Genomic DNA, 56,500 nt, shown 5'->3' on the forward strand with positions numbered 1-56,500 from the left:
ACTCAACGCAGCGACTCGCGCCCAGACCCGCACTGCTTCGCGGAAGGGGATGCAATGCGAAGGTTCATCCCCCAGCGCATTCGGATGGACGGCATGGACGCTGGTCATTGGTTCCCCTCACCCGCGCTTCTGGCGGAAATACTGGTAGAGATTGTCGAAGACCGGGCCGCCCTGCGCGATCCGCTGCTCGTCGCCCTTATTCGTCATGGCGATGCCCGCGATTAGGCTGGCAATGCCCGTCGTCTCGTCGCGCCCGAACTTGCCGTCCTTGAGGTCGATATCATGGACGATCTCGGCGATGGCCTGCAGCGCCGGGTCGTCAAGCCCGGCCCGGGTGAGCAGCACCTCGAAGCTGCAGCGGTCGCCCTCATGGGTGACCTCACCGTCAAACATATCAAAGCGCAGCTCTCTCGGCTTCGCCGCATAGCTCTTGCCCGGGACGAAGCGGATGACGGCGTCTGGATCAATGAAGCGGCGGATCAGCCAGCTGCAGGCAATCCGGTCGATATGCACGTCACGGCGTGTCACCCAGATCCGGCCCTTGAGGTCCGTGATCGGCTCAGCCGCCTTCGACTCCTCGGTCATGGGCTGGTCCTCCACGACATGCGTTTCGAGCTCGGCGAGCAACCCCTCAACCGCGAGGCGACCGGTAGCGCCGAAAAAATCGATCGTGTCCACTTCGGCGACCCGCTTGCGCATTCGGTTGAGCTGCGGCCGCGTCTCCACACGTTTCTCCGGCGCAGCGTTCGCGCCGATCTCGGCGGCGAGACCACGCGCTTCTTTGGCGATCTCCGCATAGTCGGCATCACGCGCCGCATCGAACAGCGCCTGGACCTGGGCATCCGACAGCCCGTCGACGAGACGCGCCTCGCACACCATCGCCTCGCCACCACCCGCGACGATCTCCTTCAGGAGCCACTCGAAATCCTCCTGCGTCTCGGCATTGGCCGGCAGTGCATAGACGGTGCTTTTCACCGCGACCGCGCCGATGCCTTGCAGCCGCCGCCAGATCTTCACCCGGAAATAGGCCGGCTTGCTCGGCAGCCGATGGATAAGGAGCAGCCAGCGCTGTTCCGTCGTTTCCCCCTCACTCATAAGTGAACCGTATCACGTGCACAAATAAATGCAACACTTGTATCATTTCACATTCGGGCGTAGCGTTGACCGCCTTATGGCAGTGGGCCGCCTGGGCTTGTTGCCAAATCAAGGGAGACAAGGCCGTGAAATGGGTTACCCGCGAACGTCCGGTCATCGACCGCATTGCCTGCCCCTGGCTGATCGCCCGCTTCATCGACAAGGAGTCCGAATTCCTGTTCGTGCCACCCGATCAGGTGATCCGGGTTGCACAGGAGACGGGCGCTACGCCGTATGACGTGCCCGGCGTCGAATTCACGCATGTCGGCGACGGCTGCAGTGTCGACACCTTCGTCTCGAAATACGGCCTCGAGCGCACCCGGCGATCGTGACCATTGCCGCGATCGTGCGCGGTGCCGACACCGACCGGCATGACCTGACGCCGCAATCGGCCGGGTTGCTGGCGATCTCCATGGGTCTGCGGGACCTGACGCCCGACGACCATGAGGTGCTGAACCACGGCTTCGTCATCTATGACGCGCTCTACGCGTGGGCTTCGGGCCGCAAAGCGGAAACGCACAGCTGGCCTCCCGCCACGAAGCCAGCAGCCGCATGACGAATTGGGCAATGGGGGCAGATCACAAGGAGAAACCCCATGCATGCAAAACTCGTGACCGGAGCAATGCTGATCGCGATGTCGGCGCTGCTCCAACCGGCATCGGCGGCACCCGATTGGCAAACAATCGCAAAGGCGCTCGGCAAATCCGGAGCAGAGACGCCTGATGGCGTCTATCGAGTGGGCTTGCCACGAACGGACCTGAAGGTGTCGCTCGACGGCGTGGCCCTGAAACCCGGCTTTGCGCTCGGAGGCTGGGTCGCGTTCGAACCCATGGGAAATCAGACTATGGTCATGGGCGACATCGTTCTGACGCAGGACGAGGTGAACCCGGTCATGAAGAAGTTGGAAGAAGGCGGGATCGAGATCACCGCGGTGCACAACCACCTGCTGCGCGCGGAGCCGATGACGCTCTACATGCACGTGTTCGGCCAGGGCGACCCGGTTACGCTCGCCACAGCGCTTCATGCCGGATTGGCGCTGAGCAAAACACCGATGGGAGGCGGCGCCCAGCCGCAAGCCGCTCCGCAGATCGACTTCGACGCAGCCGGTGTCGACCAAACCATCGGTTATAAGGGCAAAGCCAATGGCGCGATCTACCAGTTCACGATCCCGCGCGCTAAGCCGGTCGAGGAAAATGGAATGGAAGTGCCGGCGGCCATGGGCTCGGCAATAGCGATCAACTTCCAATCGACAGGTGGCGGCAAGGCGGCGATCACGGGAGATTTTGTGCTGACCGCAAAGGAGGTCAATCTGGTTATCAAAGCCATGCAGGACAACGGCATCGAGATCACCGCACTGCATAGCCACATGCTCGATGAGCAGCCGCGGCTCTTCTTCATGCATTTCTGGGCGAACGACGATGTGCAGAAGCTGGCGAAAGGCCTGCGCGCAGCCCTCGACAAGGTCGCCGTCAAGAAGAGCTAGATTGGTGGCCCGTCCAACGGCGGAGTTCGGCCGGCTCGGAGCGATCGCCGGCCTTCTTCCCGCCGCCTCGGGAATTGTTCTCTGGCAGGGCGTCTTTCTGCCACCAGCATTCCGCCGGAGATCGCCTTTCCACCGCACACGAGACTCAAAAGGCGGGCCGGGTTTTTGCGAACCGATGCGTTCGGAACGATCGGAGGCCCGCTTCGTTCTGATCCGATGGACTGGATTAGACTAGGCCTCCTGGCGTTGGCGGGGTTCCTCACCTGGACGCTGAACACCCTCTCGGCCGGAGGCGGAGGTCTATTGCTGATCCCCGCCGTGACTTTCATCACAGGGAGCGCGGCGGTTGCGCCGGTCATCACCTTGACCGAGCTCATCGGCAATCCCATCCGCGCCCTGGCCTTCCGGCGCGACATCGATTGGAGCCTCGTCCGTTGGTACCTGCCCGGCGCCATCGCCGGTGCCGCTGCGGGCTCCTGGCTCTTCGCCAACAGTCGGGCGGAATGGCTCCAGATACTCATAGGGATCTATCTGATCAGTGCAGTCTGGGAATTTCGCGGCGGGGCGCGCGAGCGGAGCTACCGAGCCCGCCGCTGGTGGTTCCTCCCGGCCGGCCTGATCGTCGCGCTGTTGTCGGCGCTGATGGGCACGGTGGGACCCGTCTTGAATTCGCTCTATCTGAACTACGGTTCGGAGAAGGAGACGTTGGTCGCCACGAAATCGGTGAACTCGTTTGTGACCGATGTCGTCAAGATCGCGGTATTCACCGGACTTGGCGCGCTCGGGGGTCAGGCGGCCATGTACGGCGCAGCCGCGGGTTTGGGCGCTGCGCTTGCCAATCTGCTGGCCAAGCGCTGGCTCGAGCGCCTGAGTGGACGACAGTTCCGCGGCCTTGTGGTCGCGCTCATGGCTGTCAGTGGAGCGCTGATGGTCTGGAACCAGCACAGCTTTGTTGTGCAGGCCTGGCGCGCGGCCACAGGAATGTCTTAACAATGTCGACGTTGGCTGAAGCCCTTCGCGCGCTGTGCCTTAGCTTGGTTGGCCGGTCCCGCGACGCGCAGCAGCTGGCGAAAGGACTGCGCGCGGCCCCTTGACAAGGTCGCCGTCAAGAAAGGCTAGATGTTTGATCCCGGGCTTTGATGGTTCATCATTGTCGTCCGAATCAAAGGATGCACTATGGGCCAGGTTCTGCATGGGAGCGCCACAACGACAGAGGCGATCCGTCGAGCGATACAACATAGTCAAGCGAGCCTGAGGTCGCTTTCGAAGCGCTATGGCGTCAACCCCAAGACGGTAGCGAAGTGGAAGAAGCGGAGTTCGACCGCCGATCTGCCCACCGGCCCCAGGGAGCCGAGATCGACGGTTCTGTCTGTCGAGGAAGAGGCCGTTATTGTGGCCTTCCGCCGCTACACGCTGCTGCCGCTCGACGATTGCCTCTACGCGTTGCAGCCGTCGATCCCGCATCTGACGCGCTCTTCATTGCACCGCTGTCTGCAGCGCCACGGCATCGGCCGATTGCCGGATGTCGAGGGCGACAGGCCGGCGAAGAAGAAGTTCAAGGCCTATCCGATCGGCTTCTTCCACATTGATATCGCGGAGGTTCGAACCGAACAGGGCAAGCTACACATGTTCGTCGCCATCGACCGACCTCGAAGTTCGCCTTCGTCGAACTGCACGAGAAGGCTCCGACAGCCATTTCCAAAGAGTTTCTGCTACGCCTGATCGCGGCCGTCCCCTACAGGATCCATACCGTTCTCACCGACAACGGCATCCAGTTCACCACGCCAGGCGCTGGCGGTTCGGCCGTTCCGCTGATCAAGGAGGCAATCGCAAATGGCGAGATATTCCGGGCTCATGCCTTCGAATACGCCTGTGCCAAGAACGATATCGAACATCGAACCACAAAGCCAAAGCACCCCTGGACCAACGGTCAGGTCGAGAGAATGAACCGGACCATCAAGGACGCAACCGTCAAGCGCTTCCATTACGACGATCACGACCAACTGCGTCGGCATCTTGCCGACTTCGTCGCGGCCTACAATTTCGGCCGCAGGCTGAAGACCCTCAAGGGCTTCACGCCCTACGAGTTCATCTGCAAGGCATGGGCTTCCCAGCCCGAGCGCTTCACTCTCAATCCGCTCCAGCAAATGCCGGGACTAAACATCTAGGCTTCCCGACCGCCTGTATCAGACGTGGCTCTTGGGCTGGCTCCTTCGAACCAGTCAGGGCCTAACCCGCTCAGGTTGGAGAAGCTTCGCGAGGTCAGATGACGCTCAGCGTCACGGCGGCAAGAACAAGATAACGGCCGACCTTGGCGGCAGTGACCAGCAAAAAAAGCTCGCGCAGGACACCGGCAATGACGGTCAGCCTCGCGAAACGCGTTGGGGGCAGAAACGCCATCTTTTCAGATAACCGGGCGGCGGCCGCTATCGGCCAGATGACAGGCTGCAACGCCGCCATGCGGCACCGATCGCAGCATCGGTTCCTCGACCCGGCAGACATCGATCGCCACCGGACAGCGCGTGTTGAACCGGCACCCCGGAGGCGGCGCGCTGGGACTTGGCGGATCGCCGGCGAGAATGATCCGGCGGCGCCCGGCTTCGATGCGAGGATCGGGAGAAGGAACAGCCGACAGCAGCGCTTGGCTGTAGGGATGGGCCGGCTCGCGAAATAATGGCCGGGTCACGCCAGCTTCCGAGATGCGGCCGAGATACATCACCGTCACGTCCGAGCAGACCTCGCGCACGATCGCCAGATCATGCGCGACAATGACAATGGTCAGACCAAGCTGCTTCTGCAGCGACGTAAACAGGTTGACGATTTGCGCCCGGATCGAAACGTCGAGCGCGCTGAGGGGTTCGTCGCATACCAGTATGGATGGTTTGAGGGCGAGTGCGCGCGCAATCGAAACGCGCTGGCGCTGGCCGCCGGAGAGCGACCTTGGTAAACGGTCGAGCACCGTCGCAGGCAGCGCAACCAGGTCCAGAAGCTCGGCGATGCGGCGCCGGCGCTCGACTGATGAACCGAAGCGATGGATCTGCAGCGGCTCCTCCAGTGTCTGGTAGACGGACTGGCGGCGGCTCATCGACCCCAATGGATCCTGGAAGACGAACTGGACTTCGCGGCTGAACGACTTCCTGTCCGATTTCAGCCATTCGGCGCGATCCCTTCCCCTAATCAGGACGGTGCCTTCGCTCTCCTTCTGCAAACCGACGATGGTGCGGGCCAGCGTGGTCTTGCCGCAGCCGGACTCGCCGACGATGCCGTGGAACGCGCCGCGCGCGACCGTCAGGTCTATGCCGTCGACCGCCCGCACCGCGCCGGTGCCCGAACCGTTGGCGAAATGGACCTTCAATCCCCTGACCTCGATCGCCGCGACATCAGACATGGACGGCGATCCCCTCTCGTTTCAGCACGACCGGGCAAGCCACGCGGTGCGGGCTTGTCGACGCGGATATCGTCTGCAGCGGCGGCCGGTGCTGCCGGCAACCGGCTTCTACCAGTTCGCAGCGCTCGGCAAACCGGCAACCCGGTTCCAGCCGGATCTGGTTTGGCGGCAGGCCCGGTATCTCGCGGGTCGCCGCGCGCTCGTCGGCACGAAAATCCGGCACCGATGCGAGCAGCCCGCGCGTATAGGGATGGACCGGCCGGGTCAGCACATCCATCGCCGCCCCCTCCTCCGCCACCTGGCCGGCGTAAAGGACGATGACGCGGTCGGCGACGGAAGCGACCACGCCGATATCGTGCGTGATCAGCACGACCGCGATGCCGTCCTCGCGCTGGATCTGACGGATGAGCTCCAGGATTTGCGCCTGGACGGTGGCGTCCAGCGCCGTTGTCGGCTCGTCGGCAATCAGCACGCGCGGCCGCGCCGCAAGCGCCAGCGCGATCATCGCACGCTGAAGCATGCCGCCCGACATTTCGTGTGGATAGCGGTTATAGCGATCCTCGGGGTCCGGGATGCCGGAGCGCGCCAGAAGCGAGACCGCTTCCTTGCGCGCTGCCTGATGCGACAGACCAGCGAAACGGCGCGCCTGGCGTGCCAGCTGCGGGCCGATCTTCAGCATCGGGTTCAACGCGCTCATCGGGTCCTGGAAAATCACGCCGAAATAGCGCCCGCGCAGGTCCGACAATTGCCGGGAACCGATGCTGAGCAGTTCGCTTCCGTCGGCTCGCGCCGACCCTTTCATGTCCACGGTCACGCCCTCGGGCAGCAGACCGAGCGGCCCGAGCGTCATGACGGTCTTTCCCGAACCGCTTTCGCCGACGACCGCGACCGTTTCTCCCGGACGGACGTTGAACGACACCCCGTCCACCGCCCGCACCGAAACGGTGGTGGCGTAGAGGTCGATGACCAAATCTTCGATCGAATAGATCGGCTGAGCGTCGCTCATGCTGAAGTCGTTCCTGTTTCGACGGCGTTACGCTCGACTTCTTCGCGAGCACGCGCGTTACGGCGCTTGCGCAATGTCGCGCCGCGAACCGGCCGCGGCACCTTTTGCAATGCAAAGGCTTCGCCCAGAAGGTTGAAGCTGACCACGACCAGCGTCAGCGCGATGCCGGGCAGCACGACGAGGCGCGGCACCTCCTCGATGTAGCTCATGCCGTCGACCAGCATCTGGCCCCATTCCGGCGTCGGCGGCGCGACGCCAAGTCCGAGAAAGCTGAGCGTCGCTATGGCCAGCACAAGCGCGCCAGCGTCGGCGCTTGCGTAGACGACGACGAGAGCGAGCACATGCGGCAGGATATGGCGGACAAATATCCATAGATGGCCGGCGCCCATGACCCTCGCCGCCTCGATATAGGGCTGTTGCAGCTCGGCGGTGACGACGGCGCGGCTCATGCGGGCATAGTTCGCCCACCACGCCAGGGTGAGCGCTGTGATCATCGACCAATAGCCCGTGCCCAGAATGCCGATCAACGCCAGCGCGATCACCAGGCTCGGAAGCGCCAGCGCAATGTCGATGATGCTGATCAGGACGAGCTCGACGCGACCGCCGACATAGCCGGCGAAGGAGCCGATCGTCACTCCGATCGCCAAGGCGGCGACGAGCACGATGACCATGGCTACCAGGGAAATGCGCGCGCCACCGACGATGCGGCTCAAGACGTCACGGCCGAGATAGTCGGTGCCCAGCCAGTGGCTCCAGCTCGTGCCCTCCAGTGTCGCCGAATAGTCCTGCGCACTTGGATCGTAAGGCATGATCACAGGAGCGAAGATGCCGATCAGCACAAAGCCGATGACGGGGAGCAGCACCAGCCACGGCCAGTCCTTGATGTCCCTGATCGCGGAAATGTTCATCGCCTCATGCTCCCCGCGCCCGGCGCATTCGTGGATCCGCGACGATGCAAATCATGTCGACGATGAAATTGACCATGACGAAGAAGACGACAAACAGCAGCAGCACCGACTGCATGCCGATGAAGTCGCGGAAGCGTATCGCCTCGATGAAAAAGGCACCGACGCCGCGCAATGCAAACACCGTCTCGACGACGATCGATCCGATGATCATCAGCGTGAATTGCGCCCCGAATGTCGTCAGGAACGGAATGGCGATGTTGGGTAGCGCCTCGCGCAACAGCACCTGCGTTCTGGTATAGCCTTTTGCGAAGCCAGTGGTCGCAAACGGCCGCGACATCGCTTCCTGGAGGTTGACCCGAACGACACGGCTGAGAACGGAGGCTGGGAACAGCGCGATCGTCACCCATGGCAAAAGCCATGAGGTGAAGCCGCTCGTGCCGAAGGTGGGCACCCAGCCGAGCATGACCGAAAACACGATCACCAGCAGCGCCGCCACGAAGAAGTTGGGGGTCGATGCGCCGATCAGCGAAAATGCGTGCAGGAATCTGTCCATGAAGCCGCCATTGCTGACGGCCCCGGCAATGCCAAGCGTGATCGAGAAAATGAAGGCGAGAACGCCGCCGCCGGCAAGCAGAGCCGCCGTCATCGGAATGCGGGCGGCAAACTCCCGAGAAATCGGCTTTCCCGTTCGCAGCGATATGCCGAAATCGCCGGCCAGCGCGCTGGCCAGCCAGCGTCCATAGCGGATCGGCAGCGGGTCGTGAAGGCCAAGCTCGTTGCCGATCTTGGTGATCATTTCGGCGCTCGCGCCAGGGCCTGCCGCACGCTCGGCAATCAGTGCCGCAACATTGCCCGGAGCCGCCGCAACCAGGGCGAATGTCAGCGCGGATGCCGCCAGGATCAAAAGGCAGGCAAGCAGCATCCGTCGCAGGATCGTGCGTTTCATCGTCAGGCCTCGCTTAGGCTCGAAGTCTTCAGGCCTTCAGCGTAATCGCCTTGAACGGCAGATCATAGTCGGTCGCCGGGAGCGAGAAATTCTCCGCGCGCGGATTGTGGGCCCACAGTCGCTGGCTGACAACGAGAGGACAGATGGCGGTGTTGTCGTGGAGCCAGTCGTAGAGGGCCTGCATCTTCAGGTCGCGTTCGGCGCCGCTCGCCTCGAGCGCAGCCTTGACGACGCCGTCGAGCGCGTCGGAGACGTAGATCTTGCCGTCAGGGCCGCTGTCGGCGGTCGAGACGAAGGCGTTGCCGAGCGTGCCGTGCGGATCGTAGGGCGCTCCATAGGTGGTGAAGAAGGCCAGGTCGTAGTCGAAGGCCGGACGCCGTTCATGCATGGTGGCATTGTCCACCGAGGACACCTGGACCTGGAAACCGACCTCGGACAACTGACCCTGGATCATTTCGGCGATGCGCCGCGACCCTGGCAGGGATTCTTCGGAAACCAGAAAGTCGATGGCCAGCGGAGAGCCAGCCTTGGTCCAGGCGCCACCGCTGTCGACCCAGCCGCCATCGGCGAGGATCTTCTTGGCCGCCGCCACGTCGCGCACCGGCACGTCATACCGCTTGCCCGACGAAGGCACGTTCGCCGGGAACAGATCGGCGGCCGGGTCGGCAAAGCCCTCGAACAGCACCTTGGCGATCGCCGCCCGGTCGACCGATGCATAGACGGCGTCGCGGACGGCCTTGTCGGCAATGATCTTCGACTTCGGCGAATAGCCGAGCAGCATCGTCGCCGTGCCCGGCTCGGCCACGACCTTCATGCCGTCGCTTTCGAGCGCGCGAGCGCGGCGCGGCGACAGCGTCGCGACCCAGTCGCCACCGATGACATCGAGGTCGCCTGAACGCAGGCCGTTGGCGCGGGCGAGTTCATCGGGAACCATCTTCAATTCCATGCGGCTGAAGAGCGGCTTCTCACCCCAGTATTTGTCGTTGCGAACGAGGCTGGTGCCGCTCGAATCGTATTTTTCGACGATCCACGGACCGGTCCCGATCGGCGCAGTCTGCTTGCCATCCTTGTCGACTGCCTTGGGCGACAGGAAACGGACAGGCCGCACGATTGTGAGTTCGAGGAGTGCCGCCGGCACCGGCCGCTTCAGCTTGACCGTCAGCTTGTTCGGTCCGTCCGTGACGATGCTGTCGAACGCGTCGGAGATGCCGATCCAGGAGAAGTCGCTCACCCCCATCCAGCGCTTGAGGTTCCATTCGGCCGCGGTGGAATCGAAGGGCGTGCCGTCGCTGAAGGTCACGCCTTCACGCAGATCGAAGGCTATCGAAAGCTGATCGTCGGCAATGGTCCATTTGGTGGCAAGTCCCGGCTCCAGCGCGCCATTCTGGCCATAATGGATCAGCGCATCGAAGACGATGGTGTAGGTGCTCAGCGTCGAAACGTTCTGCAGCAAATCGAGATCGCCGGTCTCTGCGGCGATGGCAATCTTCAGCGTGTCGTTGGTTTCGGAAAAGGCGGCGCGTGGCAGCGCGGCGGCGAAGGCAAGGCCAGCGGTGGAAACAAGGAAATTGCGGCGGTCGAGAGTCATCATGTCAGTTCCCCATTTTTTGATTGGTGTGATTGTACACATGCATTCCCATTTGTATAGACATATGCGGCGCAAATCCAAGTTGGCGCGCAGCGCTGCGTTTGGCAAAGGAAATGCGCCCTCTCGCGTAATGTCGCCATGCCGGCGCGGGTCTCGACAAGGGCTAAATCCAGCTCAGCGTCATCGCCGCCAGCGCGAGGTAGCGGCCGACCTTCGCGATCGTGACGATCGCAAGGAAGCTCCAGAATGGCTCTCGCAGCGCTCCCGCCACAACCGTCAGCGGATCGCCAACGAATGGCAACCAGCTCAACAGCAGCGACCATCGTCCATAGCGCTGATACCATCGCGTCGCGCGCGTCAGCGCGGAGGGCTTCACCGGGAACCATTTGCGGTCGCGAAAGCGATCGACGCCCCGGCCGAGCCACCAGTTGACGATCGAGCCGAGCACATTGCCGGCGCTTGCGGAGGCGATGAGCGGAGTCGGGGCATAGCTTTCTGTCAGAAGCAGTCCCGCAAGGGCTGCTTCCGATTGCATCGGCAGGATGGTCGCCGCCGCGAACGCGGTCAGAAATAGACCGCCATAGATGGCGAGCTCGCCAAGCATGTTGAGTTCTCAGCTTGTCTTGGGCCATTTCGGGTGCCGATCATCGACGACGTAGCCATGCGAATGCTCATACCCCGCTTCCGACCATACTGCGTCGCCGATGTGCCGGTCGTCCTCAGGCAGATCGACATGCGTATGCACAAGCACGTCGGGATCATGTTTCGGCCAAAGCCAGATCGCGGCAAGCAGAGCAGCGGCGCCTATGACGCCGAGCAGAATGAATGTGAAAGGCAATCCCATCGCCGCACCGACGCGGCCGGCAATGGGATACGTGATCAACCAGCAGGCATGCGAAAGCGCGAATTGGGCAGCAAACAGAGCGGGCCGGTCGACGGCATCGGCGGAACGCCTGATCAATCGGCCCGAAGGCGTCTGCGCCAGCGAATAGCCGAGCCCGAGCACGAACCAGAGCGCCAGCAGCAGATAGTAGCTGCCGGCGAGAGGTCCCACCAGCACGCCCACGACCAGGATCGCGGCGCCCGAGAGCATCGCAACCCGGTCCGGGACGTTCTCGAGCAGCCGCGGCAGGGCAAGGGCTGCAATCATCGATCCGCCGCCGAAGGCTGCGAGCGCCAGCGCCGTGTCACTTTGAGAGAGGCCGAACTGTGCCTGAACCAGGACGACCGTGTTGACGATCACCATCGCGCTTGCCGCCGCGACGGCAACGTTAAGGGCCAGCAGCCCGCGCAATCGCGGCGTCGCCAGATAGATGCGCAATCCGCGCGTGGTACGATCGTAAACGCCGCGCGGCTGCGACGGTTTAGGGCTCGGCAGGACCACCGACACCACCAGCGCCGCCGAGGCGAGAAAGCCGATAACCGTACCGGCGAACAGGCTATGGAAGCTGATGACGGAAAGCAGCGCCGCGGCCAGCATGGGACTGACGACGCTTTCCAAGTCGTAGGCCAGTCGCGACAGCGACAGGGCTCGCGTGTAGTCCTTCTCCTCGGGCAGCACGTCAGGAATAGAGGCCTGGAAGGCCGGAGTGAAGCCTGCCGACGCCGACTGCAGGACGAAGATGAGAAGATATACCTGCCAGACTTCGGTGACAAAGGGCAGGAACACCGCGACTGCAGCCCGGATGAGGTCGAGCGAAACCAGCATGGTGCGGCGTGGCAGGCGCTCTGCGAACGCAGCGGCGACAGGCGCCACGCCGACATAGGCGATCATCTTGATGGCGAGCGCCGTGCCGAGCACCGCGCCGGCATCGGCGCCGGCAAGATCATAGGCCAGCAGCCCTAGCGCCACGGTGGCAAGGCCAGTGCCGATCAGGGCGATGACCTGGGCCAGGAAGAGATGACGGTAAGTGCGATTGGCCAGGACCTGAAGCATATTTTGCCTTCTTGCAGCGGATTGGGGGTTCGTCGAGCCAGGAATGTAGCGCGACAGCCCGCCTGTCTCAGTGGTGGTGGCCTTCCGGCTCGACCATCTTGAATGGCAGCACCTGCTCGCGACCATTCGCGGCCAGGATCAACCTCGCCTGGAACTCATGCGGCTCAGCAGGGGCGACGGTGCTTTCAAGCCGATGATGGTTGTCTGCAACGGGATCGAGGCGAAGCGTCTCTGGCCCTTCGGGTCGATCGATAATCACCGTCGCCGCCAAGTCATCGGCGTGACGATCGATAGTCAGCCGCATCCGCTCGCCGGCCGGTGTATCGACGATTTCCAATGTCCCTTCAGCCAGATCGCAGACTACCTTGAAGGGCTCTGGCGCATGATGGTGAGCATGAGAGATTTCCGCGGCCGGCCCGGCCGAGCTCATCAGGCGGACATTGGCTTCCGCCAACGCCGGCAAGTGGGCGAACAGCTCCTCCTTGAGGGCTTCGGTTACGCCCAGCACGTCCTTGGCCGTCGCCATCTCCGGAACACTGATGGCGACATCGGCATGCAGGCGATGTCCGATCCAGCGTGCCTGCACGCTATGGACATGCTCGATGCCGGATACGTGCTCGGCGGCATGATGGATTTCATCGACGATGGCGGGCTCGACTCCGTCGAGCATGCGGGTCAACACGGCTTTCGACGACTGCCAGACGATGGCGAAGATCGCCGCGGTGATCAGCAGTCCGATGATCGGATCGGCAAGCGGAAAGCCCAGCCACACGCCGATAGCGCCAAGGACGACTGCCAGGCTGGTGAAGCCGTCGGTGCGGGCATGGTAGCCGTCCGCGATCAGCGCCGCGCTGTTGATCTCTCGGCCGACGCGGATGCGAAATACGGCCACCGCTTCATTGCCGATGAAGCCTATGAGGCCGGCGATGGCGACCCAGCCAAGAAATGCGATGGGACGCGGATTGATCAGCCTGTCGATCGCTTCATAGCCTGCGACGATGGCGCTGAAAAGAATGATGAGAACGATGACGATCCCGGCCAGATCCTCGACGCGGCCCAGGCCGTAGGTGAACGCCTTGCTCGGTTTGCGGCGGACCAGCATGAAGGCGATCCACAGCGGGACGGCGGTGACCGCGTCCCCGATATTGTGGATGGTGTCGGCCAGCAGCGCCACGCTGCCGGAGAGGAACACGACCACAAGCTGGAGCGCTGCCGTGACGGCCAGAACGACGAATGACCATTTGATTGCCCAGATGCCGCGCGTCGTCGTGGCGATCGTCGGATCGATGACGCCGTGGGTGTGGCCATGGCCGCCATCACCATCACCATGATCATGTCCATGGCCGCCGAAGCCCTGCGTCATCGGACCGAAGCCGAACCAGTCGCGTATCTTATCCATTATGGTGTTCTCTCACAGGTACTTGGTGATATCCTTGAACTCGTCGATCGAGCGGCGCTGCTCGCGCGCCAGCGGCCCGACGACGTCTTCAAGGCAATGGTTGAGATGATCCTGGATCAGGGTCTTCTTGGCTTGCGCGATGGCCCGCTCGACAGCATGGAGCTGCTGGGCAAGATCGAGGCAGGGCCGGCCCGCTTCGATCATTTCGATCACGCCCTTCAGATGTCCGCCAGCCCGCTTCAGGCGCTTGATGATATCGGGATGGGTTTCGTGGGTATGAGGCTGCTCGCTCATCTCTTGATACTATCCTCTTGGAGGGGATACAACAAGCCTCAAAGAGGCCTCGATTCCGGTGCAGTCAACAACCATTCGTTAGGATTTTGGAGAATAATCGCCGTTCATGCCGAATCGGATCCACAGCACGGTTTTTTGTCTGGTCATCGCTTTAGCGATGATGTTCGGCGTGCTGCGTCCTTTCGGCTATTCGACCTCACACGATCCGATCGCGATTGCCACCGCGGTTGAACGTCACGGCGGAGCCGCCGCACAGATCGAAGATCATGGCCACGCACACGATGATGGCGTTTCGGACGAGCAGAGCTTTGGACATTTTCACGGGCACAATGCGGCAGACCACTCGCACGAGACGGCGAGTACGCCCTCCGACTTCGCACCGACCGTTCCGCAGCTCGAACGGGGCTGGCTGAATTATCCGCTGACTTTCGTCGATCCGGACACGACATTCCGGCTCGAGCGACCGCCGAGACCATTCCTCGCCGCATGATCGCGGCCGCTCGCGCGGCCACCCTCAACGACGAAGATTGGAAATTCTATGCAACGACCCTTCGACCGGGGCCGGCCACGCGCGCGCCACGCGCGTCGGCGACCCGCCCTGCCCCTGCTTATCGCTCTCCTGACGCTGCCGCTCCTGGGCGGGGCTGCCTTCGCCCACGCCGTGGCCGAGGGCGACGAGGGCTATATCCAGGAAATCTCGGGCATTAACGTGCTGCCCTTCATCTATCTCGGCGCCAAGCACATGGTGACCGGATACGACCACATCCTGTTCCTGTTCGGGGTAATCTTTTTCCTCTACCGGATGAAGCATATCGGCATCTATGTCAGCCTGTTCGCGCTCGGCCACTCCACGACCATGCTGCTTGGCGTCTATTTCAACGTCGGCATCAACAGCTACATAATCGACGCCATCATCGGGCTGTCCGTGGTCTACAAGTCGCTCGACAATATGGGCGCTTTCCAGAGATGGCTCGGCTTCCAGCCGAACACCAAGATCACGACGCTGGTCTTCGGCTTCTTCCATGGTTTCGGCCTGTCGACGAAGATCATCGAATACAACATCTCGCCGGACGGCCTGGTGGCCAACCTTTTGGCCTTCAATGTCGGCGTCGAGATCGGGCAGCTCTTGGCTCTTGGCGCCATGCTGATCGTGATGGGCTACTGGCGCCGGACACGAAGTTTCTGGCGCCACGCCTATACCGCAAACGTCATCATGATGACGGCTGGTTTCCTGCTGATCGGATATCAGCTCACCGGCCTGTTCGTCGCCGCATAAGGAACCGAATCATGTACAACACCGACCTTCCCAGCCGCGCCGATTTGCCGACGTCAGCGCAGCTGAAGCGCTCCACCTTCATTGCCGCGCTGACGGCTTTCGCATTGGTCATCACGGTCGTCATGCCGTCCGAGTATGCGATCGACCCGACCGGAGCAGGCAGATTGCTCGGCCTCACCAGAATGGGCGAAATCAAGACACAGCTGGCAGCCGAGGCGGCAGCCGACGAAATGGCCAGCGCGAAGGCACCAACCGAGCGGATGACGCAAATGGTCCCTCCGGCCGAGTTGATGGCGCGCATGGACCGAATCGAAAACCTCCTCGTCGCCCTGACCGCCGAACGGCCTGCTTTGCAGCCGTCGCCAACTGGGGAGGCCGTATCCCAAGACAATGTGACAGTTGGAGAGATCGCTCCTGCCGAGGCTCCGGCCATTGCTATAACGCCTGCCGCCGAAGCAACCTCGGAAGCCCCGATCCAGCCAGATGGAAGGCAAGACGAGCTATCCTTCACGTTGGCGCCAGGCCAGGGTGCCGAAGTCAAGCTCGTGATGCGGCAGGGGGCCAAGGCAAACTTTTCCTGGACAGCTGACGGCGGCGTGGTGAACTTCGAGACGCACGGCGATGGCGGCGGTCAGTCCGTCAGCTATGAAAAGGGTCGCAGCGTTCCAGCTGACGAAGGTGCCATTGAAGCCGCCTTCGATGGAAATCATGGTTGGTTCTGGCGCAACCGCGGTGGCAGCGACGTGACCCTGACGATCCAGGCTGAAGGCGACTACATCGACATCAAGCGTATGATCTAGCGCATACAGGGTCGCCCGGCGCCACTTCGAGCCTCGGGCGTCACCTATCCGTCTGTTCCACCGACGAGCGCAGATGCGCGTCGAAGCTTTGCGCCGCGACGAAGACACGGCTGACCTTCAGGTAAACGGGTCTTGATCCATCGCTCGATCTGGTTCACGGCATTTCAGCCCGACGAGATTTGCCAAACGGCTACGCCGGCAAGCGCCAAGCCGGCAGCGCCCTCAATGGCTCGGGAAATGGCATCGAACAGGCGTGGCCGGCTATCGAAAAAATGCACCAGACGTTCACGAAACAGGATCGACAGCACCGCAACGCAAGACAGCGTCAGCGCCACGCCGGCCATCATTGTGATTGCGAAAAGAATGCCGGCGACCGGAACGCCTCTGGATATCGCAAAGGTCATCACGAAAAGCGTCAGCGGGCATGGGATCAGGCCGGCCATGACGCCGACGGCCTCGCCCTCATGCTTGTGGTGATGGCCGTGGCTCAATGCGCGCCAGAGCATCCAAATGCCGATCAGGCCAAGCAGGCCCCGACTGACGTCTTCCAGCAGTGGGGCTCGGCCAACACTGCCCAGGGCAATCGATACCAACGGCAACGAGAGCGCCGCGATCAGCACGGCAATCGTTACATGCGTGAAGGAGAGTGTCAGCGACACCAGAAGCCCACGCCGGACGCTGGCGTCCGATCCTGCCAGATAGGTGGCCAGGACAGCCTTGCTATGGCCCGGCGTCAGCGCATGCGCCGCACCGAACAGAATGCCCATGGGCAGAAAGGCCGTGAACGCCAGCCAACCGCCGCCAGCCGCAAGCAGTTTGATCTGCTCGGCCAACGCCAGGTAGATCGTGCGTTGGAACTCGACCAGCGTCTGGAACATGGCCATCGAACCGGCTCCGGGTCAGCCGCACGTCAATTCGAGGCGCGTCGCGAAAATCTTGCCGAGATCGGTCCCCGTCGGGTCACTGAAGAACGCGTCTGTCAGGCTCTTCTGGTTCTGCGCGATGGCCGTGTCCGGATCTGGACGGACGACGGAACGTGAGCAGCCTTGCGGCAGACCGGCCACCGCAAGCTTTTCGTCCTCGGTAAAATCGATTGCCGTGTAGAAGGTCGGATCGTAGACACCGATACTGACTTTTCCAGCAAGGGCCAACGGGTCCTTCGGCTGCGTTTCGAACTGGACGACGAGTTGATCGTTTTCATAGCTGACGCTGAACTTCGGCGGTGGCGCCATCGTCACGTCCTTGCCGTTCAAGGTCACCATCTGAAAGTAGTTGTACTCGGCCAACGACGCATGGACGGTGAGAGCGACTTCATCGAGTTCCTTCGCATCAAGGACAAGGTCGGAATTCTTGTCGAATTCCATCAGCACAGTGCTGGAAAAGAGGTCGTCGAAACGCCAGAGATGCCGAAGCGACTTGACCGTCTTGTCTGGATCGACGGTCAGGTCCAGCTTCGCTTCGGCAAAGACATGCGGATGGGCGTTCGCTGCCGCGGTGGAAGCGAGCAACAGCGCCGCGCCGGATACCATGCCTGTCAGTTGCATTCTTCGCTCACATTTCGCTCGTCGATTCCGCATCAGGCAGGACACCTGCCATTGCAAGCAGGCCGAAATGGGACGGGCCAAAGCCCATACCAACCTTGATCGATCAGGGCTGTGTTGCTTCATCTAAGGAGGCAGCTACCCAAGGTCGCCCTTCAGCCAATGTTTGAGCATGATCACCGCGATACCAGCAAGGATTGCCAGCACTATCATCCAGATGATCTTTTGCCGATCGCTCAATTTCCTGCTCCTGATCGATTCAGAGCATTCCTATCGCGAGTTCCTTGCAAACGCAAAAAGCCCCGCGTCCCGTGCTGATAACACCAGCTGATCCGCCCTAGTCGTCGGCGATCGAGCTTGCAATGACCGTGTTCGATGTGATCCGGACCTCGGGAACGTCAAATGGACAAGTGCTTGCGATTGCCGACTGTCAATATGCAGAGTTTGGAAACTTGCATTCCGTTTCTGTCCTCGCCGATTGTTTCGGCATCCGTCCGGGCGAAGAAACGCTCCTCGAATGGCGCGCCGTCGACATCGAATAGCTTTATGGAGCAAGGTTGCACGGACTTGCCATTCAAGTGGCTTTTGTCACCGCGATCATGGTTTTGGCCGGGAGGTCGTCACCGGTCGCCTCCCAGTCCTGGAAGGCGCCTACGTCACCGACGGGGGCAAGTGCTGCGTCGCCGGACAACGGAGTCCATCCGCGTCTCCTGGCCGCAGGACGGTTCGTTCGAAGTCAGGTCCATGGGCAAGACAAATACCGTGAAAAGCTTCCAACGCCAGATCGACATTATCGGCACGCACCAGCGGCGATCTCAGGCATATAGCAGCAAGCGCCGGGATAAAGAGGGGCTTCGACATCAGCACACCGCAGGGTCAAAAAATGGACCCTCTGGCACGTTAGTCAAGAGTGCCATTTAGCGGGCCCAGCGGCTGCGACGAGATCGACCTGCATCCGACTGTCGGCGGCTGCGCCGTCGCCCCGTAGTATCATTCGCCAGTTATTCTCCAACGCGGTCCGCATTGAAGACCCGCGATAGCCGTCGAACTTGTGTGTCCATCCCTCGGCCCTCGGGAGGCTTCTCCACCAGGGTGGGGATCAAAGGAGCGATGAACGCTGGCCGGCTGGTGCTGGCAGTTACTCGTTTACGCATGGAATCGTGTCTAGGTCGCAGGCATATATCCGCGCTCCACACGTCCCGACGTTGGTTAAGATCGGCAGCCAGACCGGCCAGCCACTCTGTGCGCCAGGCGGATAGAGGTGAGTGTCGATCGCGAATTGCAGAAACGTTGCCAGCGGATAATTGCAAAGTCAGCGCGTCACGCGTACGGATCCATAAGCCCCAGCGCGCTTACATCCATAAGCACCCCAAACCCGATGATCTGCTCCAGCGCAACGTTGCGAGACAATGTGCCCAAGCTTTTGGCCGGTTCGGACTTCATGCGGCTGACCAGGGCGTATCGGTTGTAGACCGCCAAACCGACCATCGCGACGAATAGGCTGATCTTGAACAGGAGAACTCGACCGTAGCTGTTGCGCGGATCGGGGAACGAGCCAAGCACGAGCCAAGTGTTCATGGCACCCGTCAAAAAAATGAGCGCAACCGCCACCATACCAAAGCGGGAGAAGCGCCACAGGACGGTTTCCACGCCTGCGACTTCGGATGGATGCCGCTGTGCTGCCGCGATAAGCAGGCCGAGGGGCAGGAGGCCACCTATCCACGCCCCGGCACTTGCAACATGGAGAGCTTGAGTCAGTGAGCCTAGAAGGCCCAACGCCGCCGCGTGGCCCTGCCAACCCTCGCAGGTCAGTAGCAAGAAAGCCGGCCCGACGATCAATTCGGGCCGCCCCGAGAAACTGATCACCAGGAGCAGGAGAACGAGCGAAAGGCGAACAAACCAAACAGTTCCGAAGTCGCTTTCCATGAGAACGCCGCGCAAGGTGTCAACCATACCCTCGCGTCCGGAGAGCCCGGCCGTAAAGCACAGCAGCCAAATTGCCGCGAAGATTGCGGCCGCAAGTGCGAGGGCAGGATTGATGTTACGGGGTAGAGGCGCAAGCGCGGGAGCCGCGGTTCTGTCTAGCGCATAGAAAGGGAAGAGTGCCGACCCGAATAGAATCATCACTGAGAGGAAGTAGACCCACCGGGCGAAGGCCAGAGTGCCATCAACGTCCATTTCTACGGTCTGACTTCAAATTTGAAATTGCCCTTCACCTTGTGCCCGTCTGCTGACAGCACGTGCCAATCAACTTGATAAACACCCGGCGCAAGGGACCTTGATACAGGTGCCACCATGTCCTTATCGCGCACCGCGATCTCCGTGGTGATCTTCGCACCATCCGGCCCCGACAGATCGATGCCCGAGAATCGAGCCTCAATGGATTCGCTAAACCGCAGTCCAATCTCGGTGGGCGGAGCGGCAATGGTGCTATTGATCTCTGGAGTAGCCTCGACCAATCGAGCATGCGCAAGCGCCTGGCCCGATAATGGCACGCTCCACAGCGCAAGTGTGGCGATCATTCCGATAGTCCGATTCAACGCGAACTCCTCCCGCGGCGACGGTCATCAAAGACTATGCACTCTCTGACGAGTATACGAATTTGTTGGTGTTGCAGGGCCGCCACCGTTCGAGCTGTCACGAAATTTTCCATTTGCCGGAAAAGTGATGGGAGATCAGGCCAACACGCTACCGACCGCCGAGACTCTCGATTGAAGGTCACGGACGCCGCAAGCGTTTGTAATTATCAGGACAAGCGCGGGCGAAACAAGCGTTTGCGCCCGCGTGACTCCATTTCAGCTACTTAACCGGGATCATGAGATGTGCGTATGGAGTGCCCGGCCACATCACATAGGGCTTGGATGTGTCAGGCTTGGGGTCCGTCGGATAGCCCTGCATCATGTCCATTGCGTTGACGATCATCACATGCGGGCCGGTCTCTATCCAATTGTTGCCTTCCTCGGGCTTCGTCGCATAGGGATCGGTGTTGCTGCCATCGGTACCGCCGGACAGCATGTACATGAAGCCGACCTTGCCCTTGGGCGGCTCCTTCTTTTCCATCCATGCCATCGCCCATTCCATCGCGTTGGCATCGCCGCACATTGGGTCCGGGCCGGGCGTGGACGGGCTGTCCGGCATGCACCAGAAGCCGTTCTTGCCCTCGCGCAAGGTGCGCATGGCGCCCTTTTCATCCGCGGCGTAGACCGCAGCGCCGCTTGCCACGGCAGGGGGTGCGGCAGATTCAGCGCTCTTGATCATCGCAGCGTCGTCGGCGGCTGCGCCTTGCATCGTAACCAAACTGCCTGCCGCCAAAAGGGCAGCGACCGTCAGCAGCCGTTTCATGGCCGTTCTCCGGTTTGAGTTGATCTTGTGCATGATGTCCGACGCACGGCTTTCCAGAGCCGTTTGTCGGTGATTAAGCAGTAGCAGATTACATGCCTCCGGACAATTTACGTTTTAGCGCTGTCTAATGTCTTTGCAGGGGGTGTGCTATTAAACGGGGGCCTTCAAATCGGTCACGAAACTCCTGAGGGTTCACTAACCAAGATGGTGCTGTTCAGCGAGTGGCCAAATTTGCGCGGTTTCCCAGCAACCTTGCTTGCGTCGTCAAATCGCCACCTGCCCTAACCCTAGATTAGTTTCCGTCCATAAACGCCGGTATTTCGCAGCATTTGCAATCGCTTGGATCCGACCGGAAGCGCCGTTGACGGGCATGGACAGGTCAGGAATAGTTGATGATCGACAAAATGCAGTGCTTGGCAACGATCGGACGCACGCCATTGCCGGCGGCTCTGCCGGCGGGACGGCTGCGATGCCGAGCTGATATCAGGTCGGCCTGAGGCGGGTGAAGAGGACGAGGTTGTAGGCCGCGACCGAGGACCAGACGTAGGTTTTGAAGTGATCAAGGCCGCGCCAAGTGCAGCGCGCCAGGCCGTAAGCGCGTTTGAGGCACGAGATGCCAGCTTCGATGCCGGCGCGACAGTTGCGCAGCTTGCGATAGACCCACTTGCTTCTGACCATATCCTCGATCTTGAGGCCGGCTTTCTTGTGGAAGGCCATGTCGGAGACGCCCCACGCCTTCGCCGTGGCCAGGGTTGTCGCGCGTGGCGAAGCCACCATCGGCTGCTGCCTGCCGTGGCGCCTGACCCCAAATGCCTATGTGACGCTCCAGCATCGGCAGCAATCGGTCGCTGTCGGCCGGGTTGCCTTTCTCGATCACCAGATCGAGGATCATTCCACTCTTGCCGGTGGTCAGGTTGAGCTTGTGGCCATACTCGGTGTCGCGGCTGCCTTTGACGATGATATCGGCATGCTCTTCGAACAGGCTGACCAGCTTCTCGCCGGCCGACACCGGCTCGCCGGCCAATACCCGCCGCTCGCTCTGTCTGATGATGCGTTCGACCAGCGGCCGATAGTGACGGACCTGGAGCTGCCACAGTGCGATGGACGGTGTGCTCGCCACTACCAATCGCTCGCTCGCCTGCTCCAGATAAGTCAAGGTCGCACGGGCGATTGCGATCAGCTCGCGGTAGAGTTGGACCCGATTGGGTCGACCGCGCGTGAACTGGATCTTGCGAGCCCGCTTCTTGGCTGCGCGGCAATGATCGCGCCATGCTGAGCCGGCACCGCCGACCAAGGCGTCAGCCCGCTTCAGCAGGCGCACCATGACCCGCACGGCATCCCAAAGCAGGCTGCTGTCGCTCGGCTCGTGCATGAGTGCCGAGGTCACGGTGCTGTCCAGCCGCACGACTGCGCCATCTTCGAGCTTCGCCTGCCGAGCGCTCGACAGCAGTACCCGATTGACCTGTTCCCAGGTCTCGGACCGGATCGCACTGATGGTCCTTTGCAGCACCGACTTGTGCGGGCTCCATGACAAAGGCAGGCGAGCAAAGGCGCGAAACGAAGCGGAGTCCTCAAGATGGAACGCCAGCTCCTGGTAGCTCAGTTGCCGGTATTGCTTGAGGATCGCGCAGCGCAACACCGCTTCGGCAGGCAGGCCCTGCCGTCCGGTGGCCTTGACGTCGACCCGCACCAAATCGCGCGCCACCAAGCCAAGAAGGTCGCGATGCTCATCCAGCCATTGCGACATCGCCTTCAACTCGTGACCGATCTCGTGCGTGGCGAAAAGATCGAATATGCTGGCACCGCCAGCATAGCGAACTCACCTCATCCCTCGTCCCGCGAAGGACGTTTTTCCACCGGCAAGTGGAACTTTGTTGTCTCCTTCTTAACGGCCCAGTTCAGACGGCGACCGGTGTGCTTTCCTTTGTCCAGTGGAACCGTGTGCCATCGCTCCACATGCGATGCATGATCACCGCTAGTCTACGGGCGAGCGCAACGATGGCCCTCTGCCGACCACGCCGCTTGGCGACGTTCATCGCCCAGGCCTTCAGCCAGGACCACTTCGTCACGCGCGTCAGTAGGACCTGCGCGGCTTCGTAGAGCAGCGTTCGCATCATATCGTCACCGCATAACGAGATCCGGCCGACCCGGCGGCTTTCGCCCGACTCATGGAGCACAGGTGTCAGACCCAAAACCGGTCCGACCGCTTTCGAATTGCGGAAGCGGGCCGGAATGTCGATGGTGGTGGTATAGGCCAGAGCCACGACCGGGGCCTACACCTGGTGTCGTCATCAGTCGGCGGCAAACTTCCTCATCCCGGACGATCGCCAAAAGCTTGCGGTGAAGGGTGGCAAAGTGCTGGCGCAGCTTGCCGCGAGCGTCGAGAAGCGGTTCGACGATTTCGGCCAGATCAGGCATGCCTTCAACCAGTTCGTGGATGCGTTGCTCGAATTTGCCCGTACCGACGATGCCGACCTTGAGCCCGAAGTTGCGCAGCAGCCCGCGATGTCGTTCTCGATGGCAATCGCCTTTTCCTGCAGCAGCTTGCGCGCCGTCAGCAACGCCCGACGCTTCTGGCTCGTCAGGGTCTTCACGCACCGGGCGGAACAGGTTGACCCGCATCATCTGTGCGATGCCGCGCGCGTCATTGCGGTCGGTCTTGTTCACCTGCGCCTTCAGGAATGCCTTGGTGTGACGCGTCTCAATGCAGATCAACGGCAGGCCGGCTTTGGCAAGGGCCTCGAACAGCCATTGCGATAAGGGCCCGGCTTCAAGACCGATCCGCTCAAAGTTCCAGGCAGGATCCTTGAGCACCCGCGCAAGATCCTCCGGATGGCTGGGAACTTTCATCTCGCGGCAAACCGTGCCTGTTTCGTCGACGATGCACACTGCCGTCTCTTTCACCGAGACGTCCAATCCTGCATAATGTTTCATGCTGCGCTTCCTTTCCTGATGCTTGTGGCTGTTTCGGACAGACCACGTTCTACCATCAGCTCGAAGCGCAGCACCTCCATGCCGCTCCGCCAAGATGGGGCGCAAGCCGAATACCCCATCTTGGACGGTGCGTTCTTGGCGCATTGTCGGCTCCGGCGGTGGCAAGGCTTTGGAATCAGTGGCATGATCCAAGATACCTGAAACCGCCGGGCCTTGCTCGCGCAAAGCCGCGATTCATCCAACAGAATCAATCGTTTGCCGTTTATGGACGGAAACTAGATTAGCCCGCGCATCGTCAGTTCAGCCTTCAGATAGGCATAATAGATCGGCGCGGCGACAAGACCCGGCATACCGAACCAGGCTTCCATGAAAACCATCGCCAGAAGAAGCTCCCAGGCACGCGCATTGATCCGCGAACCGATGATCTTGGCGTTTACGAAGTATTCGAGCTTGTGAATGATGATGAGAAAGGCAAGCGAGCCGAGTGCTGCAAGGAAGGAGATGCTGAGGCTGACAACCACGATCACCGTGTTGGAGATCAGATTGCCGATGACCGGCAGAAGGCCGGTGACGAAAGTCAGCGCTATCATTGTCCTGATGAATGGCAGATCGATGCCGAAGGACGGCAGAACAACGACGAGATAGACCGCCGTCAGAAACGTATTCAACGCCGTAATCCGGATTTGCGAGAACACGATGTTGCGAAAGGCCTTGCTCAGAATGTTGACACGATCCGCCAGCGCGACCGCCAGTGGGCCGGGCTCGCGCGATGGCGCCGCCGAGCTCACCGCGATCAAGCCGCCGATCACCATGCCGACGACAATGTGGACCACCAGGACGCCGACATCCCGCCCGACGAGTTGAAGCTGGCCGGCATGTTCGCGGAGCCACCGGGCCGCGAAGACTTCCAGTTCCTCGATGTTCGACGGAAAATAGGTCATCGCCCAGGTCGGGAGATGGACGCGCGCGGTATCGATGATCTCGGCCATCTTCTTGAGGAGCGTCACGACGTTCTCCGAACCGCCAGTCAATTGCGACATGCCGCTAAAGATAGCGGCGGCTACCAGGAGCGTGAAAATCAATGCCACCAAGGTCAGCGCAAGGCTTTTCGTCAGGCTGTTGGAAACGCCGATTCGATGGAGCATCGGTGCGGCGAAATGAACGAGATTGAACACGAGAAGGCCCGAAAGCAGTGCCGGAAGCAGCCCGAGTTCGAGAACGGCGACGAGCGCTATAAGCGCAAGCAGGCACGACGCGAGATAGAACCATGAGAAAATCAGCACTTTTCACCTGCAGAAGCAGCCAAGTCCTCTCCGGGTTTCATTAGCTTTGATACCCGGTGATGCGCAAGCGAACACGCGTTCAACACGTGTGTAAGGCTAACCGCCTCGGAGGTCCCATGCTTGCGCGCCAGGTCGCCCGCTTTTGCCCCGCCTCATGCTCACGCAGGACCGCGATGATCAGCTCTTGCGTAAACCGCATTCTCTTCATCAGTCCGCCCTTCAATCGAGGCCGGACTTTGATCTCAGATGGAGGAAATTGCCCGTGGCAGGTCAGCCGCTCGACGATGTTTATGCCGGTTGGCAAGAATGATCCTCTTCGTGGTGAACGCCGGAGTTCATTCCGCCGCGAAGACCATCAGATCCTCGAACGGGAACTCGACATGGTATTGGCCGGACGGAAGGGCGTCCCGGGAATAGGTCCGGATGGTCAGGTCATTGCTTTCGAAAATGACTTCATGCCGATCGCCAAGGAAAAGGCTCTCGACGCAGGTCATGGCGATACGTCCAGGGCCGTCCTCCCCGGACCACGTCACCCGCTCAAGCCGGACGAGTGCGGTGACTTTGGCGCCGACGGTCAGCTCCTGCTGGGCGCTGCCCACAAGATGGATGCCGTTGGCGACAATTTCCGCACGGTTGCCGTTGATGGCGGTGACCACGCCGTCAAGGCGATTGCTGGCACCCATGAACTCTGCTGCAAACAGGCTCTTCGGCTTGTTGTAGATTTGCTTGGGTGTTCCGTCCTGTTCGATCTGGCCGCCGTTGAGCAGCAGGATGCGGTCGGCGAGCGCCATCGCTTCCACCTGATCATGGGTGACGCACAGCGCCGATAGCCCGAGATTGGTGATGAGGCGGCGCAGCCAGATCCGCGCTTCTTCGCGTAACTTGGCGTCCAGATTTGACAGCGGCTCATCGAGCAGAATCACGTTCGGCTCATAGACCAGCGCGCGGGCCAGCGCCACGCGCTGCTGCTGTCCGCCGGAGAGCTGATGCGGATAGCGTTCGCCCAGTTTGCCGAGGCCGATGCTGTCCAAAGCCTTCTGGACGCGGCTCGCAACATCTGCCTGGGACACTTTGCGCAGCTTCAGGGGATAACCCACATTCTCGGACACCGTCCGATGAGGCCACAGCGCATAGGACTGGAATACCAGCCCGAGACCGCGCGTTTCCGGCGCCAGATTGATGTTCTGCCCGGCATCGAAAAGCGGCTTGTCACCGAGCAGTATCTTGCCGCTGTTGGGTGTCTCCAGACCGGCGACCGCTCGCAAGAGCGTCGTCTTGCCGGACCCGGACGCGCCGAGCAAGGCGACGATCTGACCCGGTTCGACCGAGAAGGACACACCTTTCAGGATTTCAAGGTTGCCGTAACTGAGGCGCAGGCCGTCTATGATGATGTCAGTCATTGAGGCGGACTCCAAAGCGCATCGCGAGGGCAAGACCGGTCACGATGATGACGGTGTTGATGACGGCGAGAGCCGAGACCAGATCGATCGCGCCGGTGCCCCAAAGGGAAACCATGAGCGAGCCGATCACTTCGGTTCCCGGTCCGAGCAGATAGACGCCCGTCGAATATTCACGGGCGAAGATCAGGAAGATCAACAGCCAGGCCGAGAACATGCCGCCGCGGATGAGCGGCAGCGTGATGTCCCGGGCGACCCGGCCCTCGCTGGCGCCAACTGACCGGCCGGCTTCCTCGAGCTCCTTGCCGATCTGCAGGAGCGTTCCGGAAATCAGCCGCATGCCATAGGCGAACCAGACAATGGTATAGGCGAGCCATACCGAGATCATCGTGGCACGCAGGGGTGCGATCGGCTTGAAGAAGAGAAATATCCACAGCATGGCCAGGCCAGCCACAATGCCCGGCATCGCCCGCGGTATCATGGCCACGTAATCGACGACTTTAGTCAGGGGTGCGTTCGAGCGGTGACCGGCGAGTGCCACGGCAGTATAGGCCGCGATCGAAGCCGCGCCGCCGACCACCGCGACGCCGACCGTGTTGAGAATGGCGCTGATGACATTCGGATAGTCAGCGAGATCGCGATAGTGATCCAACGTCAGCACCTGGAAGATATTCACCCCGACGCCCCAGCTTGTCACCAGTGAACGAATTGCGACGCCGCCCACCGGTATGATCACGGTGGCCGCGAACCAGGCCACCACAAGCGCGAAGGCCGGCCAGCGAAGAGCGCCCAGCCGGATGGGGTTGTGCCGACTGCCCTTGCCTTTGACAGACACATAGCGGCTGGCGTTGCGCAGCATGTAGCGCTGCAGCACGACCAGCGGCAGCGCGATCATGATGATCGCCACCACCACTACGGCCATCAACTGGTAGGAAGGAACACCGAGCTTGTTGGTGAGCTTGTAGAGATAGGTGGCGAGAACCAGCACGCCTTCCGGATCGCCAAGCACCAGCGGCAGGCCGAAAAGTTCGAAACCGAGGAAGAACACCAGAACCGCCGCATAGAGCACCACCGGCATCACCATGGGCAGCGACACACTGGCGGCGACGCGCCAAGGGCCAGCGCCGGCGGTGCGTGCCGCCTCTTCGAGGTCGGCGCCAACGTTGCGGAGCGCCGCCGATGCATAGAGATAGACATGTGGGACATGGGTGAGCCCGGCAATGATCGCGATCGATGTCACCGAATAGACATTCCAGGGCACGTAGCCGATCATCGACTTGACCGCCAGCGAGACGAAGCCGACTGGTCCCAGTGTCATCACATAGCCGAAGGCCAGCACCACCGCCGACATGAAAACCGGGATCAGGATGATCGGCTCCAGCCAGCGCTTGCCCGGCACGTCGGTGCGCACGATGATGAACGCCAGCAGGATTCCCACCGGAACTGCGATCACCGTCATGCCCACCGCGAGCTTGAGCGAAGTCGTCAGCGCTAGCCAGAAATCCGCGTCCGCGAGGATGAAGCTGTAGGCGTTCAGCGACAGATGCGCGGTTTTCTGGAAGAAAGGCGCGGACAGAAAACTCTGATAAATGATCAGGGTGACCGGCGCCAGCACCACCAGGATGGCGAGGAGGTTGGTGCTGACACGAAAGACACGGAAGGGCATGATTGCCTCGAACAAAGCCGGGGGCCGTCCGCTAGCAAGAGCGCAAGCGCGCCGTTCCGATGATTCTTAATAGCAAGAAGGGTGAGAGAGCCGACTGTGGAGGCACTCCCGATCAAGCGATTACTCGCCCTTCATGGCTTTCTGCCACTCGTTGAGGAACGCCAGCCGTGTCGTCTCGTCGAGACCTTCGAGCAGCTTGTCGTCGAGCGCGATCGGGTGAACGTTTTCACCGGCGGCGGCCTTTATGGACGCCAGCGTGGTTGCCCCTTCAACGTCATCACGAACGGCATAGAGCTTGATGTCGTCGGCGATCAGCTTCTGCGCGCGCGCCGACAGCAGATAGTCTACGAATAGCTTCGCAGCATTGGGATCCTGGGCTTCCGCCGGAATGACGGTGGCGCGGGTGGTCACCAGGACATAGTCCTTCGGGATTATCACACCGAGGTTCTCGTCCTTGGCCTGCTTGGCGAGGCCATATGAGCCGAAGATGCCATAGGCGATGGAATGTTCGCCAGACGTGACCTTCTCGATCATCGAGCCGGCGGAGCTGTAGAGCTTGATATGGGCCTTGCCAAAAGCCTTGTTAAGCGCCCAGGAATCGGTCCAGTTCTTGGCGTCCTGGTTGTAGAAATAGAAGCCGACACCGGATTTTTCCGGATCGTAGGACGCGATCTTGCCATCATATTCTGCGGTCTTCCCAGTCATCAGCTTGAGAAGATCGGCGTGGGTTGCGGGAACATCGCCTTCAGGCACGAGACGCTTGTTGTAGACGAAAGTCACCGGGTCGGCGGTGGTACCATAGACCATGTCCTTGTAGGACGCCCAGGCCGGAAGGTGGGCCGCCTCCACGGATTTGTATTCCTGCGCATAGCCGTCTGCGGCAAGTTTGATCTGCAGATCCGGAGCCGAAGACCATGCGACATCTGCCGTGCCTTGGCCCGAAGCGGTTTCGGCAATGACGCGATTGTAGAGTTCGGTGGAATTGAGGTCGGAATATTCGACGGCGATGCCGGGGAATGCTGCTTCGAAGTCCTTGAGCAAGGGCTGGACCAGCGCCGCATCGGTCGTCGAATAGATGCTGAGGTGTCCTTCCGCGGTGGCGGCGGCCACTAGATCCTTGTAGTTATCCGGATACCCGGCGGGGATCTCGGCAGCGGCGGCAAGCGTCACAAAAGCGGCTGACAGCGAAAACGCGGCCATCATCGTCGCAAGACGATTTTTCATTAGGGTCTCCTCCAAGTTCGCCTAAATCGTACCTCCTCCAGGCACAAAAGGCGAGTATCATCCTGACCTGTCACCAACCTGTCACGGCGATGTCGAGGTTTGCTCAGCCGACTAGGCCCGATGGGTCGTGATCAGATTGTCGATGACAGCGGGATCGGCCACATCGACGTATTGCGGGATTGCTGAAATCTTGGGGCGGCATCCTACGCGTCACGGTCGCTGGCCCTGCGCATCGATCATGGACTTGCTCCAATCCTCGATGAAGCGGCGGCGCAACGCCTCGTCTTGTACGGCAAGTAACGCAGGGCCGATGCGTATGGCGCGCGCGATACCAGACTCCCCAAGTTTTTCCGGGCCGTCCGCTCCCTCAGGCAATTGCCCGTTCTCGGCAAAGAAGAAGGCGCTATCCCTGGCAACCTTCTGTCCCCGGGCCGACAGAAGGTAGTCGAGAAATCGTTTGGCAACGTCCATATTCGGCGCCGTCTTCGGAATGAGCGCGCCACGACTGAGTATCAGCGCATAGTCCCGCGGGACAACGACCCTCAAGTCGGAATTGCCCCTGGCCGCCGCGTAGCCGTATGACCCGATCATATTGTAGCCTATATATAGGCTCCCGTTTGCAACGTCCTGAAGGGTCTCCGCGGTGCAACAACGCACCACAGTTTCCGCTCGGCTCATGCTTTCCAGAAGCCGACCGTAGACCGCCGTCGTCTGCCGCGCATCACTGAACGCCAATAGGTAGCCGATGCCCGAAAGTCGGATGTCGAACGTTCCGACCCGTCCGCGATAAAAATCGATCCGCCGCCTGAGAAGATCGGCGAGTTCGATGTGGGTGCGCGGTACGTCGCCGGACGGCACGAGGCGGGCGTTATAGACGAAGACGGCCGGTTCGTAGGTAAAGCCGAATACCTCGTCGCGCCAGTTTGCCCAATTGGCGACATGCGCGGTTTCGGCCGACACGTGCGGCGCCGCGCAGCCGTCATTGGCGAGCTTCACAAGTTGGTCGACCGACGGAGACAACAAGATGTCGCCCAGCACCGCGTCCGTCCGACAGGCTTCACTGGCACTCCTTTGCAAGTCGTTGGTGACATATTCAACATAGTCGACTGCCACGTTGGGGAAAACGGACTGAAAATCCCGGATCAGTGGTTCCATTGCCGCCAGATCGGTCGCGGCGTGGATCGACAGTCGGTTCTTCTCCGGCTGAGACGAAGGGAAAAATGCGCTGCTTCCTTCAGCAGCTCTTGCCGCGTGACCGATGCATAGGACGACGGCAGCCATCAAACCGAATGTCGGCAATGTTCCCGTTATCATCCGGTCTTCTCCGTCGCGATGGGCAACGTCAAGGTGACGGTGAACCCTTGCGTGCCCTTCCCGCCATCCTTGCTTGTCTCGCGAAAGGTCAGCGCGCCACCGTGAGCCGCCGCAACCTCCGACGCGATGGCGAAACCAAGACCTGCGCTGCCGTCATGAGATTTGGACGTTTCGAAGCGCTGCGTAACCCGCTCCCACTCGCCCCGCGGAATGCCCGGTCCGTCATCTTCGACCTCGAGATGGGCACGTGTACCGTCGCTGCGTACTCTGACTTCAAGGCGCGACACCACTCCATGGCGCAAGGCATTGTCGATGATATTGACGATCGCTTCGCGAAGGCTGACGGCGTCCGCAAGCACGACCGGCTCGTCGTCAGGCGCCTCGAAGGAGACGATGATGTCCGGATCGATAGTTATCGGAACCGCCGCACGGAAAGCGCGCCGTGCGACATCTGCCAGATCGTGCGGCTGAAGCTGCACGGAATCGGCACGATGGATGACCATGGCGTGGCTGAGCAACTGGTTGGTCAGGCGCGCAAGTTCGCTGGCGCGCTGCTGTACGCGATCGAGATGCTGGCGGCTCGACTTGTCCAGCTTGGCTTGACTCAACAGATCGAGCTGCGCCGTTAGCGCCGTCAGCGGCGTTCTGATCTGGTGCGCCGCGTCGGCGATGAAGCGCTGCAGGAGTTCCACGCGCTCGTCGAGCCGACTCATGAAATAATTGATGGAAGTAACGAAGGGCCGCAATTCTCTCGGTACGACGACCGTTACCGGCGTCAGGTCTTGTGCATCGCGACGGCGGAGCGTCGCTCCGAGATGCTTGACCGGTTGCAGAGAATAGCGAATAGCAATCATCGCTCCAGCCAATGCCAATATGCTCATGACCGCCAGGAGGACGGTCGCCCTGAGAGTCAATTCACCCGCGAGCGCGCGGCGGGCTTCCGTGGTCTGCCCAACGATGACATGCGCCCAACCGGATACGGCTGGATCGGACAGTGCGCGCGCCACCACCGCAATCCGAACCGGTTCGCCGCGATAATGCGCCGATTCCAATACCGGGACATCGTGTATTGCGGCCAGATCAACTTCTGTTTGCAGATCGGCATAACCTGTCAGCGTCGCGCCGGAAGGGCCGATCACGCGATAGAAGATGCGATCGCGGCTGGCGAGGCCCAGAAGTTCAAAAGCTGATACCGGCAGGTTGATGATGAGCGAACCGGATTCAACCGTAAGGCTGTCTGCCATCTGGATGGCCGCACCAAGCAGAAGCCGGTCATAGGCGTCATCGGCGGCGGTACGTGCGTAATACGACGCCGCACTCACCAGAAGAGCCGCACCCAAGCCCAGCACCAGCGAGATGCGGACCGCCAGGCGCGTGAAAAGGGAAGGCTCAGCCGGTATCATCGGAAGCCAGCTGATATCCCACGCCCCGCACGGTAACGATCTGCGCCTTGGCGCCTTCCAGCTTCTTGCGCAGCCGCCCGACATAAAGTTCGATCGCGTTCTGATTGGCCGGCTCGTCAAACCCGAAAAGCTGATCGATAAGTTCATCTTTGCTGAAGACGCGGCCTGGCCGCGACGCCAGTATCTCAAGCAACGTCATCTCGCGTCGTTTCAATTGCACCTCGCGCCTGCCTACTCGCACTGAGCGGCTGCCGCGGTCGAGCACGACATCGCCACACTGTACGATGTTGGTCGCCTCGCCGCTTTTCCGCCGGAGCAGAACACGGGCGCGCGCTTCCAATTCCCGGAAATCGAACGGTTTGACCAGATAGTCGTCGGCGCCGAGATCAAGCGCGCCAACGCGGTCCTCTATCTCGGAACGGGCCGTCAACATCAGAACCGGGGTCGTATTCCTTGCCTGCCGGAGCCGTCGAACGATTTCGAACCCGTCGAGGCTGGGCAGCATGACGTCGAGGATGACGAGATCGTAGCAGGTGAAACCGAGGATTTCTGCGGCAGCACGGCCGTCCGTCTCCCAATCGACTGCGTGGCCGATCGTTTCGAAGCGGCGGCTGATAGCCTCGCCAACGTCGCGCGTGTCTTCGACGAGGAGAATTCGCATGCCGGAGCATTTGCACGGAAGCAGCCCCCTATCAAGCGTCACCTCTTTGCGGAGAGGCGCTTGACATCATCTGCAGATCACGCGTTGGCTTCAGCCCTGTTACCGTCAGCAGTTCAAGCTGTCCAATCATTTGAGCTTTATCGACGGGCTGCGTGATGGCGTCTGCCTTCATGTTGATCTGCGCATCCACGCCAAGAACGGGGCGCGTCGGTACATGACCCGCGCTGCAAGCCACGGCTAGACCACGCATTTTGCCGCATTCAACGTATTCGACCGCACCGTGATCAGTCGCTAGTAGATGCACCACCATCGCCATCAGGGGATTATGTTTCTGGCGATCGTGATGCTGATAGCGATTGCGCAATGCCATCATTTGCGCTTCAGAGACGTATCCAATTGCGTCATTAAGAGGATTTCATGCCGACAGGCGATGGCAGTTTGAGCGACATTCTTGGAATCTTGTCGGTTCTCCTACTCGTGGCCGCAAACGGCTTCTTTGTCGCCGCCGAGTTTTCCCTGGTCGCCGTGCGCCGAAGCCGAGTTGCCGAACTCGCTGCGGCTGGGCGGCTGAACGCGGCAGCGCTCCAGCGGGCCGTCGACAATCTCGATGCCAATCTGGCGGCGACCCAGCTCGGCATCACCATTTCATCGCTTGCGCTCGGCTGGATCGGCGAACCTGCTCTCGCGCATCTCGTCGAGCCTCTCTTGATCGGGCTGCTGGGGTCGTTGGCGACTGCGGGCTCACACACTGTCGCCGTCGCGATCGCTTTCATCATCATCACCGCGCTTCACATCGTGCTTGGCGAGCTCGCACCAAAGAGTCTGGCGCTCCAGCGCAGCGAAGACACTGCGCTCTGGGTCGTGCGTCCGCTCGGTCTGTTCCTCTTTCTGCTCAGGCCGGCGATTCTAATGCTGAATGGTCTCGGCAACCTCGTTCTGCGACTCTGCGGCCTGCGCCCGGGAACCGGTGAGGATTCATTGCACTCGCCAGACGAGCTGAAGCTTCTGATCTCGGCCAGTCAGGAAGGCGGGCTGTTGCAGCAGGCGCAGCGGGAGATGGTCGAGCGGGTCTTCAATATCGGCGAGCGCCGCATCAGTGACATCATGACGCCTCGGCCGGATATCGACTGGATCGACGTGAATGATGACCGAACCGAGATTCTTCGTACGATCCGCGATTGCCGCCATGAGCAGCTCCTTGTCGGCAAGGGCGGTATCGATGAACTGCTCGGCATGGTTCTGAAGAAGGACATGCTCGACCAGGTTCTTGACGGGCAGGTTCTCGATCCGATGGCGATCATCCGTGAGCCGCTCGTCGTTCATGAATCAACGCCGATTTTCAAAGTGCTGGAGCAGTTCAGGAAGGCGCCCGTCCGCATAGCAATGGTCCTCGACGAGTACGGAAGTCTGGAAGGAATTGTTACCCAGACCGATTTGCTCGAAGCCATCGCCGGCGACCTGCCCAACATCGAAGGCGAAGAGCCGGATATCGTCGAGTGTGAAGACGGCTCCCTTCTCGTGGATGGTATGATGTCGGCCCAGGACGCGTTCGATCGCCTTGGTTTTCGAGCACGGCCAACTGAAGGCGACTTCCATACGATCGCAGGATTTGCGCTGTTTCGACTAGGGCATCTGCCTGAGGTCGGGGAACATTTTGAGTATGGCGGCTGGCACTTCAAGATCGTGGACATGGATGGCCGGCGGATCGACAAACTGCTCGCACGAAGGAACTCTCCCACGGGGCGGCAAGAAACATCGGAGGTAGATGGGCTCAGAACATAGGCCAATGAATAGGCGGCCATGGGCCTCGTCGAGGTCGCCAGTGCCCGCGAACCAACTGTATCCAACGTGACTGACAGTGATGCACCATCACCCGGTCGACGAAAGGCGAAAGCACCCGCACCACCCCCATGGCGTTGCCGGTCGCCTCGACAACGACCTCGTCCGTCCTGTTCAAGCTGCGGCCAAATCCCTCCAGTCCGGAGCGGGTCATGTCGACCCGTCCGTGATGGCGCAGCCGGCCATCTTCGCAGAAAACCACTTCCGCAAAGGTGCGGTGGATGTCCATTCCAATTACACGTCATTGGCCCCCTCTCTCCTTGAACAATCGGGAGCCGGCGGGCGACGCGACACCTACGGATCCGCGCTCTCGGCGCAACCGGGCAGGTCGCAGGGGCGGCCAGCTACTAACGCGAGCTTGCAGCTTATCGAATACAAGCGGCCTGCCCGCACTTGGCGTGCTCCCGGCGCCGCTGTCCCGGATGGTCACACATAGGCTGAAAATCTCGCATCTCCAGCGGGGGATCAGATGGCACCGTCATGATCATACCGGTTGCCAACCCGATCGAGCGCCTCAACGGCGAGCTCAAGCGGCGCACCGAGGTCATCGGCATCTTCCCAAATGATGACGCCATCGTCCGTCTGGTCGGCGCGATCCTGCTCGAGCAGAACGATGAATGGGCCGTGCAGCGGGCGAGATACATTACGCTGGAAACCATCAGCCAAATGAGCGATGATCCGCTCATCAGCCTGCTGTGGCGCGCTGATCATTCCCGGCCCATGCCGGAAGCTGCGGCGACCAAGCCGTCAACTACACCACTCCCTGGGACACGATCCTGATGCGCTCACGCTTCAAGCCAAGACCGCAATCCAGATAGCGAGCCAATCATGAAATCCGAGACAGCAGCTACCGAAAGCGTTGAGCCGGCGCCTAAGGCTGTTCCATCGGGTTGGCGAGTGTTGATGACACACGAACGTTGGACCGAAGTCGCTCGCATTATATTTACCGGCCTGATGGCCTTTCTGTACTGGCAACAGCTGATTCCCATTCAAGCTTTGTGGGGGGCGGTTGCCATCGGTTTGTATCCGCTTGTCAAGACCGGCGCCGTTGACCTCGTAAAAGAGCGCAAGATCGGTACCGAGATATTCGTCACCATCGCTACGGTGGTAGCGCTGATCGGAGGCGAGACCGTCGCCGGCGCGGTCCTCATGGTGATCATTCTGATCGCAGAGTTCATTGCCGATTTGAATATGGATCGTGCGCGAGCCTCGATCAAAGACCTGATCGGCTCGGTGCCCCAGGTTGCGCTTGTGCGGGACGCAGGTGGCGAACGCATGGTCACGATCGAGAATTTGCGCGCGGGCGACGTTGTCTTGGTGCGGGCCGGCGAGAAGATCCCGGTCGATGGCACCGTCGTCGGTGGAGCGGCTTCGGTCAACGAAGCATCGATCACTGGAGAGAGCATTCCGAAGGACAAGAGCGATGGCGCCGATGTCTTTGCCGGAACCATCGTCGAATCCGGCGCCCTCGACATCGAGACCGAGAAGGTTGGTGCCGACACCACCTTTGCCCGCATCATCAGTCTGGTCGAGAATGCCGAAGCGGAACAGGCACCCGTCCAGAAACTGGCGGATAAGGTCGCGTCATGGCTGATCCCGGTCGTGCTGATCTTCCTCGTTGCGGTTTATCTTTATACCCGCGACGTTCGGATGATCGTCACTCTGCTGATTTTCACATCGCCTGCCGAACTCGGATTGGCGACTCCTCTGGTGATTATCGCAGCCATTGCGCGAGCCGCACGCAGTGGAATTCTGGTCAAGGGGGGCGTCTATCTGGAGTCTTTGGCCAAGGTCGACGTCCTGGTGTTCGACAAGACAGGCACCCTGACGGCGAACAAGCCCGAGGTTGTCGGCGTGGAGATGCAGGACGGCACGCTTTCGGAAGCTGATCTGCTCAGCCTTGCCGCCGCCGCCGATCGGCGCTCCGCTCACCCCTTGGCGAAAGCGGTCGTCAACTATGCCGCCCGGATGAAAATCGATGTCCCGGAACCGGAGCAGTACGAGCAGTTGCAGGCGCGCGGTGTGAAGGCGACGGTCTGCGGACGCACCGTGCTGGTCGGGAATGCATCGTTGCTGCGCGAGGCCGGCGTGCCGCTTTCCGATGCGATCGAAAAGGGCGGACAGACGCCGGTTCACGTCGCGGTCGATGGGAAATTCGCGGGCGTGATTCTGATTGCCGACACATTGCGACCAGGTGCGCGCGAAGCGCTGGCAAAGCTCCGTGCGACCGGGGTCAAGCGCATGGTGATGGTGACGGGTGACAATGAGGCCACAGCGCGGACCATCGCCAAGGAACTCGGCGTGGATGAAGTGCGTGCCAATCTGATGCCGCAGGACAAGGTCGCCGCCATCGCCGAACTGCAAAAGCAGGGCCATCGCGTGGCGATGGTCGGCGACGGGATCAACGACGCGCCGGCGCTGGCACGCGCCGATGTCGGCATTGCGATGGGCGGCGGCGGCACGCAGGCGGCACTGGAAGCCGCCGACATTGCATTGATGAAGGATGATCTGGCAAAAATTGTCAGCGCGCGCGCAATTGCTCGACGTGCTTACCGGACAATTCAGGAAAATATTTTTGTCGGTGTCGGTGTTGTGCACGTTTTGGGCATTACCGCAGCGCTGATGGGCTGGATCGGTCCTATCCAGGCAGCGATTTTGCACTTGGGGCCAGATGTCCTGGTGTTCCTGAATTCGGCAAAACTGCTGCGCGTTCGAATCCAAGATGTTTAGCGCATCTCTTTGGAGCCTAAGGCGCTTGCAGTTCTTTGGACGACAAACGCGTCCAATTCGCATCGTCCACGAAACCGGGCAACCGCAACCAGAGTACGCTTACTGCTGTGGCGCTGGTGGCGGTGTGCCCCCAAACCACCCAGCCGCATACCCGATCACAAACAGCACCACGATCACGGCTGCCACACCGTACCAGAGGCGCCTGTCCGTGAAATTCATCGTTACCTCCAAATATCGCGCTGCGCCTGACGACCCAGCGATTTCTTCGATCCTTTGGTCGTCGTTTTCGTGACGAGCGACTCATCTGATCCCCTGACAGAGTAGGCCAAGTATGGCTTCCAGAGAAGCGCGTAGGCCTGTCTGCGGTGCCAAAGCCGCCGGCTGCAAGCGGCTCGCGGAGGAGCGAGCATCTGGAGGACGCTGGGATCGACCCGAGCTCCATCGGCTTCTTGGCGAGCTCGAAGAAGGCGATATCGTGGTTGTCCGGAAACTAGACCGACTGATGCGGTCACTCAAAGACCTGCTCCTTATCCTTGAGAAGATCGAGGCCGCCGGCGCCGGGTTCTGCTCACTGACCGAGGCAATCGGCACGACCACGACGGCAGGCCGCATGATGATGCGGATGCTCGGTTCCTTCGCCGAATTCGAGCGAGCCATCGTACGGGAACGCACCATGGCGGGGCTTCAAGCGGCCAGGAGCGCGGGCGAAAAGGTGGTCGTCGCCCAAAACTCACGTCCGATCAGCGCTCCGAAATCATCGGCATGCTGAATGATGGTCCACCCGCCGCCGAGATTGCTCGCATCTTCCGAGTTCATAGGGCCACTGTGAGACGTATCGGCGCTCAGACGAAAATGAATGTTCGCTGATTGTGGGTCCAATTGGCCGCTTTCGCAGCGACGTACGCACCGGCCCTCCTCGGACGCGTACCCCCGGCCTGCAGTTCTTGGTATTGTACCAGCTGCCTACGTGGTTGGTTCGGCGGAACACATCCTGGAGCAAAAGAATTCGAACCGAACTAGCCAAAGCGGTCATTCGATTCGTCCGATCGGATGACTGCTACTGGCGCACGTGGTCGGTTGGTGCGTTCAGACATCAGATTGCCTGATGAGGCTCGGGAAGGTCCGGCCGGGGTGGATAGTGTTGAAGAAGTCGGCGATGAAGCCGTGGATCCACTCGCACCGAAGCGTCTTGATTAAGGTCGACGCGACCTCCTCGCCTTAAGTGGCTCGGACGTTTGTTCCGAGGGTGCAAATCTTGGCCAATTTCCTGAGGTTCTGGGCGATGGCTGCAAGGTGGAACTCATCGCGGGCACCACAGGGGCCGCGCAATCGCAATCGATCGAGCTTCAGGATGCGCTTGAGGTGCGCGAACAGCATCTCCACCTTCTTCCGCTGATAGCGTGAGGTCTGGTAGGCGTCTGTCTTTGCGATGTCGCGGGCCATGTCGCGCGCGCCCTCATAGATCGAGCGCAGCACCTTGCGCGCCGGCTCCTTCGGGCAACAGCTGGGCTTCAGGGCACAGGCGTCGCAATCCAGCTTGCTGGCGCGATAGCGCATCATGCCATTCTCGTCGACGAGAGGGTGTGGCATCCGATAGGTCTTCTGGCGCTGCCTGAGCGTCTTCCCGCCAGGACAGATGTATGTATCGGCCTTATGGTCGTAGGTGAAGTCGTCGCGCGAGAAGGTGCCATCCTTGCGCCTAGACTTGTCGAAGACCGGGATATGCGGCTCGATCCCACGCTCATGCACCAACCAGTTCAGCATTTCGGCCGAGCCGTAGCCGGTGTCGGCAATCAGCCGCTCCGGCCAGAGGCCGAGCTCGTCGTGCGCCCGCTCGATCATAGTCTTGGCGGCCGTCACCTCGGCTTGGCGCACCGCGGTCGAGGGCTCCACGTCCACGATGATGGCGTGCTCCACGTCGATCAAATAGTTCGTGCAATAGGCATAGACGGCTGGGCCACCCCAAGCGGCAGTCCAGCGCGCGGCGGGATCAACAGGGGAGACGAACTTGGGCTCCACCGGCGTGGCGGCCCCGAAGGCGGCGTCATCCAGAGTGGCGAGATACTCAGCCACGGCCCGCTTGGCTTTGGGATTGAGGTCCTCGGCCGTTTCGATCCCGCGCTGACGATGGGCGTCGGCGACGATCATGCTGGCATCGACCGCAAAGCCTTCGCCGCCGACGAGCCCTTCAGCTATGCAGCGCCGGACGACGGTCTCGAACAGTTCGCGCAGCAGGTCGGCATCGCGGAAGCGGCCGTGGCGGGTCTTGGAGAAGGTTGAGTGGTCAGGCACATCACCCTCGAGGCCAAGCCGGCAGAACCACCGATAGGCCAGGTTCAGATGTACCTCCTCGCACAGCCGGCGCTCCGAGCGGATGCCGAAGCAATAGCCGACGATCAGCATGCGGATCAGCAGCTCAGGGTCGATCGAGGGACGGCCGATCGGGCTGTAGAAGGGCGCCAGATGCTGGCGGATGGCGGACAGGTCGACGAAGTGGTCGATCGCTCTGAGCAGGTGATCCGCCGGCACATGCCGCTCCAGGCTGAAGCCGTAGAACAGCTCCTCCTGCATCACACTTTGCTCGCCCATCATCGACTCAATCTCCTCTTACGACGAAGATTGAATCAGTGCTTCAGGACTGCTGCAACCCGGACTTTTTCAACACTATCGGTGGAAAACCGCCGTTCAGCGCCCTATGCGAGCACGAAATTCGGCAGTCGAATTGGTGCGTGGAAACGGTTCGGAAGGCAACTGTACACCGAGAAAGGCACAAAGCGGCTCCCACCCTTCGGAGGCCTGATAAGTAAGAAGGCGTTCAGGTGGCAGCGTTGATTTCACGGAAGCGTTATGTGCTTCATAGACAGCGATTGCGTGATCACGGTTATCAAATCGACCGCCAAAGACAGTGTTTCCAACCACCGCCACACCAAAGGACTGTGGATCATTGGTAGCAGCATCCATCGTGAGCCCTATTGTTTGCGCCATGCTGTCATACCAGGCTTCCGGGTCACGAACTGTCAGGATAACCTTTGCATGAGGGTAGTGGTCACTCACTTCGCGCCAAAAATGCGCCGTTGGCCAATCGACCGCGGAAAGATAGCCGGCATATGCCGCATCCCAGGTCGGGAGTTGTCCCTGGCCGGCGGCGCGCCACAGCGCCTTCTGCTCGGGATTGGCGTGGACATCTGCCATGTGATGACACGGCCCGAACCCAAGATGCTCCAACGCGAGCTTCAGCGAATATGTGCCAGTGCGACCCATGCCTGCGCCAATGACATATAGAGCCATGAGCACCCCCAAGGAGATTTCAATCGGTCAAAATACCGCTGTTTTCTTTAATTCGCTATTATCTTTGAAGGTTCAGCTCCGAATCGCCTCAAGCCGTAGCGCGCGAAGGTCAGTATTGGAGAAGCGCCGGGAATGGTGGCTCCTGGCGCCGCTGTGGCGAAAGACGCGTGCATCGACACCACTATCCGCTGACGCAGCGCTTGCTCCGGTCGATGACGTGGACGCCTTTCAGGGATGGGAGACAACCGACGGCGAGTTTCCGCCGGGAACGTGATCGCGGTGACCAAAGCCATCTTGAACGGCAAGGCCGTGCAGACCTGCTCCATCAGGCTGCTCGACGTCGACCGCGCGACATTCGAGCAGCGTGGACACAAGCTGGCAAGGCAAGGGGTTAGGCGCCGCGCTGTTGCAAGACGCCGTTCTGCGTACCGCGTTACGCCGCGACGATCCTCGGGATTCGCGGCCTTCTTGTTCATGCCATATCGGACGAAGCGAAAGCCTTCTACGAGCACTACGGCTTTGCGGCTTTCCCGAAAAATCCGATGACCCTTGTGCTCTCGCTAAGGCGCGTTGAAAGAGCGGGCCGAAACGTCTTGTTGTGCACAAGTTGGTAATCGCCTCGTAATCAAGCAGCCGGAAACAGCTTCCAGCGCCGCGGCCTGAATGCCACCCGGCTTTTCTGCGCCGCCGGATGGTCGACGGGCAGCTCGATCTCGACCCGCTGGCGTTCGCCGCCGATTTCGAGTTCCACCCGCCTGGTATCGGCAACGCGGCGGCTGGCGGCGACCGTGCCGGCGATGCAGCCATTGCATTCTTCCACCAGTTCGACATCGTGCGGACGGAAGAAAAGCGTCGCTTCGCCTTGCGGCGCCTGCGGCGCGGACAGCCCGATCGGGCGGTCAACGATCCAGACCTGGCCGTCCTCGACCTTGACCGGGATCGAGCTCGATTCGCCGATAAAGCCATAGACGAAGGGCGAATTCGGTGTGTCGTAGATCTCGTCGGCGGTGCCGACCTGCTCGATGCGGCCCTGGCTCATCACCACGACGCGGTCGGCAAGCTCCAGCGCCTCTTCCTGGTCATGGGTGACGAAAACGGTGGTGTGGCCGGTCGTATCGTGGATGTCGCGCAGCCAGCGGCGCAGTTCGCGGCGCACCTGCGCATCGAGCGCGCCGAACGGCTCGTCGAGCAAAAGCACGGCCGGTTCGATCGCCATGGCGCGGGCCAGCGCCACGCGCTGGCGCTGGCCGCCCGAAAGCTGTGCCGGATAGCGTTTTTCCAGACCGGAAAGCTGAACGAGGTTGAGGAGTTCCGAGGCGCGGCGGCGGATTTCCTTCGCCGACGGGCGTGACGGCCCGTGCCGGACCTTGAGTCCGAAGCCGATATTGTCGGCGACCGTCATATGGCGAAACAGCGCGTAGTGCTGGAAGACGAAGCCGACATTGCGCTCCTGAATCGACTTTTGGGAGGCATCCTCTTCGCCGAAGAAGATCTTTCCGCGTGTCGGCCGCTCGAGCCCGGCGATCAGCCTGAGCAGCGTCGTCTTGCCGGAACCGGAAGGTCCGAGCAACGCGATCAACTCGCCGGACTTGATGTCGAGCGAGATGTCGTGAAGCGCCGGAAACCGCTCAAACTCCTTGCGCACGTTGACAACGCGAACTTCCATCAACCGTCCCTTTTTGTCGATGCATGTCGTTGTCCCAAAACCGCTACGCACTTTTGGGCGACATGCATTCAATGTCCGCGCATCGCGGCGATCTCGGCGCCGTAGCGCATCTCGAGAAGTGTTTTCAAGACCAGCGTGACGAGCGCCAGGCCGGCAAGCAGCGAAGCGACGGCAAAGGCGGCGGCGGCATTGTACTCGTTATAAAGGATTTCGACATGCAGCGGCATGGTGTTGGTCAGCCCGCGTATGTGGCCCGACACGACCGAGACGGCGCCGAACTCACCCATCGCGCGGGCATTGCACAACAGCACGCCGTAGAGCAATCCCCATTTGACGTTGGGCAACGTCACGTACCAGAACGCCTGCCAGCCATTGGCCCCGAGCGACAGGGCAGCCTCCTCGTCGCCATTGCCCTGTTCCTGCATCAGCGGGATCAATTCGCGGGCGACGAAGGGGAAGGTGACGAAGACGGTGGCCAGCACGATGCCCGGCACGGCAAACAGGATGACGATGCCATGCGCTTTCAGCCAGGCGCCGAGCAGGCCTTGCGCGCCGAATAAGAGCACGTAGACAAGCCCCGAAATGACCGGGGAGACCGAAAACGGCAGGTCGATCAGTGTGGTCAGGAACGCCTTGCCCTTGAACTCGAACTTGGCGATCGCCCAGGCGGCGGAAATACCGAAGACGATGTTGAGCGGCACCGAGATCGCCGCGACCAGAAGCGTCAGGCGGATCGCCGAGCGCGTGTCCGGTTCGCCCAGCGCCTGTGTGTAGGCCTCGATACCTTTGGCGAAAGCTTCCTTGAAGACGATTATCAGCGGCAGGAGCAGGAAAATGCCGAGGAAGGCAAAGGTCACGATCATCAGCACGGTTCTCGCCGTGCGGCTCTCGGTCACCGCCGGCGACTGGCTTTCATGGTGCGGCGCGTAGGATTTGATCTCCGGGTCAGCCATAGCGCTTGCGGCTCCAGGTCTGCACCAGGTTGATGACCAGCAGCATGACGAAGGACAGCGCCAGCATGATCGCCGCTATCGCGGTCGCCGCGGCGTAATTATATTCCTCCAGCCGGATGACGATCAGAAGCGGCGCGATCTCGGATTTGAACGGCAGGTTGCCGGCGATAAAGATGACGGAACCGTACTCGCCGACGCCGCGCGCGAAGGCCAGCGCGAAACCGGTGACGATGGCAGGCGCCAGTCCGGGTAGTAGAACGCGGCTGATGATCTGGAAGCGATTGGCGCCGAGCGTGGCGGCCACTTCTTCTACCTCCTTGTCGATCTCCTCCATGATCGGCTGCACGGTGCGCACGACGAAGGGCAGACCGATGAAGACCAGCGCGATGACGATGCCGAGCGGCGTATACGCGACCTTGATGCCGAGCGGCGTCAGCAGGCTTCCGATCCAGCCATTCGGTGCGTAAAGTGTGGTCAGCGCGATGCCGGCAACCGCCGTCGGCAGCGCGAAGGGCAGGTCGACCATGGCATCGGCGATGCGGCGGCCTGGAAAGCTGTAGCGCACCAGCACCCACGCGACGATCGTGCCGAAGACGACGTTGACGGCGGCGGCAATGAAGGCGGTACCGAAGCTGATTTCAAGCGCGTTGATGGTACGGCGATCGGTGATGATCGCCCAGAAATCGGTCCAGCCGAGCGCCGCCGATCGCCAGACCAACCCTGAGAGGGGGATGAGGATGATGGCGTGAGGTAGGCAAGCGAGAAGCCGAGCGTCCATCCGAAACCCGGAATGACGCTCGGCTGTCTGAACCGCCACCCCGCCTTGGCGGGTGTCGTCCTGATCTAGATTTTATCTTACTGCGCTGGCTTGTAGATCTGGTCGAATATACCACCGTCGCCGAAATGGTAAGGCTGCGCCTTCGTCCATCCGCCGAAAATTGGATCGTCGATGCTGATCCGCTTGATTTCCGGCAGTTTGGCGAGATCCTCCGCAGGCACCAGGTCGGGCTTCGCCGGACGGTAGTGGTTCTTGGCGATGATCGTCTGGCCTTCCTTGGAATAGAGATAGCCCAGATAGGCTTCGGCAACTTTGCGTGTGCCCTTAGCATCGACATTGGCGTCGACAACGGCGACCGGCGGTTCGGCGAGGATCGAGGTCGGCGGGATGACGATTTCGAACTGATCGGCGCCGAACTCGTCCAGCGCCAGATAGGCCTCGTTTTCCCAGGCGATCAGCACGTCGCCAAGGCCCTTTTGCGCGAAGGTCACGGTAGAGCCACGCGCGCCGGTGTCAAGCACCGGAACATGGGAATAGAGGTTGCCGACGAATTCCTTGGTCTTGGCTTCATCGCCGCCATCGTTGGTGTTGGCCCAGGCCCAGGCCGCGAGGTAGGCCCACCGGCCACCACCGGAGGTCTTGGGATTGGACGTGATCACCTGGACGCTGTCCTTTGTGAGATCGCCAAAATCGTGAATGCCCTTCGGGTTGCCCTTGCGGACGAGGAGGACGATGGTCGAGGTATAAGGAGCCGAATTGTTCTCGAACTTCGTCCGCCAGTCGGGATTGATCTTCTTCGTTTTCGAGACGATCGCGTCGATGTCGCCTTGCAGCCCCAGCGTCACCACGTCGGCGTCGAGGCCGTCGATCACGGCGCGCGCCTGGGCGCCGGATCCGCCATGCGACTGCTGGACGGTGACGGTCTCGCCCGTCTCGCCCTCCCAGTGAGCGGCGAAGGCCTGGTCGAATTGCTTGTAGAGCTCACGCGTCGGGTCATAGGACACATTGAGAATGGTGGTATCGGCAAACGCGAAACCGAGCGTGCCGAACTGGACAGATGTGGCGACCAGCGCGCCGAGCAGTTTCCTGAAATGAGGTTTGGTCATTTCCGCCTCCGTTGAACTCGCGCCAAATCTACCGATTTGATAGAATTTAGATGCATTCAATGTTGCCTTTTTTGGCCTAGTGAAGCAATTTTTCGCCTATTTTACTCTAAATGAGGAATGTTTTTCCTCACCAGCGTGTCTCGGGATCCTGGGCTCCCGGAGGCGATAATTAGAAACCGCCAGCCCTTCGGCAATGGCCGCGCAGGGTCAACGAGGGTTTCATCCCACGGTGGCCGGCGGAGCTACTCGGCGCCGACGGGAAAGTTGAAGCGTTCTCTTGGAAACGGCTCGTTTTCCAGCGTGAAATGCCACCATTCGCGGGCATAATTGTTGAAGCCGCCGGCGCGCATCGCCTCGACAAGTCTTTCGCGGTTTGCCGCTACTTCACTGGCGAGCGGTCGGTGAGCCGTTTCGCTCGCCGGGTCGAACACTCGAAGCCAGTGCCGAAATCGAGCATATCGGCATCGGTCGCGCCGCAGGCCGGTTTCGGCGCGCTCTTGTGGTCGGCCTGTTTGTGGTCGATCCGCGCGATCGCGACCTCGACTGTCGAGCCGCGCGAATGGGTGGACAGTTCGCCGATATAGCCCTTGGCGATGAGATCCTTGGCGCTTGATGTCACGATGGCTGCCCGTATTGACGTCCGCTGCACTCACCAAGGACGACCCCAATTGGACTGCGCATATTACGCACGCATGGCAACACTGCGCCGCGGTTGCTAGGGGGGGTCAAGCAGAGTTGAATGGCGAAAGATTGAGGGTCCAATCGTGATGCGGCGGCGCCCAAATTTGCGACAGCGCGCCAACGGGCAAAGACGACCCCGAGCGGAAATTCGTTCGTCGAGGGCGAATTCACGCCGATGACCCGAACCCACCCTTCCCGGGGCGATTTGGCGGCCCGAAAGCTGACCTTTAGCGGAACCGGCGGTCGTGACCCTGAAGCGACATTCGCATTGAGGTGGACAGCGAGTCTCGTTGACTGGCTGCCGCATCGGCGCATAGTCGTCGACGAGCACGATGCCCCATTTGGGGAACAGTCGTATGAGGGGAGGCAGGCCATGGAAGTCGCCGGTGGCGCTGGTGCCGACGTTGACGTCCCGTATATTCTCGTCCATTCCGATCGCGAGATCAGGCGTCTCAGCCATCAGGCGGGCATCATTAACCCGATCACGCGAAGAATCTTGCTCTCTGCGGGCATGAGCCCCGGGATGCGCGTGCTCGACGTGGGCTGTGGCGCGGGTGACGTTACATTCCTGGTTTCCGAGATGGTTGGCAGCGGAGGTCAGGTCATTGGCGCAGATCGGGCTCCAGCGGCCCTGGCGGCGGCGGAGCGGCGTGCGGCGGCGCATCCGATCCAGAATGTCAGCTTCCGTGAAGGCGATCCCGCGGCACTTTCGTTCGACCGACCGTTCGACGCCGTGATCGGCCGCTACGTTTTGATGTTTCAAGCCGATCCTGTGGCCATGCTGCGTGGCGTCGCTCGTCATCTCCGGCCTGGAGGGACCATCGTCTTCCATGAGCCGGATTGGGACGGCTGTCGATCCAGCCCGCCGGCGCCGACCTACGACCACTGCTGTCGATGGATCGTCGAGACGTTCCGGCGCAGCGGTATCGAGACCAATATGGGTATCAAGCTCGATGCGGCATTCCGCGCGGCTGGATTGACCGCGCCCTCAATGCGCATGGAGGCGGTTGTGGGGGGAACCAATGGCGGCTTCGACTGGTCACACCAGACCGCCGAACTCATTGTCACGATGCTGCCGGAAATCCAGAGCCGGGGCGTTGCGACGGCCGCTGAGGTCGATATTGAAACTTTGGGACAGCGGATGCAGCGCGAAATCGAGGCGGGTAGCGTCATCGTGAGCCGTTCGGAAGTAGGCGCCTGGTCGCACGCCTAGAGCTAGCCATGACACTGGGCGGCTGCCTCTCACGAACGACTAAGGCGCATGTCCGCTCTTGGCGCGATCGAGGCGATGCGGACTTCGCCTACTCAGCAGCCGCCAGTGCGGGTCAAACGGCTTGGTTGGGTGGTTCTCTGCCGTCTGTCTCGTCGAGCGGAACGAGCAGGCAGCGCCATTAACGGACTAAGAGTGGATTCTTAGCCCGCACTTAGGGTCCGTACAGAAATTTTCGAATCGATTAGGTTCATTAGGCCGCGGCAATTGGCCGAATCCCGTCAAGGAACTGAAGCAGTTATTGTCATACGGGCCCTTAGTAGCCCCGCTCAAGATTTACGAGATTGGTGATGTCATTGCCCAACTTGATCTGCTCGCACAGACCTGCCACCTGCGCTATGCCCGAATCGACCCAATAGCTTGCCACATGTGGTGTGATGGTCACCTTCGGATGGGCCCATAGCGGACTCGCCTGGTCGAGCGGTTCCGAGGTAAAAACATCGAGGCAGGCGCCTGACAGTTGCCCAGCGTCAATGGCGTGCAGAAGTGCAGCCTCGTCGACGTGTGCTCCGCGTCCGACATTAACGAGGTAGGCGCCGCGCTTCATCAGACGGAAAGTTTCGGAATTAAGTATTCCTCGAGTTTCGGTGGTCAGCGGCAGCGCGCACACGACGAAGTCTCGTTCAGCCAAGGCCTCCTTAAGCGCTGGGGCACCAGCGTAACAGGCCACATCGGCGATTTGCTTAGGGTTGCGGGACCATGCCGCCGTGCGATATCCCAGCTCGGCGAAGAGTCGCGCGGCCCATCCACCGATACGCCCAGCCCCAAGGATAACGATGCGGGTCTCGCTGGTCTTCCGTGGCGCGATCGGGCGCCATCTCTTCTGGGTCTGTTGGAGAGCATATTCAACGACATGGCGTTGCCGGCACAGTACTCTGAGAACAATGTACTGCACAACCTCAGAGGCAAGTTCGCGGGTCGCCAAACGTACGACGCCAACGCCCGCAGGCAGCTCACCCAGTTGCAAGCCGTCTATGCCCGCGCCGAGATAGGCAACTGCACGCAATCGCGTCATACCTTCAAAAAACCTGCGCGGCGTAACCTTATCGATCAGCACCAAGTCAATGTCGCCGGGATCGCCGTGATGGGGCCATAACCGGAAGTCGAGGCCCGAAACGCGCGCCTTGAGAGATCGCGCCCACTCCCCCGCGTCGATATAGTCGGGGTAATCATTCACCATCAGTAAAGTGAGTGCTTTCACCACTACCTCCTAAACACTCTGTTCGACGTACATCAGCCGGAATGGATCGAAGCGGCTATCCGGGCACGCCAGCCATGCGCATCGCCTCTGCGAAGTGATCACGATCTTCTTGACGACGGAATGGGTTGTTGTCGAGCAGAAGCTGGATGCATCCTTTGGCTGCTTGCTCAATGCCCCCCGGCCTTGCTTTCAGCCTCGCTACTGCTTTTTCCGCCCATAGCTTTGCCTCGGCAAGCCTATCAAGCTTGGCAAGTATAGCTGCGCCGAAAAAAGTCGAATCGATAAAGTAGTCGGGGACTCTGATCCGCGCGGCTAGGGCCTCGGGATACCGCCTTGCGGTAAATAGGGCAGTCGCCTGAAAGGCGATATACCAATCGGGGTATCGTGGATTGAGACGCATTGCCGCTTCGCCGCAGGCAACCGCCTTTTCCCCTTCTCCATACATTGCGAGCATGTAGCTGGCATTGGCGAGGCTGTCGGCATCGTTAGGGTTGAACATGATGGCGCGATCCACATGTTTCTTCATGCGCTCATAGTCGCCCCGATAGAGGCAAGGCCATGCCAGCGCGATGTGGGCTTGATAATCGGCTTCATCGAGCGCGAGGGCCCGTTTGGCGCAATCAAAGGCCATGTCATAAGCGCCTCTACCTTCTGCCGCAATTAGCAAATCAAGCGCTTCCATCTGGTAGGTCACCGCTAAACCGGAATAGGCGCGCGAAAAGCTTGGGTCTGTGGCAGCAGCCTTTTCGAAGTGCTGGCGCGCTTCAAGATTGTTCTGACCCACCGTCCACAAGAGATGTTTGCCGCGCAACCAATGGTCATAGGCGATGAGGTTTTCAGGGTGCTTACGCTTAGCGCGTTCCAAGGAATCGTCTTCGAGGCCCACCGCCAGCATGCCCACGATCCTCTGGGTTATCTCGTCCTGAACCGCAAACATATCGGCAATTTCTCGATCATAGCGCTCCGCCCAGATGTGGCTGCCGGTCTCAGCGTCGATGAGCTGCGCGGTTATGCGCAGACGATTCCCGGCGCGACGAACGCTTCCCTCGAGTACATAGGTCACGCCCAAGTCGCGTGCCACGTCGGGGATCTTCATCGTCCGTCCCTTGTAGGTGAACGAGGAATTGCGGGCGATGACGGACAGCGACCGAAAGCGCGAAAGTTCGGTAATGATGTCCTCTGTGATGCCGTCGGAGAAGTACTCCTGCTCTGGATCGCCGCTCATATTGACAAACGGCAAGACGGCGACCCACGGCTTATCGGGTAGCGACAGTGCGCGACGCACCAAGGCAGAGGTATCGGCTGGGCGCACTCGGCAAACGCGCACCAGCTGCTCGATGTTCTTCAGCGCCTGCTCGCCCATATCCTCGAACTGCAGATCGAGCCGGTTGCCCAGGTGGTCACGCACTGTGCCCGACACCGCTATGCCACCGGCCGGGGCGACGCTCTCAAGCCTAGCCGCAATATTCACTCCGTCTCCGAAGATGTCCTCGCCCTCGACGATGACATCGCCCAGGTTGACCCCGATCCGCAGTCGGATCGCGCGGTCCTCTGGCATGTCGGCGTTGCGCGCCTCCAGCCGCCGCTGGATGTCGACCGCACAGGCAACGGCGTTAACAACGCTGGGGAACTCAGCCAGAACCCCATCGCCGGTCGCCTTGAAAATCCTACCCATGTGTTCGGCGATCTTTGGATCGACCAGCTCGGCCCGCAGCGCCCTCAGCGTAGTCAGCGTGCCCATCTCGTCATGGCCCATGAGCCGGCTGTAACCGACCACATCGGCAGCGAGTATGGCGGCCAAACGGCGCTGCACGGCGCTCTCGACCACGCTCGGACTCCTCCCACGTGTGACGGCTCCGCTTTGGAGCCCAATCAACTACACAATACCAGCGCCTTATGTCAGGGCAATCGGGCGCTCGGATATGACGCCTCCCATCGGCAAGCCATTAGAAGCTACGACACGTACGGGCGGAATGACAGCTTTGGGTCATGGCCGTGAATTGACCCGGAGCAAGCGAGCTTCTGCTTAGGGTCGACTCTGGCCAGTGCGTGAAGGTCGGCTTAGGAGGCGCGACTCGAATGGCGCGAAATGGCGCGTCCCGCTGGTTCGAACATCCGCCCTCGAGAACGCCCTAAATGAGCGTCAAACGACTTGGTTGGGTGTTTTTTTGCCTTCCCTCTCGCCGATTGGAACGAGAAAGGAGCGCCAAATCCTGACGTACAGACGAACGGTCGATAAGGTCGCGATCCTGACCCACATTTCCAGTGCTTCTTCAGGCGGCCTTCAGAACTGTCTTTCTGACGAGTGCGATTTTGCACTCATCGATGAAAGCTGGCAAGAAATGGAGCGCAATCCAAGAACTGGCTCCGGCCGCAAGCGCTAGCGGAGAAGCTATCTCAATCCGGCTATTCTTGTATTTTTATTGATCTAAACAATGACTTATGGCGGTGAGGGAGGATTCGAACTCCGCGCTTGGAAGAGCGTCCTTCTCGTCCTCACCGTGCAGGCCGGTTACTCTGGGCGGCAGAGTGCCCTTCCGCGCTTCGTTTCCGATATCAGCGCCGGCAACTGACCAAGGCATAGCGGGCTCGTAACGATAAGGACGGTTCTCGCCATTTGAGGACCGCAACGGGTTGGCGAGTCTAGTCTGAGCGATCAAGCCCGCGCTCTGGACGAGGTCCCATCCTCACAGAATGTTCGCCCACCGGGCCAAACGTGACGCAACGGAACGGATGGTTCACCCGTAAGGTCTTGGGGAGATTGCGAAAGGAGACCAGCATATGACCTGCGAACGAGACGTCGGCACGTTCGAAGAGCCCGTGACCGTTTTGCTGTCCTCGGGCAAAGTCAGTGTTTCGAGCACCCGCGAAGCCGCCGAAATGCTGCTTTACCGCTGGCCCATTGGAGAAACCGGGCGCCGCATCCAGGCTCGCATGGCGTGCATGAAGGTGCTCGGCGGCGGCAGCGCACCGGAGGTAGCGCGCGTGGCATTTCTCAACGCCGCCAAGGAAGCGAAAATCCTGACTGCTTGACATCTCGTCAACGCGTGCCCCACCACTGTCCATCGTGCATCACTCTTGCAGCGGCCATTACATTTGTGCAAACATCGTGCGTCGATCTCGCAAGGCATGATCGCTTCCGGTGTGGTGGTTTACGTGTCGTGCCAGCCGGTCGACTTCCGCAAGGGCGCGGCAGCTTTGATGGCGCTGGTCAGGGATGGTGGCCTGGACCCGTTCTCGGGGGCGCTTCACGTATTCCGTTCGAAGCGTGCGGACCGGGTTCGCATCGTGTGGTGGGACGGCAGCGGGGTTTGTCTTTATTCGAAGACTCTGGAAGATCACAGCTTCTGCTGGTCTGCGATATCGGCCGCGCGCATGCGTCTCGACCACGCCCAGCTGATGGCGCTTCTGGCCGGGTTAGACTGGAAAAAGATCCGTCCGGCCAGGATCAGGCGGCCGTTATCGACGGGCTGAAACCGGCCTGCGGCAAGATGAATCATGCGGCTGGAACGGTTGGGAAAGCGGCTGTTTTTGTGCTTTGCTGCCTGCCATGGTTCTACCGGGTCTTGCCCTTCCCGACGACGTTGATGCGCTGAAGGCGATGATCCTTTCCATGGCTCGCGAGCAGGCTGCGAGCGAGGCCCGGATCGTAGTCGCCGAAGCTCGGATCGCAGCCTCCGAGGCGGAGGTCGCCCGGCTGAAGGCCGTCGAGAAGAGCGCCAACGAGCGGATTGCCAATCTCACGTCGATCCTGAAGGTTTTGCAGCGCACGCAACATGGCACGCGTTCCGAGCGGCTACGCCTGGCCATCGACGACGAGCAGGCCTCCTTTGCCTTCGAAGAGGTCGAGACCGGCCTTTCTGCGATCCGCAGCGAACTCGATCACGCAGTCAAGGGCAAGCCAAAGCGCGCAGCGCGTCCACGCAAGGGTTTTGCAGCTCATCTCGAACGCATCGAGGAAGTTATCGAGCCGGAAATCCCGGGCGACTGCGAGGGGCTGGAAAAGGTTCTGATCGGCGAGGATCGATCCGAGCGGTTGGACGTCGTGCCGCCGAAGTTCCGGGTCATCGTCACGCGCCGTCCCAAATACGCTTTCCGGGGCCGTGACGGCGTGGTCCAGGCTCTGGCGTCGGCGCACATCGTTGAAAGCGGCCTGCCGACGGAGCGGCTGCTCGCCTATATCGCCGTGTCGAAATACGCCGACGGCCTTCCGCTTTACCGGCAGGAGACGATCTATCTGCGCGATGGCGTTGAACTCAGCCGGTCGTTGATGGCGCAGTGGATGGGGCACCTGGGCTTCGAGTTGCAGATGCTCGCCGATTACATCCTTGAGCGCGTCAAGGAGGGCGAAAGGGTCTTCGCCGACGAGACGACCTTGCCCACCCTTGCCCCCGGAGCGGGGAAAACCACGAAAGCCTGGCTATGGGCCTACGCACGGGATGATCGACCCTATGGCGGAACCAGTCCGCCAATGGTTGCCTATCGTTTTGAAGACAGCAGAGGCGCGGATTGCGTGGCGCGCCACCTCGCCGGATTCAGCGGCATCCTGCAAGTGGATGGCTACTCGGCCTATACCAACCTGGTCAAGGCACGGGCCAAAGCCGGCAGCAATGAAACAATCCGGCTCGCCGGCTGCTGGGCTCACCTGCGGCGCAAATTCTACGACCTGCACATCAGCGGGATCTCGCAGGCCGCGACGGATTCGATCATCGCCATGACCGAATTGTGGAAGGTCGAGGACGAGGTTCGCGGCAAGGATGCCGGAAGCCGCGCCGCGCTCCGTCAGGAAAAGTCCGTGGCCATTGTCGCGAGCCTCTTCGATCTATGGGAAGCGGAACTGGGCAAGGTCTCCGGAAAATCCAAGACCGCCGAGGCGATCCGCTACGCGCTCACCCGGCGGGAGGCGCTGGAACGCTTTCTGATGGACGGTCGCATCGAAATCGACTCCAATATCGTCGAGCGTGCAATCAGGCCCCAGACGATCACGCGAAAGAATAGTCTATTCGCCGGCGGCCAAGGCGGTGGACGAACCTGGGCTACGGTAGCCACCTTGCTGCAATCCTGCAAAATGAACAGCGTCGATCCGCTCGACTGGCTCTCCCAGACCTTGACCCGCATCGCTCAAGGCTGGCCGGCATCCGAGATCGAAATGCTCATGCCTTGGAACTTTAGGCCTGACGTTATCGGCTGACCGCTTACGCGCGATCAGCCTATCACGTACGATTTGGCTTTGCAGGCGATGCGGCTGGCCCGCGGCTGCTGACTAGAAGCGATCGGCCGAACCAAAGAAGAGGCGCTCCCTTGTTTCGCGCCGTATCCCCATCTAGCCTGCACTATTGTCAGTTGAGGTGACGGGTATGAAACAGAATCAGGTTGGCATTCAGCGATCATTCGCAAGCAACGCATTGGCCATCGGGCTTTTGATATCGAGCATATCTCTGGCAGGGTGCACTACAGTCTCAAATAGCGGTGCGGATGGTCGACGCCGCCGTCCGGCACCTATACGGATATTGTCGTTGTGACGGTCACCTTTTGAGATAAGCGCATGGAGCCGGCGCTTGCTGGGGATTGCCCAGGCCCGGCACGATGCTCCGCCCGACCCCCTACTCGTGCCGGGCACACTCCTCCGGGTCGTTAGTCACTGCTCTCAAGCGGCTCCCCTATCTCGAAGACGCTCCCGCGTGCTGAGCAGGCGGTTGATCAATTGACAAGCAGCGTGTGATCGTAAGGTTTCGCCAGCAGTGGTCCTCCATCGCACCAGCCTCCCGCATCGGCTGCGGCGTCCGATACCCTGACGTGAGGATCACCTTCACGCAAGGAGATCGGTGGGCGTATCCGGGCGGGCGCGTTGCGCAAGTCTATTTCGCGCCAAAAGGGGCGAGGGATGTCCTAGATTAGACTGGACCAGCCGCATAAGCGTCGGAGGCGTACCCGTCGAAAACGAACTCGTGTTTGAGGTTCCGGTCCGCGGAACAGCAGTTATCCAGAAATGGAACTGACTTTGAACTGTTTCGCTTGCCCGGTTGACAATCGAGGGGTCCCGTTCGGCGATCACCAAGCCTTTAAACTGCACGAGCTGTAAGCCCGTCCGTAAAGCACCCTTACCTTTAGTCGTAATACACGACACGGTCCCGTCCTTCCGACTTGGCGCGGAAGAGCGCCAGATCGGCCGCCTTGATGAGGTCATTTGGCGTGTGGTTCTCATCAGGCACCATGGTTGCAACACCGACGCTGATTGTCACCCGCTCAGAACCGTGTGGAATGCTCAAGGCTCGCACGCTCTGCACGAGCCGCTCGGCCATAGCGCCCGACTGCGCCTGCAAAATATCGACCACCACCACGACGAACTCTTCGCCGCCGTAGCGCGCCGCGAGATCGGTCGAGCGGTTGCAACTGCTTTGGATTACACTGGCGACCTGCTTCAGCACCTCGTCGCCTGCCATGTGGCCATAGGTGTCGTTGTAGCGCTTGAAGTGATCGGCATCGATCATAAACAACGACAGCGGGCTCTTCGTGCGGACCGCGCGCTTCCATTCCGCCGCGAGATATTCATCGAAGTAGCGCCGGTTTCCCAGACCTGTGAGACCGTCAATCCGTGTGAGACGTTCCAGCTCGAGATTCGCGCGCATTAATTGCCGCTGGCTTTCTCGCAGGGCCCTGTATGCCTCCTCTCGCTGAACGTGGTCAAGATAGGCCCGGGAGTGATAACGGACACGAGCGACCAACTCGATACGGTCCGGCAGTTTGACCAAATAGTCGTTCGCTCCGGCCTCGAATGCCTCGCCCTTGATGGCCGGATCTTCTTTACTTGACAGCACGATGACGGGGACAGAATGCGTCGAGGAATTCTTTCGGTATTGCCGTACCAAGTCCAGCCCATCAACGCCCGGCATGACAAGATCCTGCAGGATGACCGTTGGCTTCACTTCGTCGGCAACTGTAGTCGCTTTGAGCGGATCGGTGCAGAAGTGGAAATCTATGTCCGGCTGGTTTGCGAGCGCGCGCCGGACCGCTTCACAGATCATTATCTGGTCGTCCACCAGCAGAACCATTGACGAGTAATTGTCTGCCAGGGGTGAGACGAGATTGGATTTGCCCGTCATAGAATAACCTTTCAGCAAGATGGGCCGCACGCCTCGATTAGGCGCGGGGCGATTGAGTCAAGCGGTAGGATCTCGACAGCGGCACCGATGGCAGCGGCGGCTTTGGGCATCCCATAGACCGCACTCGACGCGCTGTCTTGAGCGATTGTCAAATGCCCTTTGTCGCGTAGCAGCTTGAGCCCTTGGGCACCATCTCTACCCATGCCCGTGAGCAAGACACCGATCACGACACCCGGCCACCACTGCGCGGCGCTCTCAAGGAATACATCTACGGAGGGACGGTAGACGTTGTCGTGCGGCTTCGGGGTATAGCCGAGCTTGTGGGCTGACTTGAAGACGAGATGATCAGCCGTGGCCGCAATTAGAACGGTGCCGGCCTCGGGCTCATCTCCTTCGCGTGCCGGACGGATTGGAAGTGCCGCATGCTGGCCGAGCCAGTTTGCAAAACCGGGTACGAACTGCGCATCGAGATGCTGTACGAGAACTATTGCGGCCGTGAAATTGCTCGGAAATGCGCCGAGGATCGCGGCAACAGCTGCGGGCCCGCCCGCAGACGCGCCGATGGCAATAAGGTGCTGTGCCGATGACACAGACGGGGGCAATGTCCGTGTGCCCCAATTTGAAGACGGCGCGTCACGTACGAGTTTGCTGATCGTCGTTATCTTCTTGATGAGAAGCTGTGCGGACCGTCCGGACCCCGGGCCGTCAGAGCCGATCGAGGGGATGTCGACCGCGTCAAGCGCGCCATACCCCATTGCTTCATAGACACCAGGAATGTTGGCCTCAATGCTCGCCGTGACCAGCAGAATCAGGCATGGCGTCTTCGCCATGATCCTGCGCGTAGCCTCGACGCCATCCATTTCCGGCATCACCAGGTCCATGAGGATCAGGTCCGGGAGGTCTCGTTGGCAGGCCTCTACTGCCTCACGCCCGTTAACGGCGATCCAGGCCACCTGATGTTC

At 60.8% G+C, this 56,500-nt stretch carries 53 protein-coding genes and 7 pseudogenes (2 of these 60 only partly in view); 19 read left to right on the plus strand and 41 right to left on the minus strand.

The features are described 5' to 3' along the window. Window positions 1-108: the 5' end (the start) of a chromate efflux transporter gene (gene chrA, locus NKH43_RS11290; protein ID WP_352466319.1), read on the minus strand. The gene continues 1,302 nt to the left of window position 1, outside the view; 108 of the gene's 1,410 nt are visible here — the first part of the coding sequence; its start codon is at window positions 106-108; its stop codon lies off the left edge, out of view. A gap of 9 nt (window positions 109-117) precedes the next feature. After that, window positions 118-1,095 (minus strand): chromate resistance protein ChrB domain-containing protein, encoded by a 978-nt coding sequence (locus NKH43_RS11295; protein ID WP_023722135.1) that lies wholly within the window; start codon window positions 1,093-1,095, stop codon window positions 118-120. Between the two features lie 125 nt (window positions 1,096-1,220). On the opposite strand from NKH43_RS11295, the gene NKH43_RS11300 reads away from it, so the two are divergent. The 5 genes and pseudogenes from NKH43_RS11300 to NKH43_RS11320 all read left to right on the plus strand — a co-directional run bounded on the left by NKH43_RS11300 (window position 1,221) and on the right by NKH43_RS11320 (window position 4,785). Then, the gene (locus NKH43_RS11300) at window positions 1,221-1,466 is read left to right on the plus strand and encodes a chromate resistance protein ChrB domain-containing protein (RefSeq protein ID WP_023722134.1); all 246 of its coding nucleotides are present in this window, start codon (window positions 1,221-1,223) and stop codon (window positions 1,464-1,466) included. Further along, complete coding sequence (locus NKH43_RS11305) at window positions 1,463-1,690, plus strand: chromate resistance protein ChrB domain-containing protein (RefSeq protein ID WP_023722133.1); 228 nt, start codon at window positions 1,463-1,465, stop codon at window positions 1,688-1,690. The genes NKH43_RS11300 and NKH43_RS11305 overlap by 4 nt, the downstream gene beginning before the upstream one ends. 39 nt (window positions 1,691-1,729) lie before the next feature. Further along, complete coding sequence (locus tag NKH43_RS11310; protein WP_023722132.1) at window positions 1,730-2,617, plus strand: DUF1259 domain-containing protein; 888 nt, start codon at window positions 1,730-1,732, stop codon at window positions 2,615-2,617. Window positions 2,618-2,833: 216 nt separating this feature from the next. Further along, window positions 2,834-3,607 carry a sulfite exporter TauE/SafE family protein gene (locus tag NKH43_RS11315; RefSeq protein WP_023722131.1) on the plus strand — a complete coding sequence of 258 codons (774 nt, stop codon included), beginning with the start codon at window positions 2,834-2,836 and terminating at the stop codon, window positions 3,605-3,607. Between the two features lie 186 nt (window positions 3,608-3,793). Then, a pseudogene (locus tag NKH43_RS11320) lies at window positions 3,794-4,785 on the plus strand (IS481 family transposase). A 94-nt stretch (window positions 4,786-4,879) separates the two neighbouring features. Here the strand turns inward: NKH43_RS11320 and NKH43_RS11325 are convergent. The 10 genes and pseudogenes from NKH43_RS11325 to NKH43_RS11370 all read right to left on the minus strand — a co-directional run. Continuing rightward, window positions 4,880-4,984: pseudogene (locus NKH43_RS11325) on the minus strand (YqaA family protein); the annotation flags it as partial. Between the two features lie 37 nt (window positions 4,985-5,021). Further along, window positions 5,022-6,005, minus strand: coding sequence for an oligopeptide/dipeptide ABC transporter ATP-binding protein (locus tag NKH43_RS11330; RefSeq protein ID WP_352858140.1), 984 nt, complete (start codon window positions 6,003-6,005; stop codon window positions 5,022-5,024). Beyond that, window positions 5,998-7,011, minus strand: a complete 1,014-nt coding sequence (locus NKH43_RS11335) for an ABC transporter ATP-binding protein (RefSeq protein ID WP_352858143.1) — start codon at window positions 7,009-7,011, stop codon at window positions 5,998-6,000. Before NKH43_RS11335 ends, NKH43_RS11330 begins: the two co-directional genes overlap by 8 nt. Continuing rightward, complete coding sequence (locus NKH43_RS11340) at window positions 7,008-7,919, minus strand: ABC transporter permease (RefSeq protein WP_352858146.1); 912 nt, start codon at window positions 7,917-7,919, stop codon at window positions 7,008-7,010. Before NKH43_RS11340 ends, NKH43_RS11335 begins: the two co-directional genes overlap by 4 nt. A gap of 4 nt (window positions 7,920-7,923) precedes the next feature. Next, the gene (locus tag NKH43_RS11345; RefSeq protein ID WP_352632862.1) at window positions 7,924-8,865 is read right to left on the minus strand and encodes an ABC transporter permease; all 942 of its coding nucleotides are present in this window, start codon (window positions 8,863-8,865) and stop codon (window positions 7,924-7,926) included. Between the two features lie 28 nt (window positions 8,866-8,893). Next, window positions 8,894-10,456 (minus strand): ABC transporter substrate-binding protein, encoded by a 1,563-nt coding sequence (locus NKH43_RS11350; protein WP_352858150.1) that lies wholly within the window; start codon window positions 10,454-10,456, stop codon window positions 8,894-8,896. A gap of 160 nt (window positions 10,457-10,616) precedes the next feature. Next, a complete protein-coding gene (locus tag NKH43_RS11355; protein WP_352632864.1) occupies window positions 10,617-11,057 on the minus strand; it encodes a YqaA family protein in 441 nt (146 codons plus the stop codon). 9 nt (window positions 11,058-11,066) lie between these two features. Next, window positions 11,067-12,389 (minus strand): MFS transporter, encoded by a 1,323-nt coding sequence (locus tag NKH43_RS11360; protein ID WP_352858153.1) that lies wholly within the window; start codon window positions 12,387-12,389, stop codon window positions 11,067-11,069. A 67-nt stretch (window positions 12,390-12,456) separates the two neighbouring features. Further along, window positions 12,457-13,791, minus strand: coding sequence for a cation diffusion facilitator family transporter (locus NKH43_RS11365; RefSeq protein ID WP_352858190.1), 1,335 nt, complete (start codon window positions 13,789-13,791; stop codon window positions 12,457-12,459). Window positions 13,792-13,800: 9 nt separating this feature from the next. Next, window positions 13,801-14,082, minus strand: coding sequence for a metal-sensing transcriptional repressor (locus NKH43_RS11370; protein ID WP_352803304.1), 282 nt, complete (start codon window positions 14,080-14,082; stop codon window positions 13,801-13,803). A 106-nt stretch (window positions 14,083-14,188) separates the two neighbouring features. On the opposite strand from NKH43_RS11370, the gene NKH43_RS11375 reads away from it, so the two are divergent. From NKH43_RS11375 to NKH43_RS11385, 3 genes are read left to right on the plus strand one after another with little or no spacing between them, the layout of a single operon-like run. Then, on the plus strand, window positions 14,189-14,572 hold the full coding sequence (locus tag NKH43_RS11375; RefSeq protein WP_352803307.1) for a hypothetical protein: 384 nt from the start codon (window positions 14,189-14,191) through the stop codon (window positions 14,570-14,572). 48 nt (window positions 14,573-14,620) lie between these two features. Next, window positions 14,621-15,358, plus strand: coding sequence for a HupE/UreJ family protein (locus NKH43_RS11380; RefSeq protein ID WP_352858157.1), 738 nt, complete (start codon window positions 14,621-14,623; stop codon window positions 15,356-15,358). An 11-nt stretch (window positions 15,359-15,369) separates the two neighbouring features. Beyond that, the gene (locus tag NKH43_RS11385; protein WP_352621854.1) at window positions 15,370-16,158 is read left to right on the plus strand and encodes a hypothetical protein; all 789 of its coding nucleotides are present in this window, start codon (window positions 15,370-15,372) and stop codon (window positions 16,156-16,158) included. A 164-nt stretch (window positions 16,159-16,322) separates the two neighbouring features. Here NKH43_RS11385 and NKH43_RS11390 read toward each other — a convergent pair whose 3' ends face one another. Together NKH43_RS11390 and NKH43_RS11395 are read right to left on the minus strand one after the other, a co-directional pair. Beyond that, window positions 16,323-17,036 (minus strand): HoxN/HupN/NixA family nickel/cobalt transporter, encoded by a 714-nt coding sequence (locus tag NKH43_RS11390; RefSeq protein ID WP_352466347.1) that lies wholly within the window; start codon window positions 17,034-17,036, stop codon window positions 16,323-16,325. 21 nt (window positions 17,037-17,057) lie between these two features. Then, window positions 17,058-17,702, minus strand: a complete 645-nt coding sequence (locus NKH43_RS11395; RefSeq protein WP_502906472.1) for a DUF1007 family protein — start codon at window positions 17,700-17,702, stop codon at window positions 17,058-17,060. A 359-nt stretch (window positions 17,703-18,061) separates the two neighbouring features. On the opposite strand from NKH43_RS11395, the gene NKH43_RS11400 reads away from it, so the two are divergent. Continuing rightward, the gene (locus tag NKH43_RS11400) at window positions 18,062-18,241 is read left to right on the plus strand and encodes a hypothetical protein (protein WP_352466309.1); all 180 of its coding nucleotides are present in this window, start codon (window positions 18,062-18,064) and stop codon (window positions 18,239-18,241) included. Between the two features lie 778 nt (window positions 18,242-19,019). Here the strand turns inward: NKH43_RS11400 and copD are convergent. The 14 genes and pseudogenes from copD to NKH43_RS11465 form a co-directional block, all read right to left on the minus strand. Beyond that, a complete protein-coding gene (gene copD, locus NKH43_RS11405) occupies window positions 19,020-19,877 on the minus strand; it encodes a copper homeostasis membrane protein CopD (protein WP_023722112.1) in 858 nt (285 codons plus the stop codon). A 2-nt stretch (window positions 19,878-19,879) separates the two neighbouring features. Next, the gene (copC, locus tag NKH43_RS11410) at window positions 19,880-20,221 is read right to left on the minus strand and encodes a copper homeostasis periplasmic binding protein CopC (RefSeq protein ID WP_023722111.1); all 342 of its coding nucleotides are present in this window, start codon (window positions 20,219-20,221) and stop codon (window positions 19,880-19,882) included. A 277-nt stretch (window positions 20,222-20,498) separates the two neighbouring features. Next, a complete protein-coding gene (locus NKH43_RS11415; protein WP_352452020.1) occupies window positions 20,499-21,041 on the minus strand; it encodes a hypothetical protein in 543 nt (180 codons plus the stop codon). 483 nt (window positions 21,042-21,524) lie between these two features. Then, a complete protein-coding gene (locus NKH43_RS35310) occupies window positions 21,525-21,668 on the minus strand; it encodes a hypothetical protein (protein ID WP_502897232.1) in 144 nt (47 codons plus the stop codon). After that, window positions 21,601-22,788: an ISNCY family transposase gene (locus tag NKH43_RS11420; protein WP_502906474.1), complete on the minus strand. Its 1,188-nt coding sequence runs from the start codon at window positions 22,786-22,788 to the stop codon at window positions 21,601-21,603. Before NKH43_RS11420 ends, NKH43_RS35310 begins: the two co-directional genes overlap by 68 nt. Window positions 22,789-22,939: 151 nt before the next feature. Beyond that, a pseudogene (locus tag NKH43_RS11425) lies at window positions 22,940-23,975 on the minus strand (IS110 family RNA-guided transposase). 275 nt (window positions 23,976-24,250) lie between these two features. After that, the gene (locus NKH43_RS11430; protein ID WP_352858162.1) at window positions 24,251-25,258 is read right to left on the minus strand and encodes an AI-2E family transporter; all 1,008 of its coding nucleotides are present in this window, start codon (window positions 25,256-25,258) and stop codon (window positions 24,251-24,253) included. A gap of 335 nt (window positions 25,259-25,593) precedes the next feature. Then, window positions 25,594-26,658, minus strand: coding sequence for an ABC transporter ATP-binding protein (locus NKH43_RS11435; protein ID WP_023722103.1), 1,065 nt, complete (start codon window positions 26,656-26,658; stop codon window positions 25,594-25,596). Beyond that, the gene (locus tag NKH43_RS11440; protein WP_352508356.1) at window positions 26,651-28,321 is read right to left on the minus strand and encodes an ABC transporter permease; all 1,671 of its coding nucleotides are present in this window, start codon (window positions 28,319-28,321) and stop codon (window positions 26,651-26,653) included. The genes NKH43_RS11435 and NKH43_RS11440 overlap by 8 nt, the downstream gene beginning before the upstream one ends. 120 nt (window positions 28,322-28,441) lie before the next feature. Further along, window positions 28,442-29,545, minus strand: a complete 1,104-nt coding sequence (locus NKH43_RS11445) for an ABC transporter substrate-binding protein (protein ID WP_023722101.1) — start codon at window positions 29,543-29,545, stop codon at window positions 28,442-28,444. 210 nt (window positions 29,546-29,755) lie between these two features. Beyond that, the gene (locus NKH43_RS11450) at window positions 29,756-30,826 is read right to left on the minus strand and encodes an ABC transporter substrate-binding protein (RefSeq protein ID WP_352803320.1); all 1,071 of its coding nucleotides are present in this window, start codon (window positions 30,824-30,826) and stop codon (window positions 29,756-29,758) included. 29 nt (window positions 30,827-30,855) lie between these two features. After that, a complete protein-coding gene (locus NKH43_RS11455) occupies window positions 30,856-32,262 on the minus strand; it encodes a sensor histidine kinase (protein WP_352621859.1) in 1,407 nt (468 codons plus the stop codon). Then, entirely contained in the window at window positions 32,249-32,923 is a 675-nt protein-coding gene (locus tag NKH43_RS11460; RefSeq protein ID WP_352621860.1) for a response regulator transcription factor, read from the minus strand. Before NKH43_RS11460 ends, NKH43_RS11455 begins: the two co-directional genes overlap by 14 nt. A gap of 31 nt (window positions 32,924-32,954) precedes the next feature. Further along, window positions 32,955-33,296, minus strand: coding sequence for a hypothetical protein (locus tag NKH43_RS11465; protein ID WP_352621862.1), 342 nt, complete (start codon window positions 33,294-33,296; stop codon window positions 32,955-32,957). Between the two features lie 44 nt (window positions 33,297-33,340). Here NKH43_RS11465 and NKH43_RS11470 point away from each other — a divergent pair, with 44 nt between their 5' ends. Next, the gene (locus tag NKH43_RS11470) at window positions 33,341-34,705 is read left to right on the plus strand and encodes a hemolysin family protein (protein WP_352621864.1); all 1,365 of its coding nucleotides are present in this window, start codon (window positions 33,341-33,343) and stop codon (window positions 34,703-34,705) included. Between the two features lie 82 nt (window positions 34,706-34,787). Here the strand turns inward: NKH43_RS11470 and NKH43_RS11475 are convergent. Continuing rightward, window positions 34,788-34,991 (minus strand): annotated as a pseudogene (locus tag NKH43_RS11475) (IS110 family RNA-guided transposase); the annotation flags it as partial. Between the two features lie 269 nt (window positions 34,992-35,260). On the opposite strand from NKH43_RS11475, the pseudogene NKH43_RS11480 reads away from it, so the two are divergent. From NKH43_RS11480 to NKH43_RS35315, 4 genes and pseudogenes are all read left to right on the plus strand, one after another. Then, window positions 35,261-35,455 (plus strand): annotated as a pseudogene (locus tag NKH43_RS11480) (transposase); the annotation flags it as partial. Window positions 35,456-35,665: 210 nt separating this feature from the next. Continuing rightward, entirely contained in the window at window positions 35,666-37,492 is a 1,827-nt protein-coding gene (locus tag NKH43_RS11485; protein WP_352858169.1) for a heavy metal translocating P-type ATPase, read from the plus strand. Window positions 37,493-37,823: 331 nt separating this feature from the next. Then, window positions 37,824-38,261: a recombinase family protein gene (locus NKH43_RS11490; protein ID WP_502894646.1), complete on the plus strand. Its 438-nt coding sequence runs from the start codon at window positions 37,824-37,826 to the stop codon at window positions 38,259-38,261. After that, a complete protein-coding gene (locus tag NKH43_RS35315; RefSeq protein ID WP_352693738.1) occupies window positions 38,255-38,359 on the plus strand; it encodes a hypothetical protein in 105 nt (34 codons plus the stop codon). Before NKH43_RS11490 ends, NKH43_RS35315 begins: the two co-directional genes overlap by 7 nt. 351 nt (window positions 38,360-38,710) lie before the next feature. On the opposite strand, the gene NKH43_RS11495 is transcribed toward NKH43_RS35315, so the two are convergent. Both NKH43_RS11495 and NKH43_RS11500 read right to left on the minus strand, forming a co-directional pair. Further along, window positions 38,711-40,084 (minus strand): transposase, encoded by a 1,374-nt coding sequence (locus tag NKH43_RS11495; protein WP_352473781.1) that lies wholly within the window; start codon window positions 40,082-40,084, stop codon window positions 38,711-38,713. A gap of 93 nt (window positions 40,085-40,177) precedes the next feature. Beyond that, entirely contained in the window at window positions 40,178-40,780 is a 603-nt protein-coding gene (locus NKH43_RS11500) for a sulfotransferase family protein (RefSeq protein WP_084643033.1), read from the minus strand. 361 nt (window positions 40,781-41,141) lie between these two features. Here NKH43_RS11500 and NKH43_RS11505 point away from each other — a divergent pair. After that, window positions 41,142-41,394 (plus strand): annotated as a pseudogene (locus NKH43_RS11505) (GNAT family N-acetyltransferase); the annotation flags it as partial. A gap of 11 nt (window positions 41,395-41,405) precedes the next feature. On the opposite strand, the gene NKH43_RS11510 reads toward NKH43_RS11505, so the two are convergent. The 6 genes and pseudogenes from NKH43_RS11510 to NKH43_RS11535 form a co-directional block, all read right to left on the minus strand. Then, on the minus strand, window positions 41,406-42,446 hold the full coding sequence (locus NKH43_RS11510) for a sulfate/molybdate ABC transporter ATP-binding protein (RefSeq protein WP_352684761.1): 1,041 nt from the start codon (window positions 42,444-42,446) through the stop codon (window positions 41,406-41,408). A gap of 68 nt (window positions 42,447-42,514) precedes the next feature. Beyond that, window positions 42,515-43,399: a sulfate ABC transporter permease subunit CysW gene (gene cysW / locus NKH43_RS11515; protein WP_352684764.1), complete on the minus strand. Its 885-nt coding sequence runs from the start codon at window positions 43,397-43,399 to the stop codon at window positions 42,515-42,517. Next, a pseudogene (gene cysT / locus NKH43_RS11520) lies at window positions 43,392-44,242 on the minus strand (sulfate ABC transporter permease subunit CysT). Before cysT ends, cysW begins: the two are co-directional and overlap by 8 nt. Window positions 44,243-44,254: 12 nt before the next feature. Next, complete coding sequence (locus tag NKH43_RS11525) at window positions 44,255-45,283, minus strand: sulfate ABC transporter substrate-binding protein (protein WP_023722473.1); 1,029 nt, start codon at window positions 45,281-45,283, stop codon at window positions 44,255-44,257. A 242-nt stretch (window positions 45,284-45,525) separates the two neighbouring features. After that, window positions 45,526-45,633 carry a M15 family metallopeptidase gene (locus tag NKH43_RS11530; protein ID WP_023722474.1) on the minus strand — a complete coding sequence of 36 codons (108 nt, stop codon included), beginning with the start codon at window positions 45,631-45,633 and terminating at the stop codon, window positions 45,526-45,528. Between the two features lie 29 nt (window positions 45,634-45,662). Then, entirely contained in the window at window positions 45,663-45,902 is a 240-nt protein-coding gene (locus NKH43_RS11535; RefSeq protein ID WP_023722475.1) for a M15 family metallopeptidase domain-containing protein, read from the minus strand. Between the two features lie 435 nt (window positions 45,903-46,337). Here NKH43_RS11535 and NKH43_RS11540 point away from each other — a divergent pair, with 435 nt between their 5' ends. Next, window positions 46,338-47,177: a class I SAM-dependent methyltransferase gene (locus NKH43_RS11540; RefSeq protein WP_031195157.1), complete on the plus strand. Its 840-nt coding sequence runs from the start codon at window positions 46,338-46,340 to the stop codon at window positions 47,175-47,177. A 313-nt stretch (window positions 47,178-47,490) separates the two neighbouring features. On the opposite strand, the gene NKH43_RS11545 is transcribed toward NKH43_RS11540, so the two are convergent. Both NKH43_RS11545 and NKH43_RS11550 read right to left on the minus strand, forming a co-directional pair. Continuing rightward, the gene (locus NKH43_RS11545; RefSeq protein WP_156948306.1) at window positions 47,491-48,435 is read right to left on the minus strand and encodes an NAD(P)-dependent oxidoreductase; all 945 of its coding nucleotides are present in this window, start codon (window positions 48,433-48,435) and stop codon (window positions 47,491-47,493) included. Window positions 48,436-48,490: 55 nt separating this feature from the next. After that, window positions 48,491-50,263 (minus strand): adenylate/guanylate cyclase domain-containing protein, encoded by a 1,773-nt coding sequence (locus NKH43_RS11550; RefSeq protein ID WP_352622018.1) that lies wholly within the window; start codon window positions 50,261-50,263, stop codon window positions 48,491-48,493. 953 nt (window positions 50,264-51,216) lie between these two features. Between NKH43_RS11550 and NKH43_RS11555 the strand changes: the two genes are divergently transcribed. The 3 genes from NKH43_RS11555 to tnpC all read left to right on the plus strand — a co-directional run bounded on the left by NKH43_RS11555 (window position 51,217) and on the right by tnpC (window position 53,626). After that, window positions 51,217-51,468 (plus strand): DUF982 domain-containing protein, encoded by a 252-nt coding sequence (locus NKH43_RS11555; protein WP_023722956.1) that lies wholly within the window; start codon window positions 51,217-51,219, stop codon window positions 51,466-51,468. A gap of 96 nt (window positions 51,469-51,564) precedes the next feature. Further along, on the plus strand, window positions 51,565-51,909 hold the full coding sequence (gene tnpB, locus NKH43_RS11560) for an IS66 family insertion sequence element accessory protein TnpB (protein WP_023722957.1): 345 nt from the start codon (window positions 51,565-51,567) through the stop codon (window positions 51,907-51,909). Window positions 51,910-51,985: 76 nt separating this feature from the next. Continuing rightward, window positions 51,986-53,626 (plus strand): IS66 family transposase, encoded by a 1,641-nt coding sequence (gene tnpC, locus NKH43_RS11565; RefSeq protein WP_023722958.1) that lies wholly within the window; start codon window positions 51,986-51,988, stop codon window positions 53,624-53,626. A gap of 916 nt (window positions 53,627-54,542) precedes the next feature. On the opposite strand, the gene NKH43_RS11570 is transcribed toward tnpC, so the two are convergent. Together NKH43_RS11570 and NKH43_RS11575 are read right to left on the minus strand one after the other, a co-directional pair. Further along, entirely contained in the window at window positions 54,543-55,538 is a 996-nt protein-coding gene (locus tag NKH43_RS11570) for a response regulator (protein ID WP_031195385.1), read from the minus strand. Window positions 55,539-55,549: 11 nt separating this feature from the next. Then, on the minus strand, window positions 55,550-56,500 hold the 3' portion of the coding sequence (locus tag NKH43_RS11575; protein WP_352469269.1) for a chemotaxis response regulator protein-glutamate methylesterase. It continues 72 nt past the right edge of the window; 951 of the gene's 1,023 nt are visible here — the last part of the coding sequence; the start codon falls outside the window, past its right edge; the stop codon is at window positions 55,550-55,552.

The sequence above is a fragment of the Mesorhizobium sp. M1163 genome (genome assembly GCF_040318415.1).
GTDB lineage: Bacteria > Pseudomonadota > Alphaproteobacteria > Rhizobiales > Rhizobiaceae > Mesorhizobium.

Coding starts and splice junctions, on each gene's coding strand:
- NKH43_RS11465 (WP_352621862.1), bottom strand. CDS start 33,296: ATGATGGCATTGCGCAATCGCTATCAGCATCACGATCGCCAGAAACAT.
- NKH43_RS11400 (WP_352466309.1), top strand. CDS start 18,062: ATGACCGTGTTCGATGTGATCCGGACCTCGGGAACGTCAAATGGACAA.
- NKH43_RS11315 (WP_023722131.1), top strand. CDS start 2,834: ATGGACTGGATTAGACTAGGCCTCCTGGCGTTGGCGGGGTTCCTCACC.
- NKH43_RS11525 (WP_023722473.1), bottom strand. CDS start 45,283: ATGACCAAACCTCATTTCAGGAAACTGCTCGGCGCGCTGGTCGCCACA.
- NKH43_RS35315 (WP_352693738.1), top strand. CDS start 38,255: ATGCTGAATGATGGTCCACCCGCCGCCGAGATTGCTCGCATCTTCCGA.
- NKH43_RS11455 (WP_352621859.1), bottom strand. CDS start 32,262: ATGATACCGGCTGAGCCTTCCCTTTTCACGCGCCTGGCGGTCCGCATC.
- NKH43_RS11415 (WP_352452020.1), bottom strand. CDS start 21,041: ATGAAACGGCTGCTGACGGTCGCTGCCCTTTTGGCGGCAGGCAGTTTG.
- NKH43_RS11395 (WP_502906472.1), bottom strand. CDS start 17,702: ATGCAACTGACAGGCATGGTATCCGGCGCGGCGCTGTTGCTCGCTTCC.
- NKH43_RS11490 (WP_502894646.1), top strand. CDS start 37,824: ATGGCTTCCAGAGAAGCGCGTAGGCCTGTCTGCGGTGCCAAAGCCGCC.
- NKH43_RS11375 (WP_352803307.1), top strand. CDS start 14,189: ATGCCGAATCGGATCCACAGCACGGTTTTTTGTCTGGTCATCGCTTTA.
- tnpB (WP_023722957.1), top strand. CDS start 51,565: ATGATCGCTTCCGGTGTGGTGGTTTACGTGTCGTGCCAGCCGGTCGAC.
- NKH43_RS11485 (WP_352858169.1), top strand. CDS start 35,666: ATGACACACGAACGTTGGACCGAAGTCGCTCGCATTATATTTACCGGC.
- NKH43_RS11510 (WP_352684761.1), bottom strand. CDS start 42,446: ATGGAAGTTCGCGTTGTCAACGTGCGCAAGGAGTTTGAGCGGTTTCCG.
- NKH43_RS11340 (WP_352858146.1), bottom strand. CDS start 7,919: ATGAACATTTCCGCGATCAGGGACATCAAGGACTGGCCGTGGCTGGTG.
- NKH43_RS11310 (WP_023722132.1), top strand. CDS start 1,730: ATGCATGCAAAACTCGTGACCGGAGCAATGCTGATCGCGATGTCGGCG.
- NKH43_RS11420 (WP_502906474.1), bottom strand. CDS start 22,788: ATGTCGCAATGGCTGGATGAGCATCGCGACCTTCTTGGCTTGGTGGCG.
- NKH43_RS11385 (WP_352621854.1), top strand. CDS start 15,370: ATGTACAACACCGACCTTCCCAGCCGCGCCGATTTGCCGACGTCAGCG.
- NKH43_RS11380 (WP_352858157.1), top strand. CDS start 14,621: ATGCAACGACCCTTCGACCGGGGCCGGCCACGCGCGCGCCACGCGCGT.
- NKH43_RS11460 (WP_352621860.1), bottom strand. CDS start 32,923: ATGCGAATTCTCCTCGTCGAAGACACGCGCGACGTTGGCGAGGCTATC.
- copC (WP_023722111.1), bottom strand. CDS start 20,221: ATGATCGCCACACTTGCGCTGTGGAGCGTGCCATTATCGGGCCAGGCG.
- NKH43_RS11295 (WP_023722135.1), bottom strand. CDS start 1,095: ATGAGTGAGGGGGAAACGACGGAACAGCGCTGGCTGCTCCTTATCCAT.
- NKH43_RS11435 (WP_023722103.1), bottom strand. CDS start 26,658: ATGACTGACATCATCATAGACGGCCTGCGCCTCAGTTACGGCAACCTT.
- cysW (WP_352684764.1), bottom strand. CDS start 43,399: ATGGCTGACCCGGAGATCAAATCCTACGCGCCGCACCATGAAAGCCAG.
- NKH43_RS11350 (WP_352858150.1), bottom strand. CDS start 10,456: ATGATGACTCTCGACCGCCGCAATTTCCTTGTTTCCACCGCTGGCCTT.
- NKH43_RS11555 (WP_023722956.1), top strand. CDS start 51,217: ATGACCTGCGAACGAGACGTCGGCACGTTCGAAGAGCCCGTGACCGTT.
- NKH43_RS11570 (WP_031195385.1), bottom strand. CDS start 55,538: ATGACGGGCAAATCCAATCTCGTCTCACCCCTGGCAGACAATTACTCG.
- tnpC (WP_023722958.1), top strand. CDS start 51,986: ATGGTTCTACCGGGTCTTGCCCTTCCCGACGACGTTGATGCGCTGAAG.
- NKH43_RS11370 (WP_352803304.1), bottom strand. CDS start 14,082: ATGAGCGAGCAGCCTCATACCCACGAAACCCATCCCGATATCATCAAG.
- NKH43_RS11540 (WP_031195157.1), top strand. CDS start 46,338: ATGGAAGTCGCCGGTGGCGCTGGTGCCGACGTTGACGTCCCGTATATT.
- NKH43_RS11450 (WP_352803320.1), bottom strand. CDS start 30,826: ATGGCTGCCGTCGTCCTATGCATCGGTCACGCGGCAAGAGCTGCTGAA.
- NKH43_RS11360 (WP_352858153.1), bottom strand. CDS start 12,389: ATGCTTCAGGTCCTGGCCAATCGCACTTACCGTCATCTCTTCCTGGCC.
- NKH43_RS11445 (WP_023722101.1), bottom strand. CDS start 29,545: ATGAAAAATCGTCTTGCGACGATGATGGCCGCGTTTTCGCTGTCAGCC.
- NKH43_RS11470 (WP_352621864.1), top strand. CDS start 33,341: ATGCCGACAGGCGATGGCAGTTTGAGCGACATTCTTGGAATCTTGTCG.
- NKH43_RS11500 (WP_084643033.1), bottom strand. CDS start 40,780: ATGGCTCTATATGTCATTGGCGCAGGCATGGGTCGCACTGGCACATAT.
- NKH43_RS11530 (WP_023722474.1), bottom strand. CDS start 45,633: ATGCGCGCCGGCGGCTTCAACAATTATGCCCGCGAATGGTGGCATTTC.
- NKH43_RS11390 (WP_352466347.1), bottom strand. CDS start 17,036: ATGTTCCAGACGCTGGTCGAGTTCCAACGCACGATCTACCTGGCGTTG.
- NKH43_RS11330 (WP_352858140.1), bottom strand. CDS start 6,005: ATGTCTGATGTCGCGGCGATCGAGGTCAGGGGATTGAAGGTCCATTTC.
- NKH43_RS11345 (WP_352632862.1), bottom strand. CDS start 8,865: ATGAAACGCACGATCCTGCGACGGATGCTGCTTGCCTGCCTTTTGATC.
- NKH43_RS11440 (WP_352508356.1), bottom strand. CDS start 28,321: ATGCCCTTCCGTGTCTTTCGTGTCAGCACCAACCTCCTCGCCATCCTG.
- copD (WP_023722112.1), bottom strand. CDS start 19,877: ATGGACGTTGATGGCACTCTGGCCTTCGCCCGGTGGGTCTACTTCCTC.
- NKH43_RS11355 (WP_352632864.1), bottom strand. CDS start 11,057: ATGCTTGGCGAGCTCGCCATCTATGGCGGTCTATTTCTGACCGCGTTC.
- NKH43_RS11495 (WP_352473781.1), bottom strand. CDS start 40,084: ATGATGGGCGAGCAAAGTGTGATGCAGGAGGAGCTGTTCTACGGCTTC.
- NKH43_RS11335 (WP_352858143.1), bottom strand. CDS start 7,011: ATGAGCGACGCTCAGCCGATCTATTCGATCGAAGATTTGGTCATCGAC.